Source organism: Streptomyces sp. NPDC079141 (assembly GCF_040686775.1).
Taxonomy (GTDB): Bacteria; Actinomycetota; Actinomycetes; order Streptomycetales; family Streptomycetaceae; genus Streptomyces.
This window is the reverse complement of the sequence record NZ_JBFBLP010000003.1, coordinates 333,828-390,217: the sequence shown is the minus strand read 5'-3', so window position 1 is coordinate 390,217 and position 56,390 is coordinate 333,828. Positions and strand designations below refer to the sequence as shown.

48 protein-coding genes (2 of these 48 cut by a window edge) are annotated in these 56,390 nt (G+C 72.6%); 15 read left to right on the top strand and 33 right to left on the bottom strand.

Going from position 1 to position 56,390, the window contains the following annotated elements:
- The 3 genes from AB0Q90_RS11485 to AB0Q90_RS11475 all read left to right on the top strand — a co-directional run.
- A protein-coding gene (locus tag AB0Q90_RS11485) for a uracil-DNA glycosylase (protein ID WP_363160465.1) crosses the window boundary here: on the top strand, positions 1-546 show its 3' portion. Its footprint begins 132 nt before the window's first position; only the last 546 of its 678 coding nucleotides appear in the window; the start codon falls outside the window, past its left edge; the stop codon is at positions 544-546.
- Entirely contained in the window at positions 543-1,520 is a 978-nt protein-coding gene (locus AB0Q90_RS11480) for a BadF/BadG/BcrA/BcrD ATPase family protein (RefSeq protein WP_363160464.1), read from the top strand. Before AB0Q90_RS11485 ends, AB0Q90_RS11480 begins: the two co-directional genes overlap by 4 nt.
- A 152-nt stretch (positions 1,521-1,672) precedes the next feature.
- Positions 1,673-2,596: a hypothetical protein gene (locus AB0Q90_RS11475; RefSeq protein ID WP_363160463.1), complete on the top strand. Its 924-nt coding sequence runs from the start codon at positions 1,673-1,675 to the stop codon at positions 2,594-2,596.
- 93 nt (positions 2,597-2,689) lie between these two features.
- Here AB0Q90_RS11475 and AB0Q90_RS11470 read toward each other — a convergent pair whose 3' ends face one another.
- Positions 2,690-3,727 carry a lactonase family protein gene (locus AB0Q90_RS11470; protein WP_363160462.1) on the bottom strand — a complete coding sequence of 346 codons (1,038 nt, stop codon included), beginning with the start codon at positions 3,725-3,727 and terminating at the stop codon, positions 2,690-2,692.
- Positions 3,728-4,209: 482 nt separating this feature from the next.
- Entirely contained in the window at positions 4,210-4,737 is a 528-nt protein-coding gene (locus tag AB0Q90_RS11465; RefSeq protein WP_363160461.1) for a DUF6817 domain-containing protein, read from the bottom strand.
- Between the two features lie 211 nt (positions 4,738-4,948).
- Here AB0Q90_RS11465 and AB0Q90_RS11460 point away from each other — a divergent pair, with 211 nt between their 5' ends.
- Positions 4,949-5,899 (top strand): LysR family transcriptional regulator, encoded by a 951-nt coding sequence (locus AB0Q90_RS11460; protein ID WP_363160460.1) that lies wholly within the window; start codon positions 4,949-4,951, stop codon positions 5,897-5,899.
- Here AB0Q90_RS11460 and AB0Q90_RS11455 read toward each other — a convergent pair.
- On the bottom strand, positions 5,879-7,372 hold the full coding sequence (locus AB0Q90_RS11455; protein WP_363160459.1) for an FUSC family protein: 1,494 nt from the start codon (positions 7,370-7,372) through the stop codon (positions 5,879-5,881). The two genes, AB0Q90_RS11460 and AB0Q90_RS11455, sit on opposite strands and share 21 nt — an antisense overlap.
- A 196-nt stretch (positions 7,373-7,568) precedes the next feature.
- Between AB0Q90_RS11455 and AB0Q90_RS11450 the strand changes: the two genes are divergently transcribed.
- The 4 genes from AB0Q90_RS11450 (at position 7,569) to AB0Q90_RS11435 (ending at position 10,391) form a co-directional block, all read left to right on the top strand.
- Positions 7,569-8,045 carry an Lrp/AsnC family transcriptional regulator gene (locus AB0Q90_RS11450; protein ID WP_363160653.1) on the top strand — a complete coding sequence of 159 codons (477 nt, stop codon included), beginning with the start codon at positions 7,569-7,571 and terminating at the stop codon, positions 8,043-8,045.
- A gap of 20 nt (positions 8,046-8,065) precedes the next feature.
- Positions 8,066-8,752: an HAD family phosphatase gene (locus AB0Q90_RS11445; RefSeq protein ID WP_363160458.1), complete on the top strand. Its 687-nt coding sequence runs from the start codon at positions 8,066-8,068 to the stop codon at positions 8,750-8,752.
- 98 nt (positions 8,753-8,850) lie between these two features.
- The gene (locus tag AB0Q90_RS11440) at positions 8,851-9,600 is read left to right on the top strand and encodes a hypothetical protein (RefSeq protein ID WP_363160457.1); all 750 of its coding nucleotides are present in this window, start codon (positions 8,851-8,853) and stop codon (positions 9,598-9,600) included.
- Positions 9,601-9,608: 8 nt separating this feature from the next.
- Positions 9,609-10,391: a hypothetical protein gene (locus tag AB0Q90_RS11435; RefSeq protein WP_363160456.1), complete on the top strand. Its 783-nt coding sequence runs from the start codon at positions 9,609-9,611 to the stop codon at positions 10,389-10,391.
- Between the two features lie 6 nt (positions 10,392-10,397).
- Here the strand turns inward: AB0Q90_RS11435 and AB0Q90_RS11430 are convergent, their stop codons facing one another.
- On the bottom strand, positions 10,398-11,132 hold the full coding sequence (locus AB0Q90_RS11430; protein WP_363160455.1) for a flavodoxin family protein: 735 nt from the start codon (positions 11,130-11,132) through the stop codon (positions 10,398-10,400).
- Between the two features lie 112 nt (positions 11,133-11,244).
- On the opposite strand from AB0Q90_RS11430, the gene AB0Q90_RS11425 reads away from it, so the two are divergent.
- Together AB0Q90_RS11425 and AB0Q90_RS11420 are read left to right on the top strand one after the other, a co-directional pair.
- The gene (locus AB0Q90_RS11425) at positions 11,245-11,688 is read left to right on the top strand and encodes an SRPBCC family protein (protein WP_363160454.1); all 444 of its coding nucleotides are present in this window, start codon (positions 11,245-11,247) and stop codon (positions 11,686-11,688) included.
- A gap of 8 nt (positions 11,689-11,696) precedes the next feature.
- Positions 11,697-12,026: a TfoX/Sxy family protein gene (locus AB0Q90_RS11420; protein ID WP_363160453.1), complete on the top strand. Its 330-nt coding sequence runs from the start codon at positions 11,697-11,699 to the stop codon at positions 12,024-12,026.
- 36 nt (positions 12,027-12,062) lie between these two features.
- On the opposite strand, the gene AB0Q90_RS11415 is transcribed toward AB0Q90_RS11420, so the two are convergent.
- A complete protein-coding gene (locus AB0Q90_RS11415) occupies positions 12,063-12,881 on the bottom strand; it encodes a LysR family substrate-binding domain-containing protein (RefSeq protein ID WP_363160452.1) in 819 nt (272 codons plus the stop codon).
- A gap of 57 nt (positions 12,882-12,938) precedes the next feature.
- Here AB0Q90_RS11415 and AB0Q90_RS11410 point away from each other — a divergent pair, with 57 nt between their 5' ends.
- A complete protein-coding gene (locus AB0Q90_RS11410; RefSeq protein ID WP_363160451.1) occupies positions 12,939-13,334 on the top strand; it encodes a DUF5997 family protein in 396 nt (131 codons plus the stop codon).
- Here the strand turns inward: AB0Q90_RS11410 and AB0Q90_RS11405 are convergent.
- On the bottom strand, positions 13,291-16,224 hold the full coding sequence (locus AB0Q90_RS11405; protein WP_363160450.1) for an NACHT domain-containing protein: 2,934 nt from the start codon (positions 16,222-16,224) through the stop codon (positions 13,291-13,293). The genes AB0Q90_RS11410 and AB0Q90_RS11405 overlap by 44 nt on opposite strands.
- A gap of 103 nt (positions 16,225-16,327) precedes the next feature.
- On the bottom strand, positions 16,328-17,248 hold the full coding sequence (locus AB0Q90_RS11400; RefSeq protein WP_363160449.1) for a Dyp-type peroxidase: 921 nt from the start codon (positions 17,246-17,248) through the stop codon (positions 16,328-16,330).
- A 139-nt stretch (positions 17,249-17,387) separates the two neighbouring features.
- On the opposite strand from AB0Q90_RS11400, the gene AB0Q90_RS11395 reads away from it, so the two are divergent.
- On the top strand, positions 17,388-19,556 hold the full coding sequence (locus AB0Q90_RS11395) for a TerD family protein (RefSeq protein WP_363160448.1): 2,169 nt from the start codon (positions 17,388-17,390) through the stop codon (positions 19,554-19,556).
- Between the two features lie 142 nt (positions 19,557-19,698).
- Here the strand turns inward: AB0Q90_RS11395 and paaE are convergent, their stop codons facing one another.
- Genes paaE through paaA form a run of 5 tightly spaced genes read right to left on the bottom strand, consistent with a single transcriptional unit; the run spans position 19,699 to position 23,385 of the window.
- Positions 19,699-20,805 carry a 1,2-phenylacetyl-CoA epoxidase subunit PaaE gene (paaE, locus tag AB0Q90_RS11390; protein ID WP_363160447.1) on the bottom strand — a complete coding sequence of 369 codons (1,107 nt, stop codon included), beginning with the start codon at positions 20,803-20,805 and terminating at the stop codon, positions 19,699-19,701.
- Positions 20,805-21,302: a 1,2-phenylacetyl-CoA epoxidase subunit PaaD gene (gene paaD / locus AB0Q90_RS11385; protein ID WP_363160446.1), complete on the bottom strand. Its 498-nt coding sequence runs from the start codon at positions 21,300-21,302 to the stop codon at positions 20,805-20,807. The genes paaE and paaD overlap by 1 nt, the downstream gene beginning before the upstream one ends.
- Positions 21,296-22,123: a 1,2-phenylacetyl-CoA epoxidase subunit PaaC gene (gene paaC, locus AB0Q90_RS11380; RefSeq protein ID WP_363160445.1), complete on the bottom strand. Its 828-nt coding sequence runs from the start codon at positions 22,121-22,123 to the stop codon at positions 21,296-21,298. Before paaC ends, paaD begins: the two co-directional genes overlap by 7 nt.
- Before the next feature lie 9 nt (positions 22,124-22,132).
- Positions 22,133-22,420, bottom strand: coding sequence for a 1,2-phenylacetyl-CoA epoxidase subunit PaaB (paaB, locus tag AB0Q90_RS11375; protein ID WP_363160444.1), 288 nt, complete (start codon positions 22,418-22,420; stop codon positions 22,133-22,135).
- A complete protein-coding gene (paaA, locus tag AB0Q90_RS11370) occupies positions 22,417-23,385 on the bottom strand; it encodes a 1,2-phenylacetyl-CoA epoxidase subunit PaaA (protein ID WP_363160443.1) in 969 nt (322 codons plus the stop codon). Before paaA ends, paaB begins: the two co-directional genes overlap by 4 nt.
- Positions 23,386-23,569: 184 nt before the next feature.
- On the opposite strand from paaA, the gene paaI reads away from it, so the two are divergent.
- Positions 23,570-23,983, top strand: coding sequence for a hydroxyphenylacetyl-CoA thioesterase PaaI (gene paaI / locus AB0Q90_RS11365; RefSeq protein ID WP_363160442.1), 414 nt, complete (start codon positions 23,570-23,572; stop codon positions 23,981-23,983).
- The gene (gene paaK / locus AB0Q90_RS11360) at positions 23,980-25,293 is read left to right on the top strand and encodes a phenylacetate--CoA ligase PaaK (RefSeq protein ID WP_363160441.1); all 1,314 of its coding nucleotides are present in this window, start codon (positions 23,980-23,982) and stop codon (positions 25,291-25,293) included. The genes paaI and paaK overlap by 4 nt, the downstream gene beginning before the upstream one ends.
- A 1-nt stretch (position 25,294) precedes the next feature.
- On the opposite strand, the gene AB0Q90_RS11355 is transcribed toward paaK, so the two are convergent.
- The 21 genes from AB0Q90_RS11355 to AB0Q90_RS11255 form a co-directional block, all read right to left on the bottom strand.
- Positions 25,295-26,182, bottom strand: a complete 888-nt coding sequence (locus tag AB0Q90_RS11355; RefSeq protein ID WP_363160440.1) for a peptidoglycan-binding protein — start codon at positions 26,180-26,182, stop codon at positions 25,295-25,297.
- Complete coding sequence (locus AB0Q90_RS11350) at positions 26,182-27,729, bottom strand: DUF6519 domain-containing protein (protein ID WP_363160439.1); 1,548 nt, start codon at positions 27,727-27,729, stop codon at positions 26,182-26,184. Before AB0Q90_RS11350 ends, AB0Q90_RS11355 begins: the two co-directional genes overlap by 1 nt.
- Positions 27,730-27,769: 40 nt before the next feature.
- On the bottom strand, positions 27,770-29,902 hold the full coding sequence (locus AB0Q90_RS11345) for a hypothetical protein (RefSeq protein WP_363160438.1): 2,133 nt from the start codon (positions 29,900-29,902) through the stop codon (positions 27,770-27,772).
- Positions 29,902-33,618: a putative baseplate assembly protein gene (locus AB0Q90_RS11340; RefSeq protein WP_363160437.1), complete on the bottom strand. Its 3,717-nt coding sequence runs from the start codon at positions 33,616-33,618 to the stop codon at positions 29,902-29,904. Before AB0Q90_RS11340 ends, AB0Q90_RS11345 begins: the two co-directional genes overlap by 1 nt.
- The gene (locus AB0Q90_RS11335) at positions 33,615-36,701 is read right to left on the bottom strand and encodes a putative baseplate assembly protein (RefSeq protein WP_363160436.1); all 3,087 of its coding nucleotides are present in this window, start codon (positions 36,699-36,701) and stop codon (positions 33,615-33,617) included. Before AB0Q90_RS11335 ends, AB0Q90_RS11340 begins: the two co-directional genes overlap by 4 nt.
- Positions 36,698-37,072, bottom strand: coding sequence for a GPW/gp25 family protein (locus AB0Q90_RS11330; protein ID WP_363160435.1), 375 nt, complete (start codon positions 37,070-37,072; stop codon positions 36,698-36,700). The genes AB0Q90_RS11335 and AB0Q90_RS11330 overlap by 4 nt, the downstream gene beginning before the upstream one ends.
- On the bottom strand, positions 37,069-37,404 hold the full coding sequence (locus AB0Q90_RS11325) for a hypothetical protein (RefSeq protein ID WP_363160434.1): 336 nt from the start codon (positions 37,402-37,404) through the stop codon (positions 37,069-37,071). The genes AB0Q90_RS11330 and AB0Q90_RS11325 overlap by 4 nt, the downstream gene beginning before the upstream one ends.
- A 20-nt stretch (positions 37,405-37,424) precedes the next feature.
- Positions 37,425-37,961: a phage baseplate assembly protein V gene (locus AB0Q90_RS11320; protein WP_363160433.1), complete on the bottom strand. Its 537-nt coding sequence runs from the start codon at positions 37,959-37,961 to the stop codon at positions 37,425-37,427.
- A gap of 32 nt (positions 37,962-37,993) precedes the next feature.
- On the bottom strand, positions 37,994-39,133 hold the full coding sequence (locus tag AB0Q90_RS11315) for a hypothetical protein (RefSeq protein ID WP_363160432.1): 1,140 nt from the start codon (positions 39,131-39,133) through the stop codon (positions 37,994-37,996).
- A complete protein-coding gene (locus AB0Q90_RS11310) occupies positions 39,126-39,491 on the bottom strand; it encodes a hypothetical protein (protein WP_363160431.1) in 366 nt (121 codons plus the stop codon). The genes AB0Q90_RS11315 and AB0Q90_RS11310 overlap by 8 nt, the downstream gene beginning before the upstream one ends.
- Before the next feature lie 11 nt (positions 39,492-39,502).
- The gene (locus AB0Q90_RS11305; RefSeq protein WP_363160430.1) at positions 39,503-40,189 is read right to left on the bottom strand and encodes a hypothetical protein; all 687 of its coding nucleotides are present in this window, start codon (positions 40,187-40,189) and stop codon (positions 39,503-39,505) included.
- Positions 40,186-40,887: a hypothetical protein gene (locus AB0Q90_RS11300; RefSeq protein WP_363160429.1), complete on the bottom strand. Its 702-nt coding sequence runs from the start codon at positions 40,885-40,887 to the stop codon at positions 40,186-40,188. The genes AB0Q90_RS11305 and AB0Q90_RS11300 overlap by 4 nt, the downstream gene beginning before the upstream one ends.
- Positions 40,884-47,558 (bottom strand): DUF4157 domain-containing protein, encoded by a 6,675-nt coding sequence (locus AB0Q90_RS11295; protein ID WP_363160428.1) that lies wholly within the window; start codon positions 47,556-47,558, stop codon positions 40,884-40,886. Before AB0Q90_RS11295 ends, AB0Q90_RS11300 begins: the two co-directional genes overlap by 4 nt.
- The gene (locus AB0Q90_RS11290; RefSeq protein ID WP_363160427.1) at positions 47,555-47,833 is read right to left on the bottom strand and encodes a hypothetical protein; all 279 of its coding nucleotides are present in this window, start codon (positions 47,831-47,833) and stop codon (positions 47,555-47,557) included. Before AB0Q90_RS11290 ends, AB0Q90_RS11295 begins: the two co-directional genes overlap by 4 nt.
- Entirely contained in the window at positions 47,824-49,764 is a 1,941-nt protein-coding gene (locus AB0Q90_RS11285; protein WP_363160426.1) for an ATP-binding protein, read from the bottom strand. Before AB0Q90_RS11285 ends, AB0Q90_RS11290 begins: the two co-directional genes overlap by 10 nt.
- 34 nt (positions 49,765-49,798) lie before the next feature.
- Positions 49,799-50,590, bottom strand: coding sequence for a DUF4255 domain-containing protein (locus tag AB0Q90_RS11280; RefSeq protein WP_363160425.1), 792 nt, complete (start codon positions 50,588-50,590; stop codon positions 49,799-49,801).
- 36 nt (positions 50,591-50,626) lie between these two features.
- On the bottom strand, positions 50,627-51,367 hold the full coding sequence (locus AB0Q90_RS11275) for a hypothetical protein (RefSeq protein ID WP_363160424.1): 741 nt from the start codon (positions 51,365-51,367) through the stop codon (positions 50,627-50,629).
- On the bottom strand, positions 51,360-52,079 hold the full coding sequence (locus AB0Q90_RS11270; RefSeq protein WP_363160423.1) for a hypothetical protein: 720 nt from the start codon (positions 52,077-52,079) through the stop codon (positions 51,360-51,362). The genes AB0Q90_RS11275 and AB0Q90_RS11270 overlap by 8 nt, the downstream gene beginning before the upstream one ends.
- 20 nt (positions 52,080-52,099) lie before the next feature.
- The gene (locus AB0Q90_RS11265; protein ID WP_004003113.1) at positions 52,100-52,624 is read right to left on the bottom strand and encodes a phage tail protein; all 525 of its coding nucleotides are present in this window, start codon (positions 52,622-52,624) and stop codon (positions 52,100-52,102) included.
- A 20-nt stretch (positions 52,625-52,644) separates the two neighbouring features.
- Positions 52,645-54,510: a phage tail sheath subtilisin-like domain-containing protein gene (locus tag AB0Q90_RS11260; protein ID WP_363160422.1), complete on the bottom strand. Its 1,866-nt coding sequence runs from the start codon at positions 54,508-54,510 to the stop codon at positions 52,645-52,647.
- Between the two features lie 497 nt (positions 54,511-55,007).
- Positions 55,008-55,463, bottom strand: a complete 456-nt coding sequence (locus tag AB0Q90_RS11255; RefSeq protein ID WP_363160421.1) for an RpiB/LacA/LacB family sugar-phosphate isomerase — start codon at positions 55,461-55,463, stop codon at positions 55,008-55,010.
- 80 nt (positions 55,464-55,543) lie between these two features.
- Between AB0Q90_RS11255 and AB0Q90_RS11250 the strand changes: the two genes are divergently transcribed.
- A protein-coding gene (locus tag AB0Q90_RS11250) for an NAD-dependent epimerase/dehydratase family protein (protein WP_363160420.1) crosses the window boundary here: on the top strand, positions 55,544-56,390 show its 5' portion. It continues 200 nt past the right edge of the window; the window shows 847 of its 1,047 coding nt (coding positions 1-847); its start codon is at positions 55,544-55,546; the stop codon falls past the right edge of the window.

Genomic DNA, 56,390 nt, shown 5'->3' with positions numbered 1-56,390 from the left:
GCCGGACCGAACGTCCTGCGGGCCTTCCAGCAGCCCTTCGACGACGTAAGGGTCCTGATCGTCGGTCAGGACCCGTATCCGACACCGGGACACGCGGTGGGCCTGTCGTTCTCGGTCGCGCCCGACGTGCGTCCGCTGCCCGGCAGTCTCATCAACATCTTCCGCGAGCTGAACACCGATCTCGGGCTGCCGCAGCCGTCCAGCGGCGATCTGACGCCCTGGACGCAGCAGGGTGTGCTGCTGCTCAACAGGGCGCTCACCACGGCCCCGCGCAAACCGGGCGCGCACCGCGACAAGGGCTGGGAGGCGGTCACCGAGCAGGCGATACGGGCGCTGGCGGCGCGTGGCAAGCCGCTGGTCTCCATCCTGTGGGGCCGCGACGCCCGTAACCTCCGGCCGCTCCTGGGCAACCTGCCGTCGGTGGAGTCCGCCCATCCCTCCCCGATGTCGGCCGATCGCGGTTTCTTCGGCTCGCGCCCGTTCAGCAGGGCCAACGACCTGCTGATCAGGCAGGGGGGTCAGCCGGTGGACTGGCGCCTGCCGTGACCTCCGGCGCAGGCATCCTGGCGGTCGACTCCGGGGGCTCCGGACTGCGGGTCGTCGTCGGCTCGGCGGACGGCGGCGAGGCGGGCCCACGACGGTCGCGGGAGCCGGTGCGTACCGGCCCCCGGGGCATCGACCCGGGGCACTTCATGGAGCAACTGGTCCCCATGGTGCGTGCCTTGACCGCCGAGAGCGGGATCACGGACCTGGGCACGGCGGCGATCGGTGCCGCCGGGCTGACCAGCCTGGGCGACGCCCTGCGCGCGGAGTTGCCGGGCGCGCTGGGGCGGGAGTTCGGGGTGCGCAGGGTGGCTCTCGTCGCCGACGGCGTGACCGCCTACACCGGCGCCCTGGGGCCGGTGCCGGGCGCCGTGCTCGCCGGTGGCACCGGGCTGATCGCGATCGGCACCGATCTGACCCGCTGGCGGCGCGCGGACGGCTGGGGCCATCTGCTCGGCGACTGCGGCAGCGGCGCCTGGATCGGGCGGGCCGGTCTGGAGGCGGCGATGCGCGCCCACGACGGGCGGCCCGGCGGCTCCGCCGGACTGCGGGCCAGGGCCGAGGAGTTGTTCGGCCCGCTGGCCGGCCTGCCCGGCAAGCTCTACCCGCGCCCCGACCGTCCCGCCGTACTCGCCTCCTTCGCCCCCCAGGTGGCCGTCTGCGCCGACGGGGATCCGGTCGCCGAGGGCATCCTGCGCACAGCGGCCGGGCACATCGCCGAGTCCGCGGCGGCCGTCTGCCCGGACACGGCGGACGCGCAAGTGGCGCTCACCGGAGGCCTGTTCCAGCTCGGCGAGCCGCTCCTCGTACCCCTGGAGAAGGAGTTGGCACGGCGGCTGCCGCAGGCCCGCCGGGTACCGAGCGCCGGGGACCCCCTGCGGGGCGCGGTGTGCATCGCGAGGGACCTCGCCCACGACGCGCTCACTCTGCCGAGTGACGAGACGATGCTCTACGTGGTGACCGAAAAGAGCGGTTGACATCCACCCGCGCGTTGCCCATCGACAAACCGGACGACACACGCTGATCACTTCTGATCCGCACGTAACTCATCAGACAAAACCGGACGGATACCGCTCACCTGCACCCTCCCCGAACAGGGGAACCCAGGAAGCCAGTAACATGCGGCGCCATGAGCTCCCCCACTGGGCCCGCGTCCGGCCTGCCAGTACGAATGCCGCGCCCCCGTCAGCCCGGGCGGCACCGCCGACCCGAGCCCCTGGCCGCACCCGAGGGCGCGCCCGCGCTCGTCCTCGCCGTGCCGGGCACGCCCGGCGCGGCCACGCGCAGCCTCGCCGAGGAGGTCGTGAGCATCGCCCGCTCCGAGCTGCCCGGTCTGGACGCCCGGATCGGGTACCTCGACGGTGACGACTCGGAGTTCCCCACGCTCCAGAGCGTGCTCGCCCACACCGCACAGGAGCGCACCGCCCGCTACGAGCAGGCGATCGCCGCCGGCGTGGAGGTCAAGGAGCCCGAGGGACCGGTCGCCGTCGTCGTACCGCTGCTCGCCGGCCCGGACAACGCGCTGCTGCGCCAGGTCCGCCAGGCTGTGATGGACAGCCGTGTCGCCGCCGATCTGACCGACGCGCTCGGCCCGCACCCGCTGCTCGCCGAGGCGCTGCACGTGCGCCTGTCGGAGGCCGGTCTGGCCCGCGCCGACCGGGCCCGGCTGTTCACCGTGGCGACGGCCGCGGACGGCATCATCCTGGCCTCGGTGGGCGGCGAGGAGGCCGTGCAGGCGGCCGGGATCACCGGCATGCTGCTGGCGGCGCGGCTGGCTGTGCCGGTGATGGCGGCCGCGCTCGACCAGGAGGGTTCGATCGCGTCCGTGGCCGAGCAGCTGCGGTCGTCCGGCTCGCAGCAGCTGGCGCTGGCGCCGTACCTGATAGGGCCGGAGATCGACCCGGCCCTGGTCGAGGACGCGGCCAAGGAGGCGGGCTGCTCCGCCGCCGAGCCGCTCGGCCCCTACCCGGCCATCGGCAAGCTGGCCCTGGCCAAGTACACGACGGCGCTCGGCATCACCCCGCAGGCGCCGCACGGCACGCCGGTGCGCTGACGCACACAGCACCCGCAGCACGACGAAAGGGCCCGCTCCGAGCACGGAGCGGGCCCTTCTGCCTGCCGGGGCGTCCCTGGAGAGGGGCGGGGCTCAGGCGATGACCACGCAGGACGCTGCGGGGACCTCGACGGAGCCGCCGTAGCGGGGCAGGCCGGTCGCCGCGTCGACGGCGAACCAGGCCACGTCGCCGGAGCGCTCGTTGGCGGCGTACAGGAAGCCGCCGGCCTCGATGAGGGCCCGCGGCCAGTGGCCTCGGCAGGGCACGGTGCCGAGCAGGCGCAGGGTCTCCCCCTCGACGGCGAACGCGGACAGCACGTCCTCGCCGCGGGTGGCGGTCCATACGAAGCGGCCGTCGGGTGCGGCGACGATGCCCGACGGGTAGGCGTCGCCTGCCGGGGCGCCGGGCAGTACCGGGGTCTCGGCGAGGGGCTTGAGGGAGCCGTCGGCGGCGTCCCAGCGGCAGACGGTGACGGTAGGGGTGAGTTCGTTGGCCACGTAGGCGAGGGTGCCGTCGGGGTGGAAGGCCAGGTGGCGGGGGCCGGAGCCGGGGCGGAGTGCGTACTCGCCGCGGAGGTCGAGGTGGCCGTCGGTCAGGGTGCACACCCGTACCGAGTCGGTGCCGAGGTCGACGCTGACGGCCCAGCGGCCGGAGGGGTCGGCCTGGATCTGGTGGGCGTGGGGGGTCTGCTGGCGAGGGGTGTGCGGGCCGGAGCCGGTGTGGTGGAGTACGGCGCCGGGTGTGGTGTCCGTGAGGGTGCCGTCGGGGCGGAGGCGGACGGCGGTGACGCTTCCTGAGCCGTAGTTGGCGGTCAGGACGTGGCCGGCGTAGAGGCCGAGGTGGGTGGGGCCGCTGCCGTGTACGGGGACCGGTGGGCCGAGGGGGGCGGGCTTGCCGTCGGTGACCCGGTACGCGGCTACTGCGCCCTCGGACGTCTCGCTGACCGCGTAGAGGGTGTCGCCGTCGGGGGTCAGGGCGAGGTAGGACGGGTCGGGCAGGTCGGCGACGCTGTCCTGGAGGGTCAGTGCTCCGGTGTCCGGGGACACGGTTGCTGTCACGATGCCGGGGCCTCCGGCTGCCGTGAACGATCCGATGAAGGCCCGTCTGTGCCGCCTGGCGCCGTCTGCCACCGCTGTCCCCTCTCGGTCGGGTGCGTCCGGGGGTGACGGTAGCAGTCGATCATGCGCGGTCTAGACCAAGTGGGTGGGGTGTGCCGCGCCGCACGGGTTTTCGCCCCCGCCGCCCCTACCCATTCCCGTCCTCCAGGGGTGCCGCCCCTTCGACCCCGCCGGGGGCTCCGCCCCCTGAACCCCCGCGGGGCTCCGCCCCCGCACCCCACCAGGGGCTCCGCCCCTGGACCCCGTCGGCCTCAACGGCCTCGTCCTCAAACGCCGGACGGGCTGGAAATACCGACCGGCACCCAGATGCGCCGCCACTGAGGCTGCGCCCCAGCGGGTGGGTGGGGGCTATCGAGGGCAGCGAGCGCATCACCCGTTCCCTACTGGACCGTGTCCCCGTCGACCACGCAGCGGAGCAGGGTGCTCGACGAGCTTGAAGGGCGTTTCGCCCCCTCCCTCATGAGTGAGCCGGCCCGCCCCGGTTCCCCTTCGCTCTAGTCCTGCGGAGCTGGGGCGAGCACCATGTGGCAGTCCGACCAAGCAGGTTGGCTCAGCAAGGGCTGGAATCGGGCGAACAGGGCGAGGAGTTCGGCCCCCCACTTCTCGCGAAAGACAGGATCAATGCGGGCAAGGTCGAGTTCGTTGGCGGCGGACAACTCGGCGAAGTCACGCCGAAGTTGCGGCTCCGGAGTGTGGAGACGGCCGGTGAAGCGATTCCGGAAGGCTCCGTCGGCATCTGCGAGCGTCGGATAGGTGGCCTTCCGGTCACACGACGCGTAGAGATACACAATGGCTTCAGCCTCGGCACCGATCACCGCTGCGAGTTCGGTGCGGCGGTGCGGGGACAGCAAGGCGGTAGGGAAGCCGTCGGTGCCGTAGAAGGCGTGGCACAGGCCCGCGACCTGGAGGGCGGGGCGGGCGCCCCATACGGCGAGTTGTCCCTGGACGCGCTGGAGATGGGCGACGAGAGTGCCGCCCGGATGGGCGATGTCCGCAGCACCGAGCTTGCGCAGTAGCGCCATGGCCTGGTCGGCAGCGGTAGGAGAAGCAGGCACAGGGCGGTGTCCTTCCGTCTCTTGAGGTCGGCACCCGTCCGCGCCTTCGCCTGTGGTCCGGATCCTGCGAAAGCACCGGACGGGTTGCCGCCTGGGCCCTGCACTGATCATCCTGGACTCCCGTAACCCCAGTCAATCCTATGGATTTCTAGCTATACCCAAGCTATAGCTAGGGGTTATGACTTTGGAGGACCTGCGCATCTTCGTGGCCGTGTGCAGAGCGGGAAGCCTCAGCGCCGTCGCCCGGGAGCTGAACTGCACGCAGTCAGCGGTGAGCCAGCATGTGAAGCGGTTGGAGCGAGAGGCCGGTGTGAGCCTCCTGGAGCGCCAGCCACGAGGCGTCGTGCCCACACACGCGGGGCGCGTCCTGTGCGACGCCGCCGCGGACAGCATCGCCGGACTGGATCTGGCCCTGCGGCGTCTCGGGGACCTCGTCAACGGCGACAGCGGCTCCGTGCGCGTCACCACGGGCGGAACAACCGTGCGGCACTTCATGTCCGAGGCCATCGTCGCCTTCCGGCAGCGCTACCCGAAGGTCAGTCTGGAGTTCCGGACAGAGACCTCCAGCCGCAACTGCTTCGACGCCCTCACCGCCGGCAACCTGGACCTCGCCTGGGTCACGATCGGCGGCCCAGTGCGCGGTATCGAGCAGCGCCCCGTCGTCGCCCTGCCCTGGGTACTGGCTGTCCGCGCCGACGATCCGCTCGCGGGCCGGCCCTGTGTCAACACAGCCGAATTCAGCGACATCAGCCTCATCCGACTCCCTCAGAACTCCACCTCAGGCGCCCGCCTTGACGCCGCGTTCGCCGAACTCGGTGTCCGAAGCAGCTCCGACACCAGCGTCGCCGACTGGGACACCGCCCTCCTGCTGGCGGAGCTCGGGCTCGGCCACGCCGTCGTGCCCGTTCTGCCCGGCTGGGAGGTACCCGGTGACGGTCCCCTCCGCCTTGTCCCCATCCCCGATCTGCCCCCGCTCCCGGTCGGCTGGGCTGTCCGCCGCTGGGACTCCCTCACCCCGCTCGCCCGGGTCTTCGCCGATACCGTCGCCCGCAGCTGTACGGAGAAGTCCGCCAACGCACAGCCCCAGCACGGAGCACGTCCGATGACGTCAGGCGCCCACCAACCGTGACCCCGACGGAGTCCGCAGTGGTGTGGCCAGTTCGGTGAGGGCCTGTTCCAGGCTGTGCAGGTGGGTCAGGGCCGGTTCCGTGACGGGGGGCTGTGCGGTCGTGACAGTGAACGTCTCCGGGCCGCCCGTGAGGGCTTCCACCGCCGCTTCCACTCGCCAGCACGCGGCGGCGAGGCGGGCGTCGTGGGAGGCGATGGGGTCGGCGGCCACGGTCACGAGGCCACGGATCTCGCGGGCGCAGTCGTCGAGGAGGGTGAGGACCTGGCGGGCGCGGTGCTTACGGCGTCGCATCGGGTTCAGTGGGTGGACCAGGGGGGCGACGGAGAGGCGGACGCGGGCCAGTAGTTGTTCGAGTTCGGCCACTCTGGAGGCGGGGTCCGCGGTCGTGGAGCCGGACAGGCGGGCCGCTGCCTCGGCGGTGGCCGCGTGGACGCAGCGCAGGGCCCGCTGGATCCAGGCGTCGGTCACCGCGTGGGTGGTCACGGGGAGCACGAAGAGTACGGCCAGGACGGCGCCGAGCGCGCCCACGCCGGTCTCCGCCAGGCGCAGCGCCAGCAGGGCGGGATCGAGGACGCCGAGAAGGCCGTAGAGGAGCTCGGCGAGGATGGTTACGCAGAGCATCATCCACGTGTAGGACACCGCTGCCGTGTAGAAGATGCCGAAGACGCAGGCGGTGAGTATGGCGGCTGATGGGATCGTGGCGCCCTGCAGGGGGACCGCTATCAGCAGGCCCAGGGCTATGCCGATCACCGTGCCGAGGACCCGGCGGAAGCCGCGGACCAGGGTCTCGCCGCGGGAGGTGGTGTTGACGAAGACCCACCAGGTGGCGCCTACGGCCCAGTACCAGCGCTCCCCCGAGACCAGCTGGCCGACGACCAGGGCGAAGCCGGCGCCGGCGGTCGCCTGGACGGCCTGGCGCGTGGTCACTCGGGCCAGGCCGGTGCCGCCCGGCGGCGCGGGGACGGCGGCCGGGGGCAGGCGGCGCTCGTAGCACCACAGGCCGAAGCGGACCGCGGAGGCCACGAGGAGGGAGAGGAGGACGGCGGCGTAGAGCTCGGGGAGCTGGGGCGGGGTGGCCTGGAGGAACTGCGCCACGAAGAAGGTCATGAACGCGAAGACGCCCAGGCTGTGGCCGCGCGGACCCCAGCGGCGCGCGTACACGCCCGCGCCGACGACCGCGAGGAAGGTGAGGTCGCGGGCGAGCGGGTGGTCGTGGAGTCCGGCCGCCGCGGCGAGCACGGGCAGGCCGACCAGCGGCAGCAGCGCGGTGGTGACCGCCTGCCCGCGCACCGTGGAGTCGGTGACCGTGAACAGGGCGAGCAGCGCGGCGAGGCCGCCGGTGACGGCGCCGACGAGGGAGTGTCCGGCGAGGCCGCAGACCACGACCGCGAGCCCGATCCCGAGCACGGCACGCACGGCGAAGCGCAGCCGTACGCGGCCCGGGTCCGGAGCCATGAACACCCTCTTCAGCACTGCTTCGCGCCCCCATCGACAGACATGGCATGAAAAAGGCGCCGCGGGGTCCGCAGCGCCATCGACGGTTTCATTGCAGCATCAGTCCGGCTGCTGGCTCAAGTCGGGTCGAATATGCTGGGCCATTGGCACAGAGGATCGGGTCCTGCGTCGCCCACCGGGAGGCCAACGGACCATGCACGAGGAGGTCGGCCCGATGGCCGTGGACGAGCTGGACACCCGCATCCTGCGGCTGCTGCTGGAGCAGCCGCGCACCAGCGTGCGCGAGTACGCCCGCGTTCTCGGGATCGCCCGCGGCACCCTCCAGGCCCGGCTCGACCGGCTGGAACGGGACGGCGTGATCACCGGAACGGGTCCCTCGCTGTCCCCCGCCGCCCTCGGCCACCCGGTGCTCGCGTTCGTGCACATCGAGGTCACCCAGGGCCATCTCGACGACGTGGGCGACGCCCTGGCCGCCGTACCGGAGATCGTCGAGGCCTTCTCGATCACGGGCGGCGGTGATCTGCTGACCCGGGTCGTGGCGCGGGACAACGCCCATCTGGAGGACGTGATCCAGAAACTGATCAGCCTGCCCGGTGTCGTCCGCACCCGTACCGAGGTCGCGCTGCGCGAACGGGTCGCGCACCGGCTGCTGCCACTGGTGGAGTCGGTGGGCCGCACGGCCCGGAAGTGAACGTTGGCATCCTGGACGCCATGAGCAATCCCGGCCGCCTCGCAGTCATCTTCGATCTCGACGGAACGCTCGTGGACAGCGAACCGAACTACTACGAAGCCGGCCGGCAGCTTCTCGCCGAGCACGGCGTCCCGGACTTCACCTGGGCCGAGCACGAGCGCTACGTCGGCATCAGCACGCTGGAGACGGTCACCGCCTGGAAGGCGCGCTACGGTCTGCCGGCCTCGGTGGAGGAGCTGCTCGCCGCCAAGAACCGCCGCTATCTCGAACTGGCCCGGGCCGCCACGCGCGCGTACCCGGAGATGCGGAAGTTCGTGGAGCTGCTGGCCACCGGGAACGTTCCGATGGCCGTGGCGTCGGGCTCCTCGCGGGAGGCCATCGCCGCGGTGCTGGCCGGCACCGGTCTGGACGCGCAGTTGCGGACCGTCGTCTCGGCCGACGAGGTCGAGCACGGCAAGCCCGCGCCCGACGTGTTCCTGGAGGCGGCCCGCCGGCTCGGGGCGGCACCGGCCGACTGCGTGGTGCTGGAGGACGCGGCACCGGGCGCCGCCGCAGCGCACGCGGCCGGTATGCGCTGCATCGCGATCCCGTACGTCGCCGCCCAGGCCGACGCCCCCGAGTTCGCGACCGCCGGGCTCCTACTGCGCGGCGGGCAGGAGGAGTTCACGGCGCGGGCGGCGTACGAGTGGCTCTTCGACGGGGCCTGACGTTCCGTTCGACGGGTACTGACATTCCTCTCGACGGGTGCTGAAATTTCCCTCCTGATCCGGGACAACCCTGAGCCGATCTCGGTGGTCATGCCTGCGTGTCCCAGATACTCAACGGTCGGGGGGTCTCCGCGGCGTTCGACGCCGACGCCGTCCACCTCGACCGCTCCGATCAGCGCGTCGACATCCCGCTCGCCGCGGTCCGTGAGGTCCGTGCCGTCGAGGGGCGGGCCGTCGAGATCGTGCTCACCGACGGCGTGACCCACCGCGTCGAGGGCGGCAATCCGACCGCCACCGCGGCCTTCGCCGCGGCCCTGACCGCCGCCCTGCCCGAGCACCGGGATCCGGCGGGCAGCGCCCTGGTCGCCAGTGCCGGCAAGCCGCGTGAGCGCGTCTGGCCGCTGCTGGCCCTCCTCGCCGCGGTACCGCTGGCCTATCTCGGCTATGCCGTCTGGGTCGCCACCGAGCACGGCGCGCGCGTCCTCGGTGTCGTCCTCGGTCTGCTGCCCCTCGGGCTCGGCCTGGCCGGTCTGTTCACCGCCGTCCAGGACACCTTCCGGCGGATCGTCCTGCGCCGGCGCGGCATCACGGTCCTCGCCCACGCGATCGGCACGGAGGGCAAGAAGTCCGTGGTCTACGAGTACACGGACACCGACGGTCTACGGCACACCTACACCTGCCGGCGCAGGATGCCGCGCACCCAGCTCGCCTACGACCCGCACAAGCCCGAACGCGCGGCGCACGCGATGTGGCTGCCGTTCCTCCTGGGCAAGCTGGTCGTCCTCTACGTCGGCACCGCGTTCTGGCTGGTCATCGGTGGGGTGATGTGCTTCGGGGTGTTGTGGTGACCCTTGGCGTGAAGCTGAAACGGAAGCGGAAACAGAAGCGCGAGCGCGGTGAGTTGGTCCGCCTCTGGCAGGTCGAGCGGCTGCACTCCCGCGGTGCCCGCGCGCGGCGGACCGGGCTGTGGTTCGTTCTGTCGGCCCGGCTCGCCGCGGGCGCCGCCGTGCTGCTGGGATGGCTGGCCGGGGCGCTGCTGTGGTGGCACCCCGACGCGGCGGGCCAGCGCGTGGCCGTGGCGGTCGGCGGTGCGGCGCTGGGGTGCGGGGTGCTGTGGGCGGTACTGCTGGGGTGGGCCACCCGGTGGCTGCGGCGCGGCATGATCGCAGACGCGGGCAGTGAGCCGCCGCCGGTGGCCGGGCTGGATCCGGGCGGGTACGGGGACCCCGAGTGGCTGTGGAACACCCTGCGGATCGCGAACCTGGTGCTCATGGGCATCCCGATCGCCGCACTCGTGCTGGCGCTGGGGGCCTTGTCGTCCCCCGAGGACGCGGAGTGGTGGTTCCGTACGGCGCGGTGGCCGGCCACCGCGTTCGGTCTGTTCATGACCGGGCTCATGGGCGGGATCATCGGCGGTCTGTCCGTCGGCCTGGGAGCCGACAGCGAGGACTGCTGGACCGTGCGCGGTGCCGTGGGGTGGCTGGCGGTCTACGGATTCCCCTTCCTGCTCGTGGTGCCATGGCTGTCGGGTCTGCGGGGAGCCTGGAGCGGCGCGTTGCTCTGCCTGGCCGTGCTGTGGCTGCTCATCGGCCCGCTGAACAAGGTGGCCAAGGAGATTCCCGGGGTCGCCGCGGACTGAACCCCCTCAGCGGTAGTCCGGGTTGGGGGCGTCCAAACGGCAGCCGGCGTCCCACTCGGAGCGCTGGTTGCCGTGGGCGGGGACGCCCTTGGCGCGCTTGAGCATGGCGGCGAGGTGCATCAGGTTCCAGGTCATGAACGTGGTGTTGCGGTTGGTGAAGTCGTTCTCCGGGCCGCCCGAGCCCGGGTCCAGGTACGACGGTCCGGGCCCGGCCGGGCCGATCCAGCCGGCGTCCGCCTGCGGCGGGATGGTGTAGCCGAGGTGCTGGAGGCTGTAGAGGACGTTCATCGCGCAGTGCTTCACGCCGTCCTCGTTGCCGGTGATCAGACAGCCGCCGACCCGGCCGTAATAGGCGTACTGGCCCGCGGAGTTGAGCAGCCCCGAGCAGCTGTAGAGCCGCTCGATCACCTTCTTCGTGACCGAGCTGTTGTCGCCCAGCCAGATCGGCCCGGCGATCACCAGGATGTCGGCGGCCATGACCTGCTCGTAGAGCGCCGGCCACTCGTCCGCCGCGAAGCCGTGCTCGGTCATGTCGGGGTAGACGCCGGGGGCGAGGTCGTGGTCGACGGCCCGGATCTCGGATGTGGTGACGCCGCGCGACATCATGATGTCCGCGCTCTTGTCGATCAGTCCCTGGGTGTGGCTCTGCTGGGGTGACGGCTTGAGCGTGCAGTTGATGAACAGGGCGGTCAGGTCGTCGAAGCGGTAGGCGTCGTCGGAGGAGGGGTTCGCTGCGGTCATGTCGGGCTCCTTCGCGCGGGGCGGTCGGGAGCAGCGTCTCGCGTGACGGCCCGTCTGTCCCGTTGCGACCCACCGCGCGCCCGCCGCCCGACGCGAGGATCCTGGAAGCACCATGACGATCGACGTGACCGTGGAACGGGTCGTCCCGCTCCCGCCGGAGCAGGTGGCCGCCTATGCCATGGACTGGCGCCACGACGCCGACTGGACCCAGGGCATCCGTACGGCGGAGCTGACGCGCGAGGCCGACGCGGGCGGCTTCGGTGTGGGCGCCGAGGTCACCCGTACGGCGTACTTCCTCGGCCGGCGCATCGACTACGTCCTGCGCGTGGCGGCCTACGACCCGCCCGGGCTGCTCGACATGGTGTCCGTGGCGGGCCCGCTGCCGATGCACGTCACCTACGCCTTCGCACCGCACCCGCACGGTACCCTCGCCCGCATCCGCGTCCAGGGCGGTTCCGGCGGCTTCTACCGCCTTGCGGCACCGCTCCTGGCCCGCCAGGTCCGCTCCTCCCTGGGCAAGGACCTGCGCGACCTGGAACTCCGACTCATGGAATGAGCAGCGGCATGGCCTACGACGAAGGGCTCGCCCAGCGCGTACGGGAGCGGCTCGGAGCACGTCCGGGGATCACCGAGAAGCGGATGTTCGGCGGGCTGGCGTTCCTGGTGGAGGGGAACATGGCTGTCGGCGTCTCCGGCGAGGACCTCATGGTCCGGGTCGGCCCCGAGGCCACGGACGCGGCACTGGCCCGGCCGGGCACACGGGTGTTCGACATGACCGGCCGCCCGATGCGCGGCTGGATCCTGGTCGCCGGGGCCGCCCTCGCCCAGGACGACGCGCTCGGCGACTGGGTGGACGAGGGGCACGCGTTCGCGGCGGGGCTGCCGCCGAAGTGAGCGCGGGGCTGCCGCCCGAGTGAGCGGGGAGCCTGCCTAGCCGCGGCGGCGGGGCTTGCCGCCCCGGCGGGCCCCTGAGCCCTTGGTCGAGCCGCCGCTCCTGGCCGATCCGGCGCTCTTGCCCGAGCCGCCGCCCTTGGCCGACCCACGGCCCTTGACCGCGCCGCCGCCTCCGGACCGCTGCTGCCCCTTGGCGGCGGTGGGCTTGCGCCGGGGCTGGTCCGCGGTCTTGGGCTCGGTGGGGGTGCGGCCGCGGGTGCTGTTCACCGTGCGGCCCCGGACGACGCCGATGAAGTCCTCGACGAGGTCGGTGGTGGCCTCCTCCGGCCAGGACAGCGCGATGCTCGACTGGGGGGCGTCCACCAGGGTCCGGTAGGTGAGGTCCTTGCGGTGGTGCAGACGGGCCAGCGACTGGGGGACGACGAGCAGGCCGACGCCCGCCGCGACCAGCTCGACGGCGTCCGCGGTGGTGGCGGGGCGCTCGAATCCGGGCTCGCCGGGCGGCTGCTCCCAGCCCATGACGTCGTCCAGCGGGTGGAAGACGACCTCGTCGGCCAGATCCTCCGTGGAGAGCTCGTCGACGGCCGCGACGGCGTGGTCCTTGGGGACGATCACGACCGTGGCCTCGGTGTAGAGGGGGATCGCGCTGAAGACCGTACGGTCGACCGGCAGCCGGACGAATCCGGCGTCGGCGCCGCCGTCCCGCAGCACCTCGGGCGCCTCGGCGGCGGTGACCGCGAGCAGCTCCAGGGGGACCTCGGGGTAGCGCTCGTTCCAGATCCGCACCCACTTCGAGGGTGTCACTCCCGGGACGTACGCGAGCCGGAACGAAGGGGGTACTTCCGAGCATGTCACCTGGCCAGGTTACCGGCCGTGGTCGGCGGCCGTTCATCCGGTCGATACCCTTGACACATGACGCAGCACCAGACCGCCCAGACGATGAAGCCCGCCACCGCGGCCAAGAAGCTGGGTGTGTACCTCGATGCCACCCCCGCCGAGTTCCGCGAGGGTGTCGTCTCCCGCGCCGAGTTGAACGCGCTCCAGACGGACCCGCCCGAGTGGCTGCGCGAGCTGCGGCGCACCGGCCCGCACCCCCGTCCGGTGGTCGCGGCGAAGCTCGGCGTGTCCATCTCGGGCCTGGCCCGCGGCGGGGTCACCGAGGCGCTCACCACCGAGCAGATCGAGGCGCTGAAGCAGGAGCAGCCCGAGTGGCTCCAGAAGGAGCGCGCCACGCAGGCCGAGGTCCGCAAGGAGACGGCCCGCATCAAGAAGCAGCAGGCCGAACAGGCGGCCCGGCAGGACTCCTGACCTCCGCCTCCTCCGGCGGCGCCGCGAGCCGCTCCTGCAGCCGGGCGTGCCGGAACTGGTAGACCGCGCCCGCCTGCCGGAGCACGCCGCGCCGGTGGGCCTCGGCGAGGAAAGCCATCAGCCGCCAGGGCAGCCGACCCGCCGTGCACAGCCACAGGCGGGCGGTGAGCAGCCGGCCCCAGGCGGTGAGGGCGAGGGTGACCAGGCCGGTCGGCAGGAAGACGAGCGAGGCGACGTACCCCGAGTCGAGCCGCGGGACGAACAGCAGGGCGGCGGCGAAGAGACCCACGAACGTGGTCAGGACGCCGCGCACGATCCCGGTCTCCCGGTCCGTGCGCAGACTGGCCAGGGGACTCGGGGTGCGGGCGATGTCGACGGGCGCGCCGAGCCAGCGGTGCAGTCCCGCGGCGACCCCGGCCACGATGCCCAGTCCGAGTCCGACCGTGAGTCCGAACTCCAGGGCGACTCCCATCGGGTCGTCGTCGTCCTGCCGGGCCATCCAGTCCCAGTGGCGGTCCTCGACCTCGCCGTCGTCCACGTAGTACGCCACGGCGGAACGGCCGTCGGGCAGACGCGCGATCAGAAAGAAGTCGGAGTTCACGGACAGTTCGACGGCCGCGGTCAGCGGGCGGCACCGTCCCTCCTCCCCCTCGCATGCCTCCGCCGGCCTGCCGCTGTTCACCATCAGGAAGGTCACGTCGCCGGGGTCGGTGCCCTCCACCACGGCCCCGTGGAGCGGCTCGCCCGGCTTGACGTATCTGATCCCGTCGGGGCGTATGCCGTACCGGGTGCCGTCGTCCGCCACGACGTGACGTCCGCCGTCGGCTGTCCGCTGGACGGGGCCGGGGACCGGGAACTCGGAGCGCAACGCCGCCCGGCTGCTCGCGGTGCCGCCCTCGGCCAGTGCGAAGGCCAGGCCGAGCACCGTTCCGGCGAGCATTCCCGTGGCGAGCCCCCGGGCGAGGGCCCGCGCGAATCTGCGGGCGTGTCCGTTCCCCCGCCGCCGGTGACGGCGCTCCCCCGACCGGACCTGGTCGGCGCCCTCGCCACGGACGACGTAGGCGGCGAGGGCCCCGGCGCCCACGGCGGCGACCAGTGGGCCCGGTCCGTAGCCCTGTACGAGCAGACCGGTGACGACGTACACGAGCCAACCTGCCGTGAGTCCGCACACGGCTCTCCAGACCCAGCGGCCGTAGGGGCTGCTGCGCAGCACCGGGAACGGCATCATGGCCGGTGTGGGGGCACCGGTGAGGCCGATGGCGGCGAGCGTGATGGCCACCGACACGCCGTACAGGGCGCCCCCCGCGAGTTGGCCGACGAGCCCGTTCAGGCCGACGAAGATTTCCTGGACGTAGGGATCCCAGGTCAGCGGCTGGAACGCGCCGATGATGACGCCCAGCGGGATGACACAGGCGAGCGGCAGCAGCAGTCTGCGCACCGGTCCGGCGCCCTCGTGGGACAGGGCCATGTGCCCGGCGCACAGGCCGACGCAGACCGCGGCGACCACGATGAAGCTTCCGGGATCCCAGCCCGCCGCCGTCCAGCCGACGAGACAGACCAGTTCGGCGGCCGCGCCGAGCAGCAGCAGCGGCCCCACCGCGTCCAGCGCTCCGGGCAGCGCCCTGGGCAATTCCCACCAGGCCAGGTCACGCGACTGCCGCCGCTCCAGATGCCGGGCGAGGAAGCGCAGCCAGTGCACGGCGTCCTCGCTGTCCCAGCGCTCCGACGTGCGGAACGACGCGGGTACGAACGCGTCCAGCAGGTGCTGCTCCAGCGTGGCCGGGGTGGCGAGTTCGGGGCGGTGCAGGAGTTCGGCGGGGTCGGCGCCGGTGTCGCCGTAGACGGCTCGGGCCATGGCGACCATCAGCGGCAGGCTGAGGACCTCGCGCAGGCAGCGGGAGACGGGGGCGTCGGGGTGCAGGCGGACGTGGGCGAGGACGGGGTCCCAGGCGGTGGCGCGTTCGCCGGCGGGTCCGCGGACGGGGCGGGCGGTGCGGAGCAGGAAGTCGGCTGCCTCGTCGAAGCCGAGCGGCTGGAGTTCGACGACCGCGGCCGCGGTGAGGACGTCGCCGGCCTCGACGACCTCGGCGTAGACGGCGCTACGGCAGGTCAGCAACAGCGGGGCGCCCGTGTCGAGTTCGGCGTTGAGGCGGCGGACGGCGGCGGTGCGCAGCGGTGGGGGCATCTCGTCGAGGCCGTCGAGGACGGGCAGGATCCGGCCGGAGGTGACCAGTTCCCTGGCCGCGACGGCTCCTGAGGCGCCCTCGGCCGCCAGGGTGGGGTAGTTGACGATGAGGCGGTCGGCGAGCCAGTCGTGCAGGCTCTGGCGGTCCGGCTGCCAGGTGGAGGTCTGGAAGACCACCGGTACCGGGTCCTCGGCGCCGCGGCGGTCGAGCAGGTCGAGGGTGAAGCGCACGGCGAGGACCGTCTTGCCGCTGCCCGGCGCGCCGAGGACGACCAGGCGTCGCGAGGGCACATAGCCGAACACCTGGGTGATCTCGGGGAGTTGTCCTCCCAGGTCGGGCCGCTGACCGTCCCTGGGCGGCCAGCCGATGGCCCCGTCGAGGTCGGACAGCCAGGCCTGCGCGGGAGCCCAGCGCACGGCGAGCGGCTCGGGATCCTGGAGCCGCCGCAGCCGCCACTCCTCCCGCCACTGCGCCTGTACGGCCGTGGCGAGGGCGTCGGCGGAGCGGTCTGCCTGTGCGTCGGCCGTAGCCGCGGCCGTGGGCCGGACCGTGTTGAGGAGGAGCCCGGCGAGGGAGACGAAGAACCCCAGCACCGACAGCAGCGGGCCCGTGGCCTCCAGACTTCCGTCGCGTACGGTGACCGCCACCAGGGCACCGGTGGCCAGCACCGCTCCCGCCCACAACCCGCGCCGCCAGTGCCTCATCAGCCGCGCCCCCGTCCCCGCTGGTGGGGAGCATTGTCCCAGCGGATGTGCGCCGGCGGAACGGAAATCGCGCGCCGAGCATGCGCACCCAGCGCGCCGGGTGTCAGCTCTTGAGGGAGTCCAGGAAGTCGGCGGACGGCACGAAGAACAGGGTTCCGGTGACGGCCCGGGAGAAGTCGAGGATCGGGTCGGGCGCATTGTGCGGGGAGCCGAGGAACATCCGGCGCAGCATCGTCTCGATGACGTCGGGCGTGTGGGCGTAGGCGATGAAGTAGGTGCCGAACTCGCCGTGTCCGGGCCTGCCGAAGGGCATCGCGGCGCGCAGGATCTCCCGTTCCTCGCCGTCCGGGCCGGTGACGGTGTTCACGTCGGCGTGCGAACCGGGCACGTCGAGGTCGAGGTTGGTGAGCTTGGAGCGGCCGATCACCTTCTCCTGCGCCTCGACGGCGAGGGCCTCCCAGGCGTCGACGTCGTGCAGGTACTTCTGCACGATGGCGTAACTGCCGCCGCGGAAGGCCGGATCCCCGCCGTCGATCAGCGCCGCGTCCACGGCGTCCGCGCCGATCGGGTTCTCGGTGCCGTCGACGAAGCCCAGGAGGTTGCGCGCGTCGAGGTAGGAGAACGCCTGCACCTCGTCCTGGACGGTGACCGCGCCGCGCAGGGACTTGAGGATCTCCGTGGCGAGGGCGAAGCACAGGTCCGGGCGGGCCGCGCGGATGTGGAGGAGCAGATCGCCCGGGGTGGACACGGCGCGGTGCCGGGGGCCCGAGAGCTCCCGGAAGGGATGCAGCTCGACGGGCCTCGGGCGGCCGAACAGCCGGTCCCAGGCGGCCGATCCGACGCCGGCGACGCAGCTGAGCCCCGCGTCGGGGTGCGGGAACCCGATGGCGCGGACCAACCCCGCGAGCCCGGCGAGCAGTTCACGCACCGCCTCCTCGCCGCCGGGCTCGACCGTGGCCACCAGGAACACCGCGCTGGAGGCCGGTAAGCCCACCACCGGCTGCGGTCGTATCGACGACGGCATGACACCCTCCCGCCCTGCACCGACATGACGGCCGCGCCGTCCTCGCCACGCTGCCCGGCCGCATCGCGAACGATGCCCGCCGACGGCCGCCGCCAAAACCCGAATGCGGACACACGTACGATCCTGGGATCATCCCGGTATGCAGCACAGCCTGGAATCCCTGGTCGTCCGACACACCCACCGGATCCCCTCCCCCACCGGTCCCGCGGGGCAAGGGGCCGTCGCCGCGCGGCAGTTCGACGCGGCGCTGATGTCGGTGGGCTTCAAGCTGTCGGCGCAACTGCTGGAACGACTGTCGGGGCTGTCCGAGGACACGGTCGTGGACACCGCCGTGCGCACGCTGGCCACCGTCCGCGAGCTGGTCGGCGACCACGTGCGGCACAACGTGTACTTCGTCGACTTCCCGGCCAACGTGCCGGACACGCTGGACTTCTGGCGGGACTGCATCACCGAGGCCCTCGCCGACGAGTCCGTGCGCCCCGACATCCTCGCCCAGCTGAGCACCGGGGTGGTGAACCTCCTCACGCTGCCGTCGTACGGCCGCTACCAGCACACGTACGAGGAGATGCTGGCCGCCCACGACGAGCTGATCCCCGCGGCCGGTGACCGGGTGACCCTGCTGCACCCGGGCGCCTCGCTCGACGAGGAGGTCACCGGCCTGTATCTGGCGCTGGCGGGGTCCACCACCCCGCTGGGCGAGGAGCACCTCGCCGACCTCGCCGTGCTCGCCGGGACCTGCGCCGACGGGCCGCAGCCCGAGACGATTCCGGTGCGGGAGAACCGGGCGGTCGTCAACCGGGCCCGGCTGGCGGCCGGGGCCGGTCTGCTGCTGGACACGGTCACCGACGTGCTGCGGCTGGCCTGCGCGCTGTCGGACGGCGATGTCACGCTGCAGGAGCCGACCCGCTTCCGGGCGCTGTCCCGTCCGGCGCGGCGCGCGCTGCTCGCGGGCCTGGACTCGGTGGTCGCGCAGGCGCCCGCCAAGCTGGCCGACGTACCCGTGCACCGTGAGGCGTGGAAGCGGCTCGGCGAGCGGCTGCACCCGCACGAGTACCCGAAGTGGCCCCAGGCCGCTGAGGTGTTCGCGGTCGCGCGCGGCGAGCGGAAGGCGCCGTCCTTCGACGGCCGACTGGAGGAGCTGCTCGCGGCGCAGGACGTCAGCGGGGCGGCGGAGCTGCTCAAGGGCGCGCCGGGACGGCTGTTCCGCGCCCTGGACCGGCTGCTGCGCGTGTGCGGTACGCAGGAGGAGCGGGACGCCGTGGTGGCCGCCGCCGAGGCGGTCGCCCCGCAGGTGTCGGGCCGGGTCGTGCTGTCGGTGCGTGAGCATCTGTACAACCGGGTCGAAGAGGCGGGCGGGCGGCGGGTGTTCGTCAACCGGCTCGGCCGGGCCTGGGTGACCGACGACGGGCGTGCGACCGTGCCGACGCCGGAGCGACTCCGGCTGATCGCCGCGCTCGATGCCGAGATCCGCCGTCGGCTGCCGGAGCCCGGCCCTCTCCTGGTCGACCCGGACATCCTCGACGTCGCGCTGCCGCTCAGCGGACGGGCGACCACGGCCGGGCTCGGTGTGCTGCCGCGCGGTTCCGTCACACCGGTCGAGGGCGAGCTGCTGCGGTTCTTCGTGTACTGGAAGCAGACGCGGCAGGTCACCGACTACGACCTGTCGGCGCTGATGCTGGACGCCGACTACGCGACCGTCTCCTGGCTGTCGTACACCAACCTCAGTGCCGTGGACGGGGAGCACTCGGGCGACATCACCAACGCCCCGCAGGGCGCCTCGGAGTTCATCAACCTGCGTCTGGGGGCCGTGCGCGGCACGTTCGTGGTGCCGCAGGTCAACATCTACTCCGGGGAGGGCTTCGAGGAGGCCGAGGAGTCGTTCTTCGGGTTCATGCTGCGCGAGGGCGAGCAGAAGGGGCGGCCGTTCGAGCCGCGGACCGTGCGGATGAAGTCCGAGCTGCGGGGGCCGGGCCGGGTGGCGCTGCCGCTCGCCTTCGTGCGCGGGGAGGACGGGCGGTGGCATGCCAGGTGGCTGCACCTGTATCTGCGGGGCACGCCGACGCACAACCAGGTCGAGGGCAACCGGGTGTCGGTGGCGACGCTGCTGCGCGGGATCGTCGAGCGCCGGCCGCTGACGGTGAGCTATCTGACGGAGCTGATGGCCGGCGACGACATGGTGACGGAGTGGAACGGCAGGACCGTCCCGGACGGTCCGGTCACCTTCATCGGTTTCCAGCGGCCCGAGGGGCTGCACCCCGACTCGCGGGTCGTGACCCCCGAAAATCTGCGCGACCTGATCCCGGAGTGACTGGTAGCGTGAGCCGTGGCGAGGCCATGAAGGGGCTTCCTTCTCACTTGACGTGAAAACGTCTTCACTGAATTAGTCCCTTCGCTCTCCTCGCCGTCAGGCTCCGGCCGCCCCGCACTTCGCGGGGCGGCCGGAGCCTTTTTCAGCTGTCGTAGTCGACCGTCAACGTCTCGGAGACCGGGTACGACTGGCAGGTCAGCACGTATCCCGCCTCGACCTCGGCATCTTCGAGGGCGAAGTTGCGGCGCATCTCGGCCTTGCCGTCGGTGACCAGGGCGCGGCAGGTGCCGCAGACGCCGCCCTTGCAGGCGAACGGCAGGTCGGGGCGGGTGCGTTGGGCGCCGTCGAGGATGGTGCGCTCCCTGGGCAGGGGCGAGGTGGTGGAGCGGCCGTCGAGGACGACGGTGACCTGGCTGACGGGTCCGGTCGGCCCGGCCTCCGTGTGGTGCACCTCCCGGACGGGTTCGTCGTCGGCGTAGAACAGCTCCTGGTGGACGCGGTCGCCCGGGACACCGAGGTCGGCGAGGACCCGCTGGGCGTCGCGGACCATGCCGTGCGGTCCGCACAGCCACCAGTGGTCTGCGCTCCGCACGTCGACCAGGGCGTCGACGAGGGCCGAGAGGCGGTCGGCGTCGAGCCGGCCGGAGAGCACCTCGGCCTCGCGGGGTTCGCGGGACAGGACGTGGGCGAGCTGGAAGCGGCTCGGGTAGAGGTCCTTCAGGTCGGCGAGTTCGTCGGCGAACATCACCGTGCCGGTGCGCCGGTTGCCGTAGAAGAGGGTGACCGTGGAGCGGGAGTCGGCGGCCAGGACGGACTCGGCGATGGAGACCATGGGCGTGATGCCGGAGCCCGCCGCGATCAGCACATGGTGGCCGGGGGTGGTCAGGTCCGGGGTGAAGTTGCCGGTGGGGGCCAGCACTTCGACCGTCTCGCCGGGGCGTACGTCGTTCACGAGCCACGACGAGAACAGGCCGCCCGGCACGACGCGCACGCCGATGCGCGGGGTCGATCCGGCGGGCGAGCAGATCGAGTACGAGCGGCGCTCGTCCCGGCCGTCGATCTCGCGCCGCAGGGTGAGGGACTGGCCGGGCGCGAACGTGAACTCCTCGGCCAGCTCGGGCGGGATGTCGAAGCTGACGGCGGCGGCGTCCTCGCACAGCGGCTGCACCGCGGCGACCCGCAGGGGGTGGAAGACCGGGCGGCGGCGCGGGCGCGGCTGCACGGCCTGGGCCGGGGCGGTCGGGGCCATCAGATCTCCTTGACGTACTCGAACGGCTCACGGCAGGCGCGGCAGCGCCACAGCGCCTTGCAGGACGTGGCGGCGAACCGGGAGGTCTCCTCGGTGTCCGCCGAGCCGCAGCGCGGGCACGGCACCGTGCGCCGGGTCGGGGACAGCGTGAGCGGGACCGGGCCGCGGGGTGCGGCGCCGGGCGGGGCAATGCCGTACTCGGCGAGCTTGCGGCGGCCGGCCGGGGTGATCCAGTCGCTGGTCCACGGCGGGCTGAGGACGGTACGGATCTCCACGCGCGGGTACCCGGCGTCGCGCAGCCGGGCGGCGACGTCCGCGCGCATCTCGGCCATGGCGGGGCACCCCGAGTAGGTGGGGGTCAGGCTCACGACCACCGTGCCGTCGTCGGTCTCCTCGACGCCGCGCAGCACGCCGAGGTCGGCCAGCGTCAGCATGGGCAGCTCGGGGTCGGGCACCTCCTCGGCGAGGCGCCGCGCGTCGAGCAGGGTGGTCACCATGTCGCCTCCGGGTGGGCGCGGGCCACGCTCTGCAACTCGGCCAGCAGCGGCGCGAGATGCTCGGTGTGCTCGCCGTCGCGGCCGGAGCCGGGGGACGGCCGGTACACCGGCATCGGCAGCCCGGCCGCCTCGGTGACCTGCTTCAGCACCGCGACGACCTCGCCGCGTACGTCGTGGGCGGTGAACAGCTCGCCCAGGTAGGGGCCGACCTGCTCGACGGCCTTGCGCATCCGGCGGTGCGACTCCTCGGTGCCGTCGCCCAGGCGCACCGCCCACTCGGCGGCGTACTGCCGGTGGTACGTCAGTTCCTTGACGCCCTTGGCGGCGACGGCGGCGAGCACCGGGTCGGGGTGAGCGGCGAGGCGTTCGAAGTGGGCGAGGCGCCAGCTGGACAGGACCAGCAGCCGCACGATGGAGAACGCGAAGTCGCCGTTGGGCAGTTCGGCCAGGCGTACGTTGCGAAAGTCGGCGGGGTCGCGGAAGTAGGCGTAGGCGTCCTCGTCGCGGCTGGTGCCATCGGCCTGGCCTGCGCGGGTGTAGAGCAGGCGCGCCTGGCCGAGCAGGTCGAGGCCGATGTTGGCGAGGGCGACCTCCTCCTCCAGCTCCGGGGCGCGGGTGATCCACTCGGCGAGGCGCTGGGCCGAGACCAGGGCGTCGTCGGCCAGCGCGATGCAGTCCGCGGCCAGTTCACCGGCGTCGACGCCCTTGGGCACGGTCGTGTCGACGCCGTGCAGCGGGTCCTCGAAGCCGGTGCCGTAGGCCCAGCGGGTGTCGTCCTCGTGGCCCTCGGCGAGGGTCAGGTAGACGTGGTCCTCACTCATCCCCGGCTCCTAAATGTGCGGGACATCGTCGGGGATGTCGTAGAAGGTCGGATGGCGGTAGACCTTGTCGGCGCTGGGCGCGAAGAAGGGGTCCTTCTCGTCGCGGGTGGAGGCGGCGATGTGCTCGGAGCGCACCACCCAGATCGACACGCCCTCGTTGCGCCGGGTGTAGAGGTCGCGTGCGTGGGTGAGGGCCATCGCGTCGTCCGCGGCGTGCAGCGAGCCGACGTGGACGTGGTTCAGTCCGCGCTTGCCGCGCACGAAGACCTCGTACAGAGGCCAGTCGGTGTTGCTCATGCCGCCGGTTCCTTCCGGGCCCGCTTGGCCGCGTGGGCGGTGGCCGCCTCGCGCACCCAGGCGCCTTCCTCGTGGGCGCTCCTGCGCCGTTCCATCCGCTGGTCGTTGCACGGTCCGCCGCCCTTGATGACCCGCATCAGCTCGTCCCAGTCCGGGGTGCCGAAGTCGTGGTGGCCGCGCTCGGCGTTCCACTTCAGCTCCGGGTCGGGCAGGGTCACGCCGAGCTTGTCGGCCTGCGGGACGGTCATGTCGACGAAGCGGCGGCGCAGTTCGTCGTTGCTGTGCCGCTTGATCTTCCAGGCCATCGACTGCGCGGAGTTGGGGGAGGCGTCGTCGGGCGGGCCGAACATCATCAGGGACGGCCACCACCAGCGGTTCACCGCGTCCTGCACCATCTCGCGCTGGGCCTCGGTGCCGCGCATCATCGTCATCAGCAGTTCGTAGCCCTGCCGTTGATGGAAGGACTCCTCCTTGCAGATTCGCACCATCGCGCGCGCGTAGGGGCCGTAGGAGCTGCGGCACAGGGGCACCTGGTTGCAGATCGCCGCGCCGTCCACGAACCAGCCGATCACGCCGACGTCGGCGAAGCTCAGCGTCGGGTAGTTGAAGATCGACGAGTACTTCTGGCGGCCCTCGATCAGGCGCGCGGTCAGGTCTGCGCGGTCGGCGCCCAGGGTCTCCGCCGCCGAGTACAGGTACAGCCCGTGTCCGGCCTCGTCCTGCACCTTGGCGAACAGGATCGCCTTGCGGCGCAGCGAGGGCGCCTTGGTGATCCACTCCCCCTCGGGCTGCATCCCGATGATCTCCGAGTGGGCGTGCTGCGCGATCTGCCGGACCAGTGTCTTGCGGTAGCCGTCCGGCATCCAGTCCCGCGGCTCGATCCGCTGGTCGCGCGCGATCGTCGCGTCGAAGTGCTCCTGGAGTTCGTCCGGGGGCGCGGCCTCGGCGGAGTGTGTCGTGGTCATCTGCACCAGCTTCCCAACCGACCATTCGTTCGGTACCAGTGTGACGCGTTTTCGCGCACCCGGCAAGGCCCCTGCGCGAACCCGGGCCCACCCTTGACAGGCCGTGGCCCGGCTGATTGTTTGGCCAGGAGCCGAATGCAGACCGAATGGTCGGTTGGGACGCGAGGTGCACGAGGTGGTGGAGATGCCCACGACACATCCCGCCGAGGCGATGTTCGCCGCGGACGAGGCCTCCCGGGGTCTCGGGATCGAGCTGCTGGAGCACGGCGAGGGCAGCGCCGTACTCCACATGACCGTGACCCCGGCGATGGTGAACGGACACGGCATCGCCCACGGCGGCTATGTCTTCCTGCTGGCCGACACCGCCTTCGCCTGCGCCTGCAACAGCCACGGCCCGGTGACCGTCGCGGCCGGCGCCGACATCACCTTCGTCGCCCCCGCGTACGAGGGGGACGTGCTCGTGGCGCGCGCCGAGGAGCGGACCCGGTTCGGCCGCAGTGGTATCTACGACGTGAGTGTGCGGCGCGGCGACGAGGTGATAGCGGAGTTCCGGGGCCGTAGCCGCACGGTCGGGGACATGACGAAGGAGTCGCGATGAGCAACCTGGGCGAGCCCCTCCCCCACGATCTGCGGGACGACGGCGAGAAGCTCACCCGTGAGCAGCTCCGGGAACTCCAACTCGACCGGCTCCGCGCCACGTTGCGGCACGCCTACGACCACGTCGAGCTGTACCGCAAGAAGTTCGACGAGGCGGGCGTCACCCCCGACGACTGCCGCTCCCTGGCGGACCTCGCCCGGTTCCCCTTCACCACCAAGGCCGACCTCAGGGACACCTACCCGTTCGGCATGTTCGCCGTGCCGATGGACCAGGTCCGGCGCGTGCACGCGTCCAGCGGCACCACCGGCCGCCCCACGGTCGTCGGTTACACGGACAACGACCTGTCGATGTGGGCGGACGTGGTGGCCCGCTCCATCCGCGCCGCGGGCGGCCGCCCCGGCCACAAGGTGCATGTCTCCTACGGCTACGGCCTGTTCACCGGCGGACTCGGCGCGCACTACGGCGCCGAACGGGCCGGCTGCACGGTGATCCCGGCCTCCGGCGGCATGACCGCACGCCAGGTGCAGATCATCCAGGACTTCCGGCCCGAGATCATCATGGTCACCCCGTCCTACATGCTCACCCTGCTCGACGAGTTCGAGAAGCAGGGCGTCGACCCGCGCGAGACCTCGCTGAAGGTGGGCATCTTCGGCGCCGAGCCCTGGACGGAGGAGATGCGCCGGGAGATCGAGGAGCGCACGGCGATCCACGCCGTCGACATATACGGGCTGTCCGAGGTGATCGGCCCGGGTGTGGCGCAGGAGTGCGTGGAGACCAAGGACGGGCTGCACGTGTGGGAGGACCACTTCTACCCCGAGGTGGTCGACCCGGTCACGGACGAGATCATGGCGGAGGGCGAGGAGGGCGAGGTGGTGTTCACCTCGCTCACCAAGGAAGCCCTGCCGATCATCCGGTACCGCACCCGCGATCTGACCCGGCTGCTGCCGGGCACCGCCCGCCCCGCCTTCCGCCGGATGCAGAAGGTCACCGGCCGCTGCGACGACATGATCATCCTGCGTGGGGTGAACGTCTTCCCGACGCAGATCGAGGAGATCGTGCTGCGCACCCCGGCCGTCGCCCCGCACTTCCAGATCGAGCTCTCCCGGCGCGGCCGTATGGACCACATGACCGTCCGCGTCGAGGCCCGCCCCGACGCCGGTCCCGGGCAGCGGGCGGCGGCCGCCGGGGCGATCGCCCAGGGAGTGAAGGACGGCGTCGGGGTGAGCGTGGAGGTGGAGATCGTCGACCCGGAGACCCTGGAGCGCTCGCTCGGCAAGCTCAAGCGGGTCAAGGATCTCCGCCGGGGCTGACTCAGGCGTTCGGCACCTTCAGCTTCTGCCAGCTCACCTGGCCGGGGAGGCCGTCCGCGTCCTTGCCCTTGAAGCCCAGCTTCTGCTGCCAGGCGGCGTAGGAGCGGCGGTCGGCCTCGGTCCACTGCGGACCGGGGCCCTCCTCGTAGCGTCCGCAGCCCTCGGCGACCAGCCGACGGCCCATCGCCGTGATGATCGGCGACTTCTGGCCGATATGGAAGAAGCCGCTGCCCGGGAAGGGCTCGTACGACGGCTTCGGCGGCGCCGGCTTCGGATCGGGCGAGGGCTCCGGCGCCCTGCCGCCCAGCCGGTCGGCGATGCGCCGGCGCATGCCGTCCATGGTGAAGCCGCGCGGGTCGGTCTTGCCCGGCTGCCACTCCTTGTGGCCGATGACGGACCGCTCGCTCCAGCCGTGGTGCCGGCAGATCGCCGCCGCTACCTTCTCGATGGCCTCCTTCTGCGCCTCCGGCCACGGGTCCCGGCCGTCGCCGAGGTTGATGCACTCAAAACCGTAGAAGTGCCGGTTGCCGTCGGTGTCGGCCTCGTTGTCGGCGGGCAGCCGCGACTCGTTGACCACGGCGCGCAGCACGTCGCTGTCGCCGAGCCCGGCGTGGTTGGCGCGGCCGTTGCCGACGAGGTGAATGTGGCCCTTCTTGTCGATGACGCCGTGGCACAGCGGCCCGGGCAGGCCGGAGTAGCCGTCGTAGCAGATGTCGACCGAGGCGCTGGTGCCGGAGGTGACGGTGTGGTGGATCATCACGCCGTTCACCGGGCCCCAGGGGCCCTTGGAATTGCGGTTGTGGGTGCGCCAGTTGCGTACCTCGTGGACCGTCAGGCCTTCGGCGCGCAGGATCTCCACCATCTTGGAGGCGCTCAGGGGCTTGGCCATCACTCGTCTCCTTCCGCTGCGGCCTCCGCCTCGGCGGTGGTCTGCGACCGGCCGGCGGAGGGGTCCTCCGCGGCCTGTTCCTCACGGCGTGCCTGTTCCTCCGCCGCGAGCGTCGCCTCGTCCGCCGCCGGGACGCTGCTGGCCAGCGGGCCGAAGGCGAGGCGCAGGTCGACGGCGCCGTACTCGCCCTTGACCAGGGCGAGCGGGGCGAAGTGGCGGGCGATGCCGGCCGGTGCCCGGAGCAGCGGGCGCCGGGCGGGGTCGGTGGGCCACTCGACGCTGCCGGTGGCGGTGCGGGCCGGGATGATCCAGTGGTCGCCGGTGCGGTAGGTGGCGTCCTTGGCGAAGTACACCTCGACGCCGTCCTCCAGGGGCAGCCACTCCCCCTCCGCGACCGGAACGGCCCCGCCGCGCAAGGCGGTTGTGCGGCCCTTGCGCTTCGGGCCCTCGTGGTGGTCCCAGCGGCGCAGGAACGGGTTCAGGTGGGCCAGACGGCCGACACCCGGCTCCGGCTCGGCGGACAGGCGGACGCGTCGGCCGGGCAGGTCCAGTTCCTCGACGCGCAGCAGCGGCAGCGGCTCCAGGCGGGAGGCGTAGGCGGTGTCGGTGAGCTCGACCAGGTCGCCGACGTCGAGGTCGAGCTTGTCGTCGTGGCCGAGGGAGGCCAACTGCACCCAGGTGCCGTCGAGTTCGTCGACGGGGAAGACCACCGAGCCGTTCTCCCGGGACCACTTGAAGGTGGCGTCCTTCGCCGCGCCGCCCTCGTGGACCTCGACCCGGTACAGCTGGTTCTCCGGGCCGCGGTAGCGGGCGTCCGGCCTGACCAGGCAGGGGTCCTCGTCGGCGTGGTCGGGGCGCTCGCTGCGGGCGGCGAGCCGGGCGGAGGGGGCGGCCTGACGGACGGCCCACTTGTCGAAGGCGGCGCGCACGACCTCCTTGGACGGCTCGGCGTCCTCGATGTCCAGCGCGGCCAGCGACAGCGGCAGCACCTGCCAGACCACCTTGGCGCGGGCGGCCGTGTCGGGCAGGGCGGCGCCGAGCGCGACCTCGCGCAGGGCGGGGTCCTCGGCCGCGCTCACCGAGCGCTCCCACACCTTCAGGTAGACGACGAACGGCGCCTGGGCGGGCGAGGGCAGCCGGTCACCGGGCTTCTCCGGGTCACGGTAGGCGTCGGGCTGGTCCCAGTACGTCCAGTACGCGGGCGGCTCGGCGCTCTCCTGCTCCTCGGCGTCCTCGTCGGGCACCGGCACGCCGGGGGCGGGGCGGTCCGCGTCGCACAGGATGCCGTCGACGTAGTAGCGGCCGCCGTGGATGTACAGGGTGTCGATCTCGTGCCGTCCGCCCACGTACTCGATACGGAAGCCGGCCGCGTCGCGCGGCCCACCGTGCCGGCCGATGAGGTCGGCGGCGATCGTGCGGGCCTGGTGGAGCTGGATCGCGGTCTGCTCGTTGGCGTCGGCGTCGAGCTGGACGCGGCCCTGCTGGGCGATGACCGCCGAGTAGTGCCGTTCCGGGCGGAACGTGAGGCGGGAGAGATCAGCGTGCATGTAGGGGGTCCCCCTGGTTCGAGAAGTGTGCGGATGCGGCTCAGTTGACGAAGAAGATCCCGGCGTCCGCGCCGGCGGGTGTGTACTCCGCGAGCCGCGCCCGCAGGCCGTCCTCGCGCTGCGGCCGGTACAGGTCGTGGAAGGCGCCCATTTCGGCGCCGTCGTCGGAGCCGCGCCGGATCCGTTCGGGGCACCGGTCGGCGAGCAGCCCGTACCAGGGCGTGCCGTAGCGCTCGGAGTTGTGCAACGGGCGTACGTCCGTGACGCACCGGTACCTGCGGGGTGTGCGGGATCCGGCGGGGACGCAGGAGTACCGCAGGCAGCCGATGCCGCGCCGGGCCACGTGCAGCCGGCCGGTGAGGATCGCGTTCTCGGCGATCTCCACGGCGTGAGTGTGGATCTCGCCGATGACGGTGGTGCGGTGCAGATGGAGGACGGCGTGGGCGTGCCGGCAGTCCGGTGCGGACAGGGCCTCGCGGTCGTGTCCGGTGGCGTCGAGGATGCTGTCGCGCAGATGGATGTCGAGCGGATCCTCGCTCACCTCGTCGCCGATGACCTCGATGGTGCCGAGGATGCTGTGCTCGACCTGGAGGCAGGCGGTGGTGCGTTCCAGGACGATGCTGGGCTCCTCGGGCGAGTGCGGTGCGCACTCGGGCTCCAGCGACCAGCCGGGGACGAGCGTGGCGTGGCGTACGACGACGGCGCCCATCGCGCCGGTGACGTTGATGCCACGCCCGGCGACGAGCAGCCCGTCGAGGACGATCCGGGGCCGCTCGTGCGGGGCGCAACTGTCGTCCACCGCCCGGATGTTGAGGGCGTCGGGCCGGTTGCTGTACCAGTCCAGCAGGCGGATCACCGGCCGGGTGCCCTCGGCGGCCCGCAGTTCGAGGCGGTCGCCGGGGTCGAGGTCGAAGTCGAGCTGCTCCTGGTAGGCGCCGCTGTGGGTGATCTCGATGATGCCGGCGCGTCCGGGGCCCCGCTCGCTCTGCCAGGCCCGGAAGGCGTCCATGATCTGCCGGTACGGCTGCCCCGGCCCGACGCGGTAGACGTCGGCGTCGGGACGCGCCGGCCGGTCGTGCCGGTCGTACTCGCCGCCGCCCATGTCCGCGGCGGCCGCGTAGTGGTAGTCCACCCACACGCCCTGCCGGGGTGCGGAGCGCGCGCCGAACGCGATCCGGCCGAGCTCGGGGTCGATCGCGACCTCGCCCCGCTTGGGCCGATAACGCCAGTCGGACAGGTCGGCGACGACGACGTCCGACGGCGGTACGGGCCTGTCCTCGCCGTCGCGCCGGATGACGAAGCTCTTTCCGGGGCCGTAGTAGTCCAGCAGGCGGTCGTGCAGCTGTCGGCGGGTGATGAACGCCGGGACGTTGTCAATCGTGGCGATGTGGGTGGGCGACGGCTCCGGGAACGGCTTGGTGACCAGCGGGGTGTCGTTGCCCAGGATCGAGAAGGTGTAGAGGTTGCGGGCGCGGTCGATGCAGTACGCCGGGGACGCGGTCAGCGAGTGCGCCCTGAGCCGCCAGACGAAGAGGGCGACTCCGGCCGGGGTCAGTCCGCCCGGCTTCTTCGGCGAGTCGGCGCGCCGGACGTCGACCGTGCGGGCCGTGGTGCCGAACGGGCCGCCCGCGAGGTCGAGGGCAGAGTTGTCGCGCAGGTCCACGAGCCGGCCGCGGCCGGTGTCCCGGTGGAGCTTGACCGACTGGTGGTGGGCCACCTGGCGGGAGAGCTCGACAGCGCGCGCGGGCCAGTCGGCGACCTGCTCGGAGATCTCCTCCAGCAGGTGCAGGGTGCCCTTGCGGCGGCGGTTGGCGACCGTGGCCGCCACATCGGCGCGCGGGGCGATCGCCTCGGCGAGGGCCGCCCGGCCGCCGTCGTGCAGACCCGTGGTCAGGACGCGTTCGTAGCCGGGCAGGGTGCGGTAGCCGACCAGGTCGCCCAGGTAGGGCAGCACCCAGGGGGCGGCGGTCTCCACGAACAGGTCCTCGTAGCCCTGCTGGACGCCGTCGCGGACCCGGTCGAGCTGCTCGGCCATCACGGCGAGCAGCGCGCGCAGGGCCTCGCCCTCCTCGGCGTCGCGCAGCAGGTGCCAGCGGGGCAGCAGGGCGGCGAGCCCGTCGGGCTCCCTGGATGCCACCGGGGCCGCTGTTTCGAACTGGACGTCCGGGGACATCACTTGACCTCCGTCAGAATCAGGGTGTCCGCGGCCTTCGGCGACAGCAGCGCGAACTGGGCCGGGCGGATGCCGCGGAAGACGAACACCGAGCGGCCCTTGGGCAGGCGCCGGGTGTCGGTGATGTCGGGGTTGAGGCGCAGGAGTTCGGCGAGCGGGACGCCGTACCGGGCGCAGATCTCCGACAACGTCTCGCCGTTCGCGGCGCGGACGGTGTGGACCTTCTCCTCGTACGTCGCCGGATGCGCCGGGACCGACGCCCTCGGCGGGCCGGGGCGGGTGAGGATCTCGGTGAGTTCCTCGGGGGTGGCGGAGGCGGGGACGCCGGTGAAGACGTCGACGTCCACATAGTCGACGCCGGGCACGGAGTGGGCCGTGGCCAGAACGTCGGAGAGGCGGGCGGGCCGCCCCAACTCCCGTCCCTCGTAGCCGAGTCGGCGCAGCAGGGCCTGGCGCAGGCGCGGTTCGACGAGTTCCCAGGCGTGGTCGGGGGCGACCTTCACCCGGGCGGCGAGGAGGAGCAGGACGAGTTCGCGGGCGTCCACCCGGACCGGGAGGTTCGCGTCGCCGTACTCGGTGAGCGCTCCGCGCAGGGCGTCCAGGGAGTCGCCGAGCGGCACGTCGTCGGTTCCCGCGACGGTGACGTGCACCACGCGTCGCCGCCCGTCGAAGAGTTCACGTGCGGCGGCCCGGCCGATGCCGGCGCGGGAGCGGGCGAAGTCCTCGTAGTCGGCGTCGGAGACCAGCCGGTCCAGGGCGGAGACGGCGAGGGGGATCGTACGGCGGGTCAGGCCGAGGCCGTCGGAGTCCGAACCGCCGGTCGCCGGGCGGGGGTTGGTGACCTTGGTGACGCCGAGCGGCCGGGTCAGCGGCTGGGTGACGCGGTCGGCGGCGACGTTCGCGGCCCGCCCGGTGCCGAAGCGGTAGCGGGCGCGGACGTTCTCGTGGCCGCTGGGCAGCCGGGCGCCGTGCACGCCGTCGCCGAAGGTGACCGTGGTGCGGCCGTCGCCGGTGGAGCCGGTGATGTAGACGCGTTCGGCCGGGCCGCGTCCGGCGAGGCTGTCGACCTCGTGCCACCGGACGCCGTCGCCGCGGATCTCCAGCACCGGGGTGGCGCCGAGGGGGCTGTCGTCGGCGAGCCAGGTGAGCGGGGACTGCCACAGCGCGAACGTCTGGTTCGTGCGGTCGGAGTCGCCGCTGCCGATGGCCTCCTCACGGCTCTCGCCGTGGCCCGCCTCGACGACGTTGCCGAGGATCCGTACCGTCTCGCGGCGGTAGCGGTGGGCCAGGCGCGTGGTGAGGGTGAGCCGGGTGTGGACGCGGTCGCCGGGCAGTTGCGGGTCGACGGCCGGTTCGGCGGTGGCGATCGTGACGACCTCGGTGGCCTGCACGCCTGCGGTGCCGGGGATGTCGCTGCGCTCGCCGGTGACGATCAGAGTGCGGCCGGGCCGCAGTCCGTCGTACAGCTCGGCGAGTTCGATCTCGTCGCCGTGCACGTCCTCGCCGAGGGGTTCGTCGGCGAGGTGCAGGGGTTCGCCGGCCGCGTGCACGGTGGTGTCGCGGATGTGCGACAGCAGGACGTCGAACTCGTCCAGCCACGGGTCGGCGAGGGTGAGTTCGGTGCCGCGGCCGGTGATGCCGTAGTTGGTGTACGCGGCCGTGCGCGCCGCGACGACCTGGGTGGTGACGAAGGCGAGCTTGGCGTCGCCGTTGCGTTTGGCCGGGCGCTGGACGGCCACCCAGCTGCCGACGGTGATGCCGGCGTGGACGGTGTCGAGCTGGAGGACGCGGCGGTTGACGGGTTCGGGCTTGGAGGCGATGACGACCTCGACGTTGGGCTCGGTGCTGCCCACCGTGTAGCGGACGCTGACCTCGTACTCGCCGAGCGTGAACTGCTCGCTGCCGCCGGGCCGCAGGGGGATCTGCTCGGCGGTGCCGTTGTGGATTCCGACCTGGATCAGCCCGTCCTCGCCGGGCCGGGACACGAACAGCGTGCGCTCGGGCAGGCCGGAGTGGAAGCGGGCGGTGACGCCGGGCTCCTGGGAGTCGGAGGGGCGGCGGTTGAGCCAGTTCAGGTCGCGGTCCTGGCCGGAGCGCACGGACAGGTCGACCTGCCCGGTGCCGAGCGGGAACCGGACCGGCTGGGTGACGGGGAGGTTCTCGGCCCGCTGGTCGGAGCCGCTGCCCTCGACGTACTGGAACTCGGCCCGCACCGGCACCTTGCCCGCCGGGTCGAACACCACGCGCATGCTCGCCAGTACGGCCCCGGTGAGCGGCCAGTCGGCGGTGCGCACGACCCGGCCACGCTCGTCCTGGACGGGCTTGAGCGGGGCCGTGGCGCCGAAGGGGGCGGCGGTGACGCGCATGGCGAGCAGCTCGCGCAGGAGTTGGGGGGTGCCGGGGGCGGCGGCCTTGCGCCAGGCCGGGTAGAGGGTGCCGAGGGACGGGTTGAGCGCGGTCAGGAGGCGGGCTGTGTCGCTGCCCGGGCGCTGGGTTCCCGTGGCACCGCGCGGGGCGGGGGCCGTGCCGCGCAGGGCGGGCAGTACGGCGCCGAGGGTGCGCAGGGCGGCCGTGCGGGGGTCGGTGTCCGGTGCCGTGAAGGTGTCCGGTTCGGCGGGTTGGGCGGGTGCCAACTCCAGGGCGCGTTCGGCCAGTTCGGCGAGCACGGCCTCCAGCTGCTCGAACCAGGCCGCCACGTCCTCGTACGGCGCCGCCAGCACCTGGGCCTCGCCGAGCCGCGCGACGGGTTCCGCGAGACGGGTCGCCAGCCGCTCCGGCGTCTTCACCCCGTCCAGGTCATCCCGCAGCGGCGCCAGCACCTGGTCCTCGAAGTCCTCGATCAGGCGGCTGACCGGCCGCGGGTTGGGTACCTCGGGCGTCGGCGGCTCGTCACCGGGCTCGCCGGGCTGCGAGGGGGCCGCGGTCCACCTCCGCACCTCGTCCACCAGCTCCTTCAGGGTGGGCGGGGCCGACTTCGGCAGGGAGATCGCGGTGATCTCGTCCACCCGGTCGACCCGCGCCTTCGCAACCGGCAGCAACTTGCGCTCACCGCCCGCCTGTTCGCCGAAGACGAAGAGCAACTGGTCGCCGGTCTGGAGGGAGTTCGCCGTGCCTTCGACGAAGAGCTCCGAGCGGCGGTCGAGGTCGTCGGGGGTGATGAGCGAGGGCCGGCGGCGGCGTACCTTCAGCTCGTTCCAGTCCCAGCGGGCGGTCAGGTCACGGCTGGTCTCGAAGGTGAGGGACTGCTCGTCGGCGGACGCGGGCACGCTGTGGCTGCGCGCGCCGCGCGGGATCAGTACGGGCAGGGCCTCGGCGCGCGGGTCCCGTTCGAGGGTGTACGCGAGATGAGTGGTGGCGGCGACGCCGGGGCGCGGCCGGTGGCCGACGAGCCGGCCCAGCAGCGCCAGCGAGCGGTGCTCGTTCGCGGTGCGCAGGTAGGCCTCGTCGGCGATGCGCTCGGAGTGGAAGGTGAGCAGGTCGCCGAGGACCGCGGTGGCGTCGAGCAGGCCGATCGCGGGGTCGTCGGGGGTGCGCACGGTCAGCCCGTCAAGGGCCGGGTAGGCCGGGGAGGCGAGGCGGTCCAGGAGGGCGGCCAGGAAGGAGCCGTACTCGCCGACGCGGTAGTCCAGCGCGGTGCGGCCGGGCGGGTTGTGGAGCGGCGCGGGGGTCAGGCGCTCGTCGTGGCCGCCGCCGCAGGTGCACTCGTCGCGGCTCATCGGGCTCCTCCCAGGGATATCGCCAGTCGGCCGTTCTCCGGCCGGTCGGGGTCGTTGTCGCAGGTGGCGATCTCCAGCGGGCCGAGCCGCAGCACGCCGTCCTCCCGCTCTCCCCTCGCCTGCTCGAACAGGCGCTGCAGGCGGGTGACCTGGACGCTCTCCACACCGGGTACGGCGGCCGCGACGGCGACCAGGCGGCTGAGCCGGACCGGTTCGCCGAAGGTCAGCGCGTCGGGGTGGAAGAAGCCGGACCGGCCGCTGCCGAGGACGCGGTACAGCTCGGCCAGGATCTGCCCGTGCTGGTGGCCGGGCCGGGCGCACACGCTCAGCGCGAGGTCCAGCGGGACGAGCCGGGCGGGGCCGACGACGAGGTCGTGGCCGATGAGCCGGTAGCTCTCCAGGGCCTGGGTGACCTCGTCGAGCAGTTCCCGGGGCGGCGCGCCGGTGCCGAGCGCGTCGATCGCGATGTGCGCCTCCTGGACGCTGCCGGTCCAGCGGAGTTCGGCGGCGGCGCGCTGTACGCCCGGGAGTTCGCTCGCGAGCGCCGCGTAGTCCTCGGCGGTGACCGCGCGCAGCCGGGTGCGGCGCAGGTCGAGCGGGGCCAACTGGCGTACCTGCTCGACGGGTTCGGGTGCGGTGCCGCCGGTGGCGGGCAGCGGGTTGCGGACCACGGCGGCGGGCGGCGGCTCGCAGTCGCTCTGTACGACGAGGTGGTTGATGGCCTCGGCTCCGACGTTTCCGGCGCTGCCGCCGCCGAGCCGGTAGTGCAGGTCGAGCCGGGTGCCCGGGGTGGGCTGCGCGCCGTGCCGTCCGTCGCCGAAGCGCAGGGCGAGCCGGCCGTCGTCCTCCAGCTCGCCGACGAAGTGCCGGTCGCGGGGGCCGCTGTCGAGCAGGTCGCGGCGCGGCTCCCACACGTAGTCCTCTTCGTGCAGGCGTACGGCGGGCAGGGCGCGGCGTGGGTCCTGGTGGAGCCCGGCGGTCGCGGAGCCGCGCAGCACGGGCTCGCCGGGGTGCAGCCCGGACGCGTGGGACGGGCCCCAGCTGTGGGCGATCTCCCAGGCGATGTGCCCGTCGAGGACGGCACCCGCGCGGGCCCGGGCGGCGAGCACCTCGATCCGGCGCAGCTTGGCGTCGAGCAGCCGGTCGCTGCGGTGCAGCAGTTCGCGCAGGGCGCGGACGGGGTGGCGGCGCAGTTCGAGGCGCTCGATCACCTTCAGGCCGTAGATCACGGTGAGTTCGGCGATCTCCTCGTCGCCGAGTCCGTCCCGGTCGCGGGCGCTGCGCCACAGTTCGACCAGGCGCTGCCGGACCCGGCCGGGGATGGCGGCGATCCGTTCGGCCTGTCCGGCGGCGACCGTGCGGGGGTCGGGGAAGGGCACGGCCTGGGCGACGGGGGCGCGGCCGAGGACGGGGCGGAAGCGCGGGCGGATGCCGGGGTACACGGACTGGGCGAGCAGCGTGCGCAGGGCGGCGGCCTGGGCGTAGGCCGTGCCGGGGACGACCCGCTCGTGGCGCTGGCCGGCGCGTTCCAGGCCCAGTCCGGCCCTTGTGGTTGCCCCCTCGCCCACCACCTGGAACAGCTCACGGACGTCGTCGGGAGTCAGCGCCTGGCCCGAATCCGCCTTGTCCGTCAGGGAGTTGACGAGCCGCGCGGGTGCGTTGCCCTCGTCGCGGTCGGCGCAGCCGAAGGCCGGCGGGGCGCAGGGGGCGACGACGGCGTGCTCGGGCGGCACGCTGGCCGTCTCGGGCAGGCCGGTGAGCGTGCGGCCGTGGTCGACGAGGACGACGTTGCCGCGGGCGAGCGTGACGTCCTCGACGGGCAGGCAGTCGCGTCCGCCGCGGGTGGTCAGGCACAGCGGGAAGCGCAGGGCGTCCTCGGCGGCCCAGGTGACCTCCAGGACCGGCTGGTCCTCGATGCGGTCGACGGCGGGGGTGACGGAGGTGAGGCGGACCGCCTGGCGGTGGCCGGGGTCGGCGTCGCCGGGTGTGCCGGTGCGCGGGCCCTTGACCTCCTCCAGGATCAGCAGGTCGCCGGGCTTGAGGTCCAGTCGGCGTTCCCGGCAGGTCTCCGGGTCGACCCAGGCGTCGCGCAGGGTGGCGGCGGTGGCACCCTTGGGCAGGGCGCAGGTCTCGCCGCCCCAGGTCCACAGCCGGATCGCGTTGTGGGCGACGCGCAGCTCCAACGGGTCGGCGGTGACGACCGGTTCGAAGACCTCCACCGAGCCGCGCTCGTCCAGGTCGCCGAGTTCGCTCTCGTCGACGACCGTGCCGGGCTCGGGCCGGTCGTGCGGGTCGAGGGTGCGGACGTCGACGGAGGCGAAGCGGTAGGTGCCCGGGGCGAGGGTGTGGTCGCCGGCGGTCTGCACGGTGACGTAGGCGCGGGCGGTGCAGCCGTCGTGCATCGCGTAGTCGATGAGCCGGACATGGCGGCGTACGGAGACCCGGCGGCGCGCGGTGTCGAGGTAGGCCTCGGTGGCGACGGCGTCCTGCTGGTAGCTGATCTGGTCGCCGGTGTACGCGAGCAGTTCGACGAGGGTCATGCCCAGGTCGGACGGGTTGCGCTCCACCCAGTCGGGGGTGGTCAGCGCCAGCCGGTCCAGCAGCAGTTTGCGGATGGTGTCGTAGTCGCGGGCCGTGTAGTCGATGACCGGCGCGCTCGGGAAGGCCGGTTCGCCCGGGGGTTCTTCCTTGCAGTCGAAGGGAGTTGGGCAGTCGGGCCGGAAGGCGAAGCTCGCGCTGTGGTAGCGCTGGTCGAAGCCGCGGAAGGGCTCGGTGCCGGGGCGGCCGTAGGGGTCTGCCTCCACCAGGGAGAGGCGGTAGCGGGAGGTGTCGCCGGCCCGGTCGAGGGTGACGTAGAGCCGGTCGTCGAGTTCGGGGTCCTCCTCGCGTTCGACACTGACGTCGAGGGCGGTGATGCCGGTGATGCGGCGGCCGCCGTCGATGCGGACGTTCTCGGGGCCGAGGCCGTGCGGGGCCTTGCCGAGGAAGGTGACGGTGAGCAGCAGCCCGTCGTCGCTGACCTCGACGGCGTCGACGCCGCCCAGTTGGGCGGCGCGCACCTTGGTGCGCCGGGTGGTGGTCATGCCGTGGCCCTCCCTTCGAAGACGTCGTCGCGGCGGGTGCCGGTGGCGCGCAGCACGTAGGACAGGTACACGCGGACGGTGTGGTCGTCGCCGACCACGTCGAGGGCCTCGACCTCGATGAGGTCGCCGAGCCAGCGCTGGAGGGAGGCCTGGACGGACAGTTCGAGGGTGCTGACGAGTTCGGGGCTGGTGGGGGCGAAGACCAGGTCGAGCAGTCCGCAGCCGAAGTCGGGGCGCATCAGGCGCTCGCCGGGGCTGGTGAACAGCAGTTGCTCGATCAGGTCGTGGACGTGCTCGCCGTGCCCGGCGTGCGCGGTGCGTCCGCGGCGGTCCGCCCGGAAGGGGAAGGCGATGTCGGTGCGTGGGCTCATCGGACGGTGACCTTTCGCTGCGCGGCCTGGACGACGGGCGGTCCCTGCGGGAGGAGGGCCGCGCTCAGGCACTGGGCCGCGGAGGTGTCGAGCAGCACGGGCGCGCCGTCGACGGTGACGCCGGTGCCGTCGGCGCTCCAGCGGACCACGACGCACGGCGAGGGCACCCCGTCCACGGTGTGCGGGCAGCCGGTGACTACGTAGCTGTGGGCGGCCGTGGCGACGGCCCGGCCGTCGACGAGCACGGCCGCGGTCGGTGTGGTGGCGGTGCTCGCGCGACCGCCGTGCGGGCAGCCGATCACGGCTCCCGCATCGAGCAGACTCCCGGACAACTGGTTTCGTCCCCCGTCTTCTATCGCTTCGAGAGCACGGTCAACTGGCCCTCGTTGATGGTCACTTCACGGCCGCGCAGGATGACCTCGGCGCCCGCGCCGGTGGCGATGACCACGGCTTCCTGGGTGATGCGGATGTAGGCGCCGCCCTGGGCCTGGAGCAGGATTCCCTGCTCGGCGCCGGGTGTGTCGTTCATGACGAGCTTGTGCTTCTCGGGTGTCTGCACGACGACCGGCTTGTTCTCGGCGTTCGCCCTGAGCTCGCGCAGCGCGTCCAGCGGCAGCTCGTCCTCGGCGCCGTACCAGCAGCCGGTCCACACCGGGAAGCTGGGGTCGCCCTGTTCGAACTCCACCCAGACGCCGGCGCCGGCCGGCGGCACCGCGAAGTGGCCCGCCTGCTGCCCGGTGAACGGCAGGCAGGGCAGCGCCCAGGTGGACGGCTCGTCGCCGAGGACGTCCGGGACCTCGACGGTGATCCGCCCGATGTGCAGCGGGTCGTTGTTGTCCACGACCCGCCCGCGGAACTTGCCGAGGTAGCGATTGCCGGTTGCCGCCATGGTGTTGTGCTCCTGGTGGGTGATTCGGGGTGTCAGGGCCGTACGTAGTCGCTGCGGGCCTCCAGGCCCTCGCGGGAGAGCGTGAAGTTCTGCTGGTACGAGCCCGGACGCAGGTTGTGGGTGACGGACTTGACGTAGTAGTCGCCGTCGTAGGCCCGGCCGGAGCCGCGCACGCCGACGAGCTGGCGCGGCTGGAGGATGTAGCCGTGCCGGTTGACGTCGAGGGAGCCGGAGCCGGAGACGACGTCGGCGGAGACCGCGGCGCGGGCCAGCAGCTCGGCCTCGGCCTGCTCGCGCTGCTGCTTGGCGGTGCCGGCCAGCGTTCTGCGCTTGAGTGCGGGCGTGGGGCGTTTGCCCAGCGGCGGGCGCAGGGGGCTGATCGGCGGCTGGGGCAGCAGCGTGGAGTGCCGGTTGGCCGGGTCCTGCCAGCGGGCCTGCGGCTCCTCGCGTGCGGTGCCGTCGTAGGCGAAGGTCAGCTGGTCGACGGTGGAGTGGGCGTCCATGTTGACGTTGAGGGCGTGCTGGCGGATGCCGAGGCGGACCTCCGGGCCCCAACGGGCGGAGGACTGGCCGGGGTTGGGGCCGGGCTCCAGGTAGAAGGTGTAGCCGTTGGCGCGGGCCAGCTCGGTGACGTAACTGAGGTCGGTGCCGGTCTGGTAGTGGACGCGCAGGTCCTGGTGCGGGGGCTGGGCGACCTTCTCGGTGTAGACGTCGGGGCGGATGCCGTAGTCGGAGTAGCGGCGCAGGATGGCCAGGACGCGCTCGGAGGGCGGCAGGTTGGGGTAGCGGGCGGTGCGTTCCTCCAGGTCCATCAGGAGGGTGAGGTCCTCGCCGGTGACGGTGAGCGTGGAGTGGCCGGGGCGGTTGCTGGCGCCGACCTCGTGCCGGACGATCAGGCCGTCGAAGAGGACGTCGGGGGTGCCCTTGACGCTGACGGTGACGACGATCCGGGTCTTGGGGTCGAAGAAGCCCTCGGGCAGCAGCCGCCGGCTGATCAGCCCGTTCTTGGTGAGGTCGAAGGCGATCTGGAAGCCGCTGCGCTCACCGGCGGTCGCGGTGATCTGGGCGGTGAGCAGGGCCTCGGTGACCTCGGCGGGGACGGGCCGGACGAGCTTGGGTCCCATGAGGAGGGTGATGTGGACGGGGCCCTGCCCCACGGGCAGGTCAAACACGCCGGTCTCCGCGAGGCAGCCCGCCGGCGAGCGGGATGTCGATGACGCGTCCGGCCTCGTCGGTCAACTCCCGTGGATCGAGTACGGGGTTGGCGTCGGCGATCTGCCACCACTGGCCGGGGTCGCCGAAGTAGCGCTGCCCGAGCAGGTCGGGGCGTTCTCCGGCGCCGACGGTGTGCCCCTGTGTCTCCTGCTCGTCGAGCGGCGGCAGCAACCGGCGCTTGGTGTAACGGACTTCGGTGCCGTCGGGCCGCCGGTGGATGCCGATCTCGGCGTCGTGGTAGCGGCTGGTGCGCGGATAGGGGTGGGCGCCCGGTATCGCGTCGAGGGCGCTCTCGTACGGCTCTGTCTCGGCCATGGTGTGCTGCTTCAGCCCCTTCCGGTCACGGCGTTGGTTCCGGCGAGCCCGAGCCCGCCCAGGCTGCCGCCTCGCGCGGCGGCCGCGAGCCGCTCCTTCTGCGCGAGGTGGGCGAGGTAGAGGTCGGCGCCGCGGTGCCCGGCGGGCAGATCGCTGACGGTGAGGATCTTCATGCCGATGCTGAGCGTGGCCCGGATCGGATTGAGATTGACGTCGAACGCCGACTCGTTGACGGAGAGTTCGGTCAGCCGCACGGGCATCACGCGCTTGCTGCCCCAGGTGAACAGCGTCAGCGGCATCTCGATCGGGCTGATCTCGATGGCGCCCTTCTGCGACAGCCGGCTCGCGGCGCGCAGTTGTGCCGTGGTGGGCTGCACCAGCATTTCCAGCGTGGCCAGTTGGGGGTGGATGCCGTCGGGTGCGGCGATCTCGAACTGGTCGGTGGCGTCGATCTCGGCGCTGAACTTCCAGGTCTCCTGCGCGGGCCCCTTCAGCCGCAGCGCCTCGTTGCGGTCCCCGCTGCCGGTGCCGCCACCTGAGGCGTCGCCGCTGTCCCCGGCGGACTGGGGCGAGACGCTGCGCTCCAGGGTGTCCGGGTTGAACTGCAGCACGATGATCCGCTGCGGGGTGCCGGTGTCGGGGTCGACCACCACGATGCCGGAGCGGATGGGCTTGGGGATGTCGGCGTAGCGGGTCACAGGCGTTCCTCCAGCCGGGCCCGCAGGTCCGTGTAGTCGTGGGCGGGGAAGAGGCGGGGGAAGACGTCGAGCATTTCCTTGAGCCCGTCCTCCAGGGGGAAGAAGCCCTCACCGCACAGATCCGGCTCGACGTACAGGTACTGCCAGCCGATCACGCCCTTGGTGACCAGCACGGTCTCCAGATAGGCCGGGTAGTCCAGTTCCATGCGCAGCGCGCCCTGGCGCATGTCGAAGAACCAGACCTCGGGGTCGGTGGCGCCCGGGGTGGCGCGCAGCAGGGACATGCGGCCGGAGCCGGTCTGGGGGGTGTCGTCGATGATCCGGAGGTCCTTGTAGAGGGCGCGTTCCGTCTCGTCCTCGCCCGGCCAGAACCTCGTCATACGCATGTTGCCGACCGCGCTCATGATGTGGTGGAGCTTGAACTCGCCGACGAGTGAGGTGTCGGGGCGCCGGGACCGCCAGGCCGCCTCGACCGCGCCGTAGCGGAAGAAGTACTCCTGGATGCGGCGGCTCAGCGGCAGGTCGTCCTCGTCCGCGAGGTCCTCGAAGACCGTCTCGGCGACGTCGAACATGTCGACGATCTCGTCCAGTTGCGCCACATGCACGTCGAATGCGTCGGTCTCCCTGATCTCCTGGAGGAGCTTGGCGCAGCGCGCTTCGAAGGGGTACCGGAATTCTTCTTCATTGTTCGCCGTCATGACACCGTCCAGCTCACTTCGCCCTCGTCAATCAACTGTTCGTAATTGGCCACCATGAGATCCAGGCCCGCCAGGGAGATCTTGGTCGGCTCGGCAAATTTCTCCATCATCTTCCTCAGCTGGCGGCCGCCGCCCGCCCGCGACAGCTTGCGCCCGGAGGCAAGCAGTTCGTTGCGCGCCTTGACGAAGTGGTCCGCGAGACGTGGGTGCTTGCCGCCGAGCAGCCTGACCTGGACGGTCGGGGCGCCGACGACGTTGACGGACAGGCGGGTCTTCTCGTTCGCGGCGATCGGCTCGGGGCTCTGGTCCCAGGGTTTCGTCAGCCCCTTCTCCCGCCAGTCCTCCGGCTTCTCGCCCGTTCCGCCGACCTTTTCGTAGCCGCCGAACTTCGCGTACACATAACTCGGCAGATGAGGCCAGTCGGGATGATTGAATTTCGCGCCGGAGTGATACCAGATGAGGGTTTCCGTGTCCCCGATCGCGTTGTACGCCTGGTCCTCGATTCCGCGCAGGGCGGCCTGGTTCGTTTCCTGACCGCGCGCCGGCACCAGGTTGTTCCCCGTGGCCCTGCCGCCGATCCGCTCCGGCAGCAGGTGCATACGGACCCAGCGGGATCCTTCGCTCAGCCCTCGCTTCACCACATCGTCGGTCCAGCCGGGCGGCTGGCCCAAGGGAGCCCTGTTGGCGTCCTCGCCGCCACCGCCGAAGACCGTCTTGGACGGCGTGCCGATGAACTTGGACTCATGGTCCTCGTCCGGCCGCCGCTGCCCCGGGCGGAGCGAGAGGTTGTCGAAGGTCTGGAGCTGCTCTTCGGGGATGTCGAAGTAGAGCCGGTTGCGGGCCTCGTTGGCGAACTTCTTCAGCTGTCGCGCCAGGTCCCTCTTGTTCTTCTCGGCCTCCCGCTTCTTCTTCTCCTCGTCGGTCTCCACCGGGATCCGCGCCTGGATGTCCAGCGCTTCCTGGTACTCCTTCTCGGCCGCGTCCACATACCCCTGCTGCTTCGCCCGCTCCTTCTCGGCCTCCGGCCGCTGGAGGTCCTTGCGCCAGTCCGCCATGAACGGCGGGACCTCCTCCGGCGTGCTGTGGATGTACAGGGGCGCACGCGGGCCCCGGCCGTGGAACCGAAGCGTGTGCCGCTCGCCGTCGTCGGCGTCGGCGAACCGCACCTGCGGCAGGTCCACCTGCTCCTTGGTGTCGTCGCGGCGGTCCCGCCGACGGTCCCGGCCCGGTCGGCGGCCGCGGTCGTCGCGCATCCGGTCCCGGCGCCTGCGCCACCGGTCGCGCAGCCGCCGCAGCCGGTCGTTGAGACGGTTGCCGAGCTTGCGGCGGGCCTTGCCGTACAGCTTCCGGGCGGCCCGACGGGCGCGGTTGGCGGCCGACTTGACGGTCTGGCGGGCGCGGCGGACACGGCGGGGGCGGTCGTCGGAACGGCGGTCCTTGTCGCGGTCCCTGTCCCTGTCATCGCTACGGCGGTCACCGGGGCGTGTGTTCCTGGGATCGCGGTCGCGGTCCCGTTCCCGGTCGCGGTCGTTCTTGCGGAGCGTGTCCCGGGCCGGGCCGCGGCGTGCGGGGCCGCCGGTGCGGTCGGTGCGGTCCTCGTCGCGGTTCCTGCGTTCCGCGTCCCGCGCCCGCTTCCTGGCCGCGTTCACTTCGCGGCCGTCCTCGCGGCGTTCATCGTCGTCGCGGCGCTTCTTCGGGCGGGTGGTGTGCGAGGGACGCTGCTTCTTCTCCGGGGAGGAGCGCTTGCCTGGGCGGGGCCTGGACGGGGGGCGGGAGGTCTTGTCCGGCGAGGGCTTGCGTGGGGCCGGGCGGTCGGAGGACTTGTCCGTGTCCTTCTCTTTGTCTTTGTCCTTGTCCTGGCCCTTGGGGTCGTCGTCCTTGGGCTTGTTCGGCTCGTCCGGCTGCCCCGGCTTGTCCTTCTTCGTGCGGATCTTCTTCAGCATGTCGCCGAGCCGGTCGGCGACCTTGCCCATGAAGCGGCCGACGCCCTCGACGAGGAACGTGTAGATCAGCTCCAGCAGCGCCACGACACCGGCCGCGACCGCCTTCGCGAAGGGCAGCGCGGCGTTGCCGCTCTTGACCGCCTTCAGGAAGTCCATGAAGGCCCCGAAGGCAGCGAGGATCTCGCTGAGCGCGCCCCACGCGGTCTGCAGGGCGTCGATGATCGCCATGACCCAGCTGGCGCCGGGGATCAGCTTGGCGACCACCTTCTCCACGACCAGCACGCCGATGATGACGGGGAGTTGGGGCACGGCCTCGTCCCAGGCCATCTGCGCCATCTGGTCGACCGTCACACCGCCGTCGATCAGGGCCTGGAAGTCCTCCATCGGGATGCCGATGATCTCCTGGACCTTCTGGTCGAACCACGCCTTGACCGCGGTCTTGACCTCGGCGAAGAGGTGTTCCTTAGCGCCGGTCTCGGCCGCGGCGCCCGCCTTGCTGATCCAGTCGCCGGGGTCGGAGACGATGTCGTTGAAGATGGCCGCCCACTCGCCGAGGCCCTGGACGACGGCCGCGCCGAACTCCAGCGCGCCGACGGTGACGGCCTCGGCGACGTCGACGGCCGCCAGCAGCCCGGTCTCCAGCATGTCGAGCCCCGCGAGCAGCGCGCCGCACAGGCCGTCGAGGAGCTTCCCGGCTGCCTCCTTCAGCGCGTCCGCCGCCTGGTTGACCTTCTCCACGGCCCAGTCGCGGGCGTCGTTGATGGAGTTGCGCCACTTGTCGCGCATCGCCGGGTAGTCGGCGAGGAGTTCGTCGCCAAGGGCGATCAGGGCGTCGGCGAAGGTGTTGATCTGCTCGATGACCCAGTTGCGGGCGTCGTCGATGAGCTTGAAGACCTGCTGCTTGAACTTGTCGATGAGCTCGGTGACGGCCTGGCGGGCCTTCTCGAAGATGCCCTTGATGGCGTTCTTCAGGCCCTCGAAGAACTCCTTGAGCTTCTCGATGGCCTCTTCGAGCCAGTTGTCGGCGTCGTCCTTGCCCTCGTCCTGCTTCTTCTCCGCGTCCCGCTCGGCGTTGGTCTGCTCGGTCTCGATCTTCTTGTTGTCGTCCTCGGTGCGCTTGTCGACGTCGTTGTCGGTGTCCTCTTCCTTCTTCTTGATGTCCTTGCGGACCTGGTCGTACTTCTTGCCCTTCTTGTCGTCGATCTCCCCGGCCCTGTCGTCCTGCTCCTTGCGCCACTGGTCGCGGGAGCCGGCGATGTCGGAACGGCCCTTGTCGCGGGCGTCGGCCTGCTTCTTGCTGCTGGCGGAGACCTCGCGCTGGAGGTTCTCGTCGTAGCCCTTGCGGTCGTCGGCGGCCTTCTTGTCCTTGGTCTGCCGCTCCTGGCCCATCTTCTGCCGGCCCTCGGCGAAGCCGGCCTGGATCTGCGGGCCGCGGTCGTGCTCGGCGACGGCGGACGCGGACTCGACGGGCACCCCGCCGGACACCGACCTGGGGCCGCCGGACTTGGCGGCCCCCTGGCCGCCGGGCACCTTGCCCTTGAGGGTCTCCTTGGGCACGTCCGGGTAGATCTGGTCCTCGCCCATGGGGCGGGCGGCGTCCTCGCGGCCCACGCGGTGCAGTTCGTTCTTCCGCTCGTCGAGCTTGCCGCTCTGCTCGTCGGTGCGCTGCGGATCGGAGTCGTTCTCCAGGGGCAGCCGCGGGGCGTCGCCGACCTTGGCCTTCTTCAGCCCCTCGTCCTCGGTCGGGAGCCCGAGGATCGAGTCGATCAGGTCGTCGAGCGGCAGGATCTCCTTGAGCAGCTTGCCGAACAGCTTGGCGCCGATGGTGACGGCGATGTCCCACCAGCTCGGCTCCGGCACGTTCGCGCCGGGCACCTCGCCCTCGGGCTTCTGCTCGCCGCCGATCTCGGGCGTCCTGCCCGCGGCGGCCTCGGTGCGGGCGACCTTGGCGTTGGTGTACGTGCCGGGGGCCGCGGGCGTCGGGCCTCCGGGCACCGTGCGCGGTGAACCGGACGGGCGCTGCGTCGTCGGCGGTGCCTTGCGCAGGGCGGTGCGCTCCTTGGCGACGGAGCGGCCCACGGCACCGTCCACGCCCTTGAGCGTCTCCAGCATCTGGTGCGGCTTGAGCCCGGCCGCCGTCGCCAGGCCCGACTCGGGGGTGGCGTTGGAGACGTCCGGGGCGGGTGCCTCCTTCTTGGCCCTGGCTCCGCCGGCCGCCGCCGTACGGCCGCCGCCGCGCCCGCCGGCCCGTACGGGTGCGGGTGCGGAGGACGTACGGCCGCCGCCCCCGCCGCTCCTGCGCGCGCTCTTCGCGGCCTGCCGCGCCGCCTGCCGCTTGCTGCCCGTCGGCCGGGGGCGCGCTCCGCCGGATCCCGGTGCTTCCTTGGCGGCCTTGGGCGCGTTGGTCCCGGCCTGCGGTCCGGCGGGCATGGGGGAAGGGCCGTTGCCGGGCGCCAGTTCGGGGGCGGAGGCGGGTCCGGGCGTGGAGACCTTGTCGGGGCCGGTCACAGGTCCGGGAGTCGTGGCGTCGCCCGAGCCCTCGGTCACTTCCCGGTCGCCGGGGGCGGGGGTGGCCGGGGCGGGCTCCGAACCGGCGGGCTTGCCCTGGTCCGGCTGCTGGTCCGCGCCCTTGCCGGGCTGCGGGGCCGACTCCTTCCGGCCGCTCGTGCCCGAGTCCGCGCCCGAGTCCGCCTCCGTCCCGGCCCGGCCCGAGGCCCCCGCCTCCGGCTTGCCCGCGCCCTCGCCCCGGCTCCCGCCGTCCGCCGCGCCCTGGGTGCCCGAAGACGGCGCACCCGCCGCCTGCGTACGGGCGTCCTCGTCCGCCTTGGCGAGCTGTTCGGGCCCGGCGGCCTCGCCGGGAGCGGGCGTGGTGTCCTGCCCGGCACCGTCGGCGGCGCGCGCCTCCTCGTCGCGCCGCGCGGCCTCGGCGTCCTCCTGGCGTTCCCGCGCCCGCTCGCCGTCCGCGTCCGCCCCCGGAAGCGACGTCGCGGCACCCGCCGCTCCGAGGCCCGGCAACGCCGTGGCCTGCGCGCCCCCGTCCGCCGCGGAGTCCTGGTCCGAGGCGATGACGTCCATCAGCTCCTGGACGGCCCGGTCCTCGGAGTCCTCCTCGTCCGTGCGTACAGCGCTGTCCGCGCCGGTCTCGGGTTCCGCCGCCTCCGCGACCTCGTCCGCGGCCGACGGGCCGCCGGTGAACGTCAGGCCCGGCGCCCGTGGTGCCGTCTTCTTGCGCCGCTCGAACAGGCGCGGGTCGTTGGCCGTGGCGTCGTCCGACGCGGGCTCGGCGTCGGGTGCGCGTCCGGTCGGCTCGGCGTCCGGCTCCGGTTCGGTGTCGTCGGCGGCGGACTCCTCCTCCAGTCCCAACGGCTCGTCGTCGGCGTCCTGTTCGTTCTCCGGATCGCCCGCGGTGCGGGTCGCGCGCGGGTCGTCGCCGGTGCGCCGCCGCTCGCCCGGCTCCGCCCCGCTGCGGTCGACCGCGCCGGGGGCCGCGGCCTGGCTGCCCGCCGCGGTGCCGGCCTGCGCCGGTTCCTGCTCGCCGGCCTGCCGCTCGGGTTCCGGCGCGGCCTCCTCCTGGGCGGCTTCCGCCTCTTCCTGCTCGTCGCCCTGGTCCTGGTCGTGCTGCTCCTGCCGGGTGTCCGCCGCGTCCTTGCGCTCGTCGGCCGCGTCCTTCTGCGCGTCCTGGCCGGAGGCGTTGCGTTCCTGCTGCCGGTCCTGGTCCCGTTCCTGCTGCCGCCCGGCCGTCTGCTCCCGGTCCTGTACGGCGCCCTGCTCGCCGGGCGCCTCGTCCTGCTGTTCCTCGGCGTCCTCATCCTTCTGGTCGCCGGGCGTGCCCGGTCCCTCGTCCGCCCCGCGGGCGTCCGTCTCGGGCTCCTGCTCCGGCGCCCGCTCGCGCTCCTCCTCGATCTCCTCCGCCGCACCGGGCACGGCGAGCGGCGCCGCCGCGGCCTCCATCGGCAGCGGTCCCGCCTGCTCCGTCTCCTCCACGGCCGTCAGCAGCCGGTCGAGGACGGGCGCGGGCAGCCGTACTTCCAGGCGGTCGAGGACGATGTCCTGCACCTGGGGTGCCATCCGGGCCAGCTGGAGCCGCACCCGGCCCGAGCGGTCCTCCGGGTCGCCGCGCAGGGACCGCAGCAGGCCGTTGGCCAGGCGGTCGACGAGGGTCGCGGGGTCCAGCTGTTCCGTACGGCGACGGTCGGCGTCGACGGTGGCGTAGCGCAGCCAGCCGGGGGTCGCCTGCCCCTGCTCGACCTCCGTAGGTGCCTCCGGCTGCCGTACGAGATCCTGGGCCGCCGACTCCGCCTCGCGCTCGATGGCCTGCTGGGGCAGGCTCACCGCGCCGAGTTCGCGGCCGGCGCGCAGGGTGCCGAGGCCGTGCGGGTTCTGGACGGTGTGCAGGAGTTCGTGGGCGAGCAGCCGCAGCCCCTCGTCGGTGCCGGGTCTGAAGGCGCCCTCGCGGAAGAAGACGTCCTGGCCGACGGCGACCGCGTCCGCGCCGAGCAGGTCGGTCAGCTGTCCGGCGTCCCTGCCGGTGTGCAGCCGTACGCGGCTCAGGTCGTGGCCGAGGCGTTCCTCCAACTCCCTGCGTACACCGGGGTCGAGGGGCTGTCCGGCGCCGCTGACGATGTCCTTGGGCTCCGGGGTACGGGACTTGGCGGCGCGTTCCTTGCGCTTGCGGCGGCGCTGTTCGGCCGTCTGCTCGGAACGGGCGTCCTGGGAGGGCGAGTTCACCGGGTCACCTCCCCGTGTCCGCTGAGGCCTTCGTGCACGGCGCGGGCGAGTTCCTGGCCGAGCCGGCGTGCGGAGAGCCCGGCGGGCAGCGGCGGCAGCCCGGACAGGGCGTCCAGGGTCAGCGGGCCGTCCGCCGCCAGGGGTATGCCGTGGGTGCGGACGAGCCGGGTCAGTTCCTGCTCGAACGCGGCCGAGACCCGCTCCGGGTCCACCTGGAAGCCGGTCAGCGCCAACTCGCCTACCTCGACCCGTATCTCACGGGGTGTCACACCCATCCGCGGACCTCCGTCGGCGTCAGGGACCGCTCCAGCTTCAGATACTCCGTGCGGGCCGCGGCGAGCATGTGCCGCATCTGGAGCCGGTCGCCCTCCTCGGCGGCGAGGAAGGCCCCGGACAGGGCGATGTTGCGGATCGAGCCGCCCGCGACGGTGAGTTGGGCCAGCAGGTCCGGGTCGAGGTCCTTCACCGGTGCCTGCGCGGGGATCACCCGCCGCCAGATCTCGGCGCGTTCGTGTTCCGCGGGGAAGGGGAAGTCCACGACGAAGCGGATACGGCGCAGGAAAGCCGTGTCGAGGGCCTTCTTCATGTTGGTGGTGAGGATGGCGAGGCCGCGGTAGGCCTCCATGCGCATCAGCAGATAGCTGACTTCGAGGTTGGCGTACCGGTCGTGGCTGTCCTTGACCTCGCTGCGCTTGCCGAACAGGGCGTCGGCCTCGTCGAACAGCAGCAGCGCGCCGCCGCGTTCGGCGGCGTCGAAGACTCGGCGCAGGTTCTTCTCCGTTTCGCCGATGTACTTGCTGACCACCTGGGACAGGTCGATGACGAACAGGTCGAGGCCGAGTTCCCTGGCCATCACCTCGGCGGCCAGGGTCTTGCCGGTGCCGGAGCCGCCCGCGAACATCGCGGTGACGCCGAGGCCGCGGCGCAGGGTGGCGGCGAATCCCCACTCCTGGTGGACGGTGGCCCGCTGCCGGACATGGGCGACGATCTCGCGCAGCACACTGGTCTGGCGGTCGTGCAGGACGAGGTCGTCCCAGCCGGCCTGCGGTTCGATGCGGCGGCCCAGCTCGTCCATGCCGATTCGGGCCTCCTCCAGACCCGCCAGCCAGGCGAGTTCGGCGGCGTCGAGGCGGTCCTCGTGGGGCAGGCGGCGGCGCACGGTGGCGGCCGCGGACCGTACGACGTGCGGCGGCAGCCGGAACTGCGCGATCAGGGAGCGCAGTTCGGTGTCGTCGAGGTCGGCTACGGGCTGGAACGCGTCGGCCCACAGGGCGAGTTGTTCCTCGTCGTCCAGGCGTGGCACGGGCACGCGCGCGGCGTGCGGGCGGTCGGTGCGCAGCGGGTCCTCGCTGGAGACCACTACGGGTACGGCGGCCCCGGCCAGGAACGCCTCGGTGGCGGCCCGCTGGTCGCGGTCCAGGTCACCCACCTCCACAAGGAGCGCGGCGGGCAGCAGGATGGCCTCGCGCTGCCAGAGGCGGGCGAGCGCATCGCGTTCGGCGGGGTCGGCCGGGATGTCCTCGGCGCCCGTGGTGTACATCCCGAGCCCGGAGCGGGCGGCAGCGGCGGTGGCGATGTCGGCCCGGCTGCGCGGGTCCCCGCCGGTCACCTCGACGACCGGCGGGGTGTCCGGTCCGGCGATCTGGGTCCAGCCCTCGGCGACCCGGCTCGCGGCCAGGTCGTAGGCGGGCGGCAGGCGGTCCGGCACCGGTGTGCGGCGCAGCAGGCCGTGCAGCCGGGCGTCCAGGTAGGGGGAGCCCAGCAGGAAGTGCAGGATGCGTTCGTCGAGCCGGAGCCGGGAGGTGGTCAGCCGGGACTCGTCGTCGAGTTCGACGATCCGCCACCGGCGCAGCGGGGCGACGGGGGTGAGGGCGCTCCAGTGCGGTTCGGCGAGGGCGGCCAGGGCGAGGGAGAAGGTCGGGTACGCCCGCTCGGGGTCACCACTGGCGGCGGCGCACCGGGCAGCGGTCGTGGTGTCCAGCTCGTGGGCGGCGGTGAGCAGGACGAGGTCCCGTTCGAAGGCGGTGAGCCCGAAGCAGGTGATGAGCGCGTCGAGGGGGGCGGTGCCGGGGCCGGTGGGGGCGGGGGCGCGCCCGGCCGCATCGGCCGTGCCGGTCGATCCTGTCGCGTGGGCGTCGACGCGGGACAGTACGCGCCGGATCTCCGCGGTCAGCGACGAGTGCTGTGCTCCCGCGTCCGTCCCCATGTGCTCACCTGCCCCCGTTTCCATGTCCGTTGCCTCAGTTCTCCGTGCGCTTGCCGCTGTCCGGGCGGGGGGCGGTGGTCTTCTTGCGCGCCCGCGCCGGGGCCTTGGCGGCTGTCTTCGCGGGGGGCCTCGCAGGGGTCCTCGCGGCCTTCTTGGCCACGGCCTTGGGCTGCGCGTCCGCCGTGTCGTGCCCGCTGTCCGACGGCTCCCCGGCCTGCGCGCCGATCGGCACCACCCGCACCACGGGCCGCTCGACCGGCTTGCCCGGCACGGGCGACTCACGGCCGTCGACGAAGACCAAGGACGCCTGGTAGACGACCGACAGCGCGTACGGCGTCTGGTGGAGCATCCCCCACAGCTTCGACGCCTCGTCGACGTCCATCACCATCGGCGTGAACCGCACCCGCTGAACCGCCTCGGCGAGGTCGCTGCCGGCCAGGTAGGGGCGTTCACCGGCCTGTTCGATGACGTCCTTCGGCAGGACCGGGATCTCGTGCAGGGCGCGCACCACGGCGCCGATCAGCCGCTGCCCGACCAGCTCGGTCTCCTCGCCGTAGGCGCTGATCAGGTAGTGCAGGTCCAGGGCGGCGGCGGGCCGTTTGACGAGCGTGCCGTCGGCCGCCCGGGTCGGCAGGTCGTTGTTGCGCTGCGAGGTGTTGGGCGTGACCTGGTACAGGAACACGGAGACGGTGGGGTCGGCCGGCGGGTCGGCGGGCGGCTTGCGCGGCTCCACCTTGACGGCCGCGCCGAACTCCGGCCCCAGGTTGGACTCGATCAGCAGGGCGAGGGCCTGGGTGACATGCGCGATGACGAGTGCGTTGCTCATGACGTCCGTTCCTCGGTGTGTGTCCGGTCCCGCATCTCACTCCCGCCCGCGCGCCAGGTAGTCCGCGAGGTTCAACGTCGCCCCGGGACGGCTGTGTTCGGGCGAGCGCTGCCGGGTGCCGCCGCCGGACGGCGGCGGTCCGGCCGTCACTTCCAGCCGCCCGATCTGCACCTGCACCACCTGTTCCGGCGTGCGCCCCGGCCGCCGGGCGGCGGCCTGCCTCGCGGCGTCGCGGGCCGCCGCCGTGTCCGCGGCACTGGGCCGGAGGGGGGAGGACACGGCGGCGGGGCGAACGGCGTCCGCCGCCCCCGGGGGGACGGTCACGGACGCCGTGCTCGGGGCGGATCCGCGCTCCTGCCGCCCGCGGGCCGGATCGCGCCGCGCGGTCTCGGGCGCGGTCCGCGCCACCGGCACGACCGGCGCGACGGGCCGCAGCAGCGGCGTCTCACCCCGGGGCGACGGTACGGCCCTTGACTCCAAGTCCCTTTCGTTCGGGGCGCGTTCGGTGCGTACGAGGGTCCGCTCGCGTTCCGTGTGCAGCAGCCGGACCTCCGGCGGACGCGGTGCGTCCGGCCGTGGCTCGGCGGGCGGCCAGGGCGAGCCGGGGTCCTCGTCGGAGGCCGCCGCGGTGCCCCGTACCGCCTCCACGCGTTCGAACGGGCCGGGCAGCCGGGGCCGTACCCGCACCACGTCGGGGCGCGGGCCGGCGGCCGGGGTGTGCCGGGCGAGCAGCCGGTCGAGGAAGTCGGGGACCGGCGTCCCGTCGGCGTCAGACATCCGCACACAGCTCCAGGTAGTAGCGGCGGCGCAGCGGGCTGAGCGCCAGGATCTCCGGCTCGCTCCAGCCGTAGGCGGTGGCCAGCAGATGGACGTCGAGGAGCACGTCGCGTGCCCAGGCGTCCAGTTCGGTCCACAGGTAGGAGGCGATGTCGAGTTCGGCCCGGGTGGCCTGCCCGCACTCCGGGCAGGCCACGTTGAGCGTCACGTCGGCGCCGGGGTCGGCGGCCTCGACCGCCTCGGCGATGCGGCGCTGGACGGCGACGGGCAACTCCCCCGCCGCCACGGCCGTACCGCCGCGCTCGGCCGCGACCAGGCACCGGGCGAGCAGGGCGGCGCGCGGATCAGCGGCCCGGGCCGCAGCCGTCACGTCGGCGACGCCGGGCAGCCGGAACTCGACCTCCCAGCCGCCCTCGGAAACCGTCACCTGCCGGTCGTCCGTGCCAACGGCGAACTCCCCGGCGTCCAGGTCGAACTCCATGTCGGCGCCGCAGTCCGCGCAGTCCAGGCGCACCTGCATCCGGTCCCCGAACAGGGCCCGGCGCAGGGCGAACAGATCCGCCTCGCGCTCCCCCACCGGCAGGGCCGGCAGCACGGCGCCGTCGAGATCCGGCCGGGCGGTGCGGTGCAGCAGCAGCGCACGTCCGGTCGGCGCCTGGGCCAGTCCCGTCTCCCAGGCGGCCAGCAGCTCGGCCGCCCCCGTGATCGTCATGTCCCCCTGCTCCCCGCCGCTCAGGCCGGGTTGAGGAACGAGGGCTCCTCCGGCTCGGGCACCTCGTAGTCCCGCTCCCAGCCCTCGCACTCCAGCTTCAGCGACTGGATTGCTACAGCGTTGGCGTTGGCGTCCAGTTCGCCGAGGACCTGGTACTCGCTGGGCCAGGTCCGGTACAGCTTGTGCGAGACGGCGACCTGGCCGGCCTCGTTGAGGACCTGGATGACGATGTCCTTGCGGAAGTCGGCCAGCGACACCTCGGAGCCGAGGCCCGCGCCGACCTGCCAGACCTTGTTGGCCCAGCGGTCGAACTCGGGGTCGTGGGTGACCCCGCGCTCCAGGGTGATGCCCTCGAACTCGCTGCGCCCCGGCGACTTGCGCGGGGAGCTGGGGTCGCCGCCGTGCCGGTGCTTGACGACCTCGGTGGTCCGCTTCAGCGGAGATATCTTGCTGATGCCCGCTACCGTCCGACCGTCCCACAGGACCAGGAACTTGAAGTTCTTGTAGGGATCGAAGCGATGGGCGTTGACCGTGAACTCAGCCATCGAAAATGTCCTCGGGATCCTTAGAGCTCGAACTGCCCGGACGTCTGCTGGATCTTGACGATCACGAACTCGGCGGGCCGGACCGGCGCGATGCCGACCAGGACGTTCACGACGCCGTTCGCGATGTCCTCGTCCGTGGTGGTGTCGCTGTCGCACTTGACGAAGTACGCCTCGCGCGGGGTGCCGCCCTTGAAGGCGCCCTGCCGGAAGAGGGTGTGCAGGTAGGAGGAGGCGCTGAGGCGGATCTGCTGCCACAGGTTCTCGTCGTTGGGCTCGAACACCACCCACTGCAGGCCGCGTTGGAGGCTCTCCTCCACGTGCAGCGCGAGCCGCCGGACGGGGACGTACTTCCACTCGCTGTCGAGGGCGTCGGAGCCTTCGAGCGTGCGCGCGCCCCACACCGTCGGACCGGTCACGGGGAAGGTGCGCAGGCAGTTGACGCCGAGCGGGTTGAGCAGGCCGCTCTCGCGGTCGGTCAGGTCGACGGTGAGCGAGTGCACGCCCGCCAGTCGCGCCTCGGTGCCGGCCGGTGCCTTCCACACCCCGCGCTCGGAGTCGGTGCGGGCGATGACGCCGGCGACCGCGCCGGAGGGCGGGAAGGAGCGCAGCCGCCCGGTGAGCGGGTCGGTGAGCTGCAGGTGCGGGAAGTACAGGCCGGCGTGGTTGCCGCGCACGGCGTCGAAGGCGGCGAGTCCGGCGCGGGCGCTGTCCACGCTCACCCAGGTGCCGGGCGCGTCGACGAGCAGGAAGATGCGCCGCTCCTCGCACAGCCGCTGGGCGGCCGAGACGACGGTGAGCGCGTCCTCGGTGTTCTCGTAGCCGGCGAGCTCGGGCAGGGAGAGCAGGTTGACGTCGGCGACGCCGCGCAGCGCCTGGATGCCGGTCTTGCCGGCCTCGCTGCCGATCAGGTCGCGGGGTCCGGGAGCCTCGCCGTCCTCGCCGCCCGCCAAGGGAAACACCGGCGGGTTGACGGAGGCCTCCAGGCCCAGGTCGTTGGCGCACTCGCCGAGGAAGCGGACGACGTCGTCGGGGTCGGTGGAGCCCGCGACGACCTGCAACCGCCGTCCGAAGGCGGTGACTTCGGCGCCGGCGAAGGCGTGCTTGCCGGGCGCGTCGGGCAGCGCGCGCAGTTTGCGCTCCAGCAGCAGCGCCAACTCGGCCACGGTGCAGGGGGCTTCGCCGTCGCAGTCGGGGTCGTAGAGGGTGAACTCGCGCTCCACCTCACCGATCTTGACGGTCAGGTCGACGGCCAGGTCGGGCAGTTCGGGGCCGAAGGGCTTGGAGACGGTGCCGGAGGGGTCGGGCCGGCCGTCGCCGACGACCTCGACGCAGATGAGCCGGGAGCCCGCGTTGATCACGGTCGGTGCGTGGCGGCCGTCGGAGGAGTCCATGGACAGGCCGGTGTAGCTCTCGCGCGCCTCGCCCTTGGCGTCGTACACGCGCAGGTTGAAGGTGTCGTCGGGGCACTGGGTGTCGTGGTCGACGGCGACGCGCAGGCCGTTGCCCCAGACGCCGGGTTCCTTGGCGTGCACCTCCAGGACCCTGGTCTCGCTGTGGCCCTCGGTGGACTCAAGGGTGACGCAGGCGGCCTTGCCGCTGCCGGACTTGGCGACCCGGACGATGACGGCGACGGTGCCGCCGTTGCCGAAGAACTGGTGGACGGCGTAGCCGACGGCGCTGCGGGCGCTCAGGCCGCCGAAGCGGCGCTCGAACTCCGTGAAGCTCGTGACCCGCACGGGCTCGTTCAGCGGACCCCGTCGGGTGTGGCCCACGAAGGCGGTCACGGACGTGGTCAGGGTCGAGATCGTGCGGGTACTGCTGGGAAGCTCTTCGACGTAGACGCCGGGATACGTCGGCTTGGCGGCGCTCACCGCGCTCATCGGCATTCCCCCTCCTATCCCTTGTCTCGGGCACCGGGACGAAGGCACCAAGAGGTGGCGGAGGGAGACGTTCCGTTAGCGGTGCGCAAAGGGGCCTCACCCTGGTCGGGGCGGCCGTGCGCACCGCATCAAGTTCCCCCGTCGAGACCCCGGGCGTATCGGTTTCGCCCGGGCCAAGCAGCTCGCTTGTGACTCCTGATGCTCAAGTGCTCAATCCACCTTGGTGCGTTGGAAGTTGACGGAACAAGGCGCGTTCAGGCCACCCCGGGAGGGGGTTCGGTGAAGAGGGCCTCCCGGCATCCGCACACCGCGCCTGCGCGCCCCGGCCAGGTGGTTCACAGCTTCTCCACAGAGGGGGCCGGCGCGGGGCGCAGACCGGGTACCGGCGGGCGACGAAACCCCCCTTTACGACGCCCGGCCGCCGGTCGTACGCGCGTACGACCTCCGCGGGTCGTACACAATCCGCGATGGCCGGTTTCACGGGGGTGACGTGAAAGCGCCCCCTACGACTCGCCCGCTCCGGCGTCCATGTTTCCGATGTGTTCCACGTTCTGCCGGTCCTCCGCGTCCTGGCTGGTCTCGGCCGCGAACCAGGCGTCGAGGATCTCCTTCAGCAGCGGCTCGGAGGTCAGCCGCAGGCTCAGGGCGAGCACATTGGCGTCGTTCCAGCGGCGCGCACCGTCCGCCGTGTACGCGTCCGTGCACAGGGCCGCCCGCACCCCGGGCACCTTGTTCGCGGCGATCGAGGCGCCGGTCCCGGTCCAGCAGCACACCACGGCCTGCTCCGAGCCACCGTCGGCGACCTCACGGGCGGCCGCCTCCGAGCAGAACGCCCACTGCGGGTCGTCGCCGGGGCGCAGCGCGCCGTGCGGCACCACGTCGTGGCCGCGCCGCCCAAGCTCCGCGAGGAGGAAGCGGGCCACGGGTTCGTCCATGTCGGAGGAGACGGAGATGCGCATGTTCTGGAGCGTACTCAGCACGGCTGTGGCGCGCCGGGCCGCGCATGCCCGAGGCTGGGGCGACGACCGAGGAGGGGGCGATGGGCGCTGACATGTTGGTGACCGGCGGCAGCGGTTTCGTCGGGAGTCATCTGGTCCGGCGGCTGCTGGAGCGGGACCACCGAGTCCGCGCCACCGTGCGCAGCACCGCCGACGCGGCGAAGATGCGGCCGTTGCGGGAGATGCAGGAGCGCTTTCCGGGCCGGCTGGAGCTGTTCGAGGCGGACCTGCTGACGCCCGGCTCCTTCGACGCGGCGATGAGCGGCTGCCGGACGGTGTTCCATGTGGCCTCGCCGTTCTTCATGCCGGAGAGGATCAAGGACGGACAGCGGGACATGGTCGACCCGGCCCTGCTCGGCACCCGCAACGTCCTGGCCGGCGTGGAGCGGACGCCGACGGTGGAGCGCCTGGTGTTCACCTCGACCGTCGGCGCGATCTTCGGTGACTACGCCGACGTACGCGCCATGGACGGCCAGGTGCTGTCGGAGAAGTACGTCAACACCACCAGCACCCTGGAGAACAACCCGTACCACTACGCCAAGACGCTCGCCGAACGCGCCGCCCGGGACGCCGAGGCCGCCCAGGACCGCTGGCGCATGGTGTCCGTCAACCCCGGTCTGATCCTCGGGCCCTCGCTCACCCCCGCCTCGCAGTCCGGCAGCCTCTTCCTCCTCGACGAACTCTTCAAGGGCTACTTCTTCTACGGCGCGCCCGACTTCAGCTTCACCACGGCCGACGTCCGTGAGGTGGCCGACGCGCACATCGCGGCGGCCCTGAACCCCGACGCCACGGGCCGTTACATCGTCGCCGCGCAGACCATGACGTCCTTCCACGACATCGCCCGCATCGTCCGCACCCGCCGCCCCCGCGACCCGCGCCTGCCCCGCA

Coding starts and splice junctions, on each gene's coding strand:
- AB0Q90_RS11475 (WP_363160463.1), top strand. CDS start 1,673: ATGAGCTCCCCCACTGGGCCCGCGTCCGGCCTGCCAGTACGAATGCCG.
- AB0Q90_RS11465 (WP_363160461.1), bottom strand. CDS start 4,737: ATGGCGCTACTGCGCAAGCTCGGTGCTGCGGACATCGCCCATCCGGGC.
- AB0Q90_RS11460 (WP_363160460.1), top strand. CDS start 4,949: ATGACTTTGGAGGACCTGCGCATCTTCGTGGCCGTGTGCAGAGCGGGA.
- AB0Q90_RS11450 (WP_363160653.1), top strand. CDS start 7,569: ATGGCCGTGGACGAGCTGGACACCCGCATCCTGCGGCTGCTGCTGGAG.
- AB0Q90_RS11445 (WP_363160458.1), top strand. CDS start 8,066: ATGAGCAATCCCGGCCGCCTCGCAGTCATCTTCGATCTCGACGGAACG.
- AB0Q90_RS11430 (WP_363160455.1), bottom strand. CDS start 11,132: ATGACCGCAGCGAACCCCTCCTCCGACGACGCCTACCGCTTCGACGAC.
- AB0Q90_RS11425 (WP_363160454.1), top strand. CDS start 11,245: ATGACGATCGACGTGACCGTGGAACGGGTCGTCCCGCTCCCGCCGGAG.
- AB0Q90_RS11420 (WP_363160453.1), top strand. CDS start 11,697: ATGGCCTACGACGAAGGGCTCGCCCAGCGCGTACGGGAGCGGCTCGGA.
- AB0Q90_RS11410 (WP_363160451.1), top strand. CDS start 12,939: ATGACGCAGCACCAGACCGCCCAGACGATGAAGCCCGCCACCGCGGCC.
- AB0Q90_RS11405 (WP_363160450.1), bottom strand. CDS start 16,224: ATGAGGCACTGGCGGCGCGGGTTGTGGGCGGGAGCGGTGCTGGCCACC.
- AB0Q90_RS11400 (WP_363160449.1), bottom strand. CDS start 17,248: ATGCCGTCGTCGATACGACCGCAGCCGGTGGTGGGCTTACCGGCCTCC.
- AB0Q90_RS11395 (WP_363160448.1), top strand. CDS start 17,388: ATGCAGCACAGCCTGGAATCCCTGGTCGTCCGACACACCCACCGGATC.
- paaE (WP_363160447.1), bottom strand. CDS start 20,805: ATGGCCCCGACCGCCCCGGCCCAGGCCGTGCAGCCGCGCCCGCGCCGC.
- paaD (WP_363160446.1), bottom strand. CDS start 21,302: ATGGTGACCACCCTGCTCGACGCGCGGCGCCTCGCCGAGGAGGTGCCC.
- paaC (WP_363160445.1), bottom strand. CDS start 22,123: ATGAGTGAGGACCACGTCTACCTGACCCTCGCCGAGGGCCACGAGGAC.
- paaB (WP_363160444.1), bottom strand. CDS start 22,420: ATGAGCAACACCGACTGGCCTCTGTACGAGGTCTTCGTGCGCGGCAAG.
- paaA (WP_363160443.1), bottom strand. CDS start 23,385: ATGACCACGACACACTCCGCCGAGGCCGCGCCCCCGGACGAACTCCAG.
- paaI (WP_363160442.1), top strand. CDS start 23,570: ATGCCCACGACACATCCCGCCGAGGCGATGTTCGCCGCGGACGAGGCC.
- paaK (WP_363160441.1), top strand. CDS start 23,980: ATGAGCAACCTGGGCGAGCCCCTCCCCCACGATCTGCGGGACGACGGC.
- AB0Q90_RS11355 (WP_363160440.1), bottom strand. CDS start 26,182: ATGGCCAAGCCCCTGAGCGCCTCCAAGATGGTGGAGATCCTGCGCGCC.
- AB0Q90_RS11350 (WP_363160439.1), bottom strand. CDS start 27,729: ATGCACGCTGATCTCTCCCGCCTCACGTTCCGCCCGGAACGGCACTAC.
- AB0Q90_RS11345 (WP_363160438.1), bottom strand. CDS start 29,902: ATGTCCCCGGACGTCCAGTTCGAAACAGCGGCCCCGGTGGCATCCAGG.
- AB0Q90_RS11340 (WP_363160437.1), bottom strand. CDS start 33,618: ATGAGCCGCGACGAGTGCACCTGCGGCGGCGGCCACGACGAGCGCCTG.
- AB0Q90_RS11335 (WP_363160436.1), bottom strand. CDS start 36,701: ATGACCACCACCCGGCGCACCAAGGTGCGCGCCGCCCAACTGGGCGGC.
- AB0Q90_RS11330 (WP_363160435.1), bottom strand. CDS start 37,072: ATGAGCCCACGCACCGACATCGCCTTCCCCTTCCGGGCGGACCGCCGC.
- AB0Q90_RS11320 (WP_363160433.1), bottom strand. CDS start 37,961: ATGGCGGCAACCGGCAATCGCTACCTCGGCAAGTTCCGCGGGCGGGTC.
- AB0Q90_RS11310 (WP_363160431.1), bottom strand. CDS start 39,491: ATGGCCGAGACAGAGCCGTACGAGAGCGCCCTCGACGCGATACCGGGC.
- AB0Q90_RS11300 (WP_363160429.1), bottom strand. CDS start 40,887: ATGACGGCGAACAATGAAGAAGAATTCCGGTACCCCTTCGAAGCGCGC.
- AB0Q90_RS11290 (WP_363160427.1), bottom strand. CDS start 47,833: ATGGGTGTGACACCCCGTGAGATACGGGTCGAGGTAGGCGAGTTGGCG.
- AB0Q90_RS11285 (WP_363160426.1), bottom strand. CDS start 49,764: ATGGGGACGGACGCGGGAGCACAGCACTCGTCGCTGACCGCGGAGATC.
- AB0Q90_RS11280 (WP_363160425.1), bottom strand. CDS start 50,590: ATGAGCAACGCACTCGTCATCGCGCATGTCACCCAGGCCCTCGCCCTG.
- AB0Q90_RS11275 (WP_363160424.1), bottom strand. CDS start 51,367: ATGTCTGACGCCGACGGGACGCCGGTCCCCGACTTCCTCGACCGGCTG.
- AB0Q90_RS11270 (WP_363160423.1), bottom strand. CDS start 52,079: ATGACGATCACGGGGGCGGCCGAGCTGCTGGCCGCCTGGGAGACGGGA.
- AB0Q90_RS11265 (WP_004003113.1), bottom strand. CDS start 52,624: ATGGCTGAGTTCACGGTCAACGCCCATCGCTTCGATCCCTACAAGAAC.
- AB0Q90_RS11260 (WP_363160422.1), bottom strand. CDS start 54,510: ATGCCGATGAGCGCGGTGAGCGCCGCCAAGCCGACGTATCCCGGCGTC.
- AB0Q90_RS11255 (WP_363160421.1), bottom strand. CDS start 55,463: ATGCGCATCTCCGTCTCCTCCGACATGGACGAACCCGTGGCCCGCTTC.